Below are 41,675 nucleotides of genomic sequence, written 5' to 3'. Positions count from 1 at the left end.
TCCCATTCCGAACACAGAAGTTAAGCCCACCAGCGCCGATGGTACTGCTAACGCGGGAGAGTAGGCCGCCGCCAGTTTTTATTTTATTTTTAAAAATCCTTTATCATAACGATAAAGGATTTTTTTTGTTTTATATCCAAGAACCTCTCATCGCACTTCTTTATTTTTAATGGAATTTATTCTTTTTGATGAGAACGGGCTAAAGCCCGTCCCTATTGAATGCCCTGTGGCTTAATACTCCTATTATTATCCCTTACTCTCTTTTATCCCAATTCCAATCCTGATCCTGTTCTTGTTTTATTCCGGATTGCTCATTATTCATTACTTATTACTCATTACTTATTACTAATAACCCATCCCCATACCTTAGCCCCGATAGCAGCGGTTACCCCGCAGCACAGCTGGAAGAGCAGAGGATCTGAAGTGTGGCAGCGTACAGGCGTGAGGAGTATGAGCGGATAGCGGGATTAAGCTCCGGAAAATAAATAGAGAGGTCTGGAAAATGATAAAACTGTTATGGTAAATAATTCACGTGAGTTATCTGCTGATTGCGATTATCGCATCATTTATATTAATTATTTATAAATAGTATTCAAATACTGGTGATTTTTTATGTTTGTATTTTTATTTTACTTAACTTAGTCATACTAAAATAATTACGAATCTAAAATATACATCTTATGAAAAAACATTTATTCCCTCTATTTTTACTAATGTTAGGTGTGAATACACACGCACAGCAGGATATTTTTGCCATTACGGGAAAGGATACCCAAAGCATTAGTTTTAATGACTTCCGTACTATTGATGCAACGAGTGGAAATTCAGGTGAAAAGTTTTTCGGTGCTGATTCTTCTGCGAAAGTATTTTCTCAAGGGAAAAGAGGTATTGTAGCTGAAGACAGAAACTCCTATAACAATTCACAGGCAGTAACTATGGCAGCATTGGCTTATGATCCGTCCAATAATAACCTGGTGTATATGCCCATGTTTTCTTCCAATATCTATGTATTGCACCCTCAGACAAAAGAGATTACACTGATCGAAAATAATGTGGCAAGAGTGTCTTCATGTGATATCAATTCTCATATAACGAGAATGGCGACTGGATATAACGGAAATATTTATGCTGTAAATAATGCGGGAACCCAATTCCTTGAGATCAGCAAAAAGGATGGGCACTATACGGTGAATGACCTCGGTATCATAAAAGATGATGCTTCCAATGGAAAGAACTCTTTTACTGCTATGACAACGGGTTTCGGAGGAGATATGATTGCTGATGCTGATAATAACTTCTATGTTTTTTCAGCTTCAGGAAATATTTTCAAAGTGGTAACCAAAGAACTAAAAGCTAAATATATAGGTAAGATTGCCGGAATTCCGGATAGTTATTCTGTCAACGGTTCTGCTGTGAATGCCCAGGGGAAAGTAGTAATCGCCAGTGCAAAAGGAGCTGCATTATATGAGGTAGATCTGGAAACTTTACAGGCCAGGGAACTTCCTGGTGAGAAAGGTCTGCACATCTATGATCTTGCCAGTAAATACTTTGTAAATGATAAAGCAACTGCAGCAAATACCCTGACGAATCTCGATATTTATCCTACAAGGATAGATGAGCATCATATCAATGTTCATGTCAATAACAAAAATGTAAAAGGAAACATCAGACTGAATGTATTTGACATGTCAGGCAAAAATGTGATGAATCAGACTTTATCTGTAAGAGACGGCTCACTGGATGAAAAAGTTTATCTTAAAGGTTTGGTAAACGGAGCTTATATTGTGAGCATTACTGATGAATCAGGAAAAGTAATCCTGAACAAGAAGGTTTTAGTTACCCAATAATTAAATGCAGAATATAGCGAATATAAAGTATCAAAAAATTTGACTTATTTTAAAACCTTTCCAGTAATTGTGAAAGGTTTTTTAATGATTATTTGATATTCAATAAGTTTTATTTTTCGATATTAAAATGTACTTTTATAAAAAAATATAGATGAAGTTATACTTTAATGTAGGATATATTGTAAAGGCCGGAGAGAATCTGGAGCTGGTGATTGACGGGGAAGGTACTGCAGCTCATATCCATACTATGTTTTATGCTGATAATGGATTATGGAAATGTGAAGTGGACTATTTTTCAAAATCCATATCCTATCAGTATCGTGTGGTGGATGAAAGAAGAAATGTATTAAGGGAAGAGTTTGTTCCGCATCATCTTCATTTTCCTCACAACTATAAGGAGTTTATTATTTTTGATGAATGGAATAATAAAAACTTCCCTGAAAATTATCTGAATAATAAAATCCTTTATAATAAACTGCATACATTCGTTACGGAGAAGGCAGCGATTTTAAAAAAGCATACTCATGTATTCAGGATAGAAGCCCCTATATATAATCCTGACTGGAGAGTTGTTCTATTTGGAAACACACCCTCTTTAGGAAATTGGAATTATGAGAAAGCTATTCCTCTCTCTCAAACAGATTTTGGAATATGGGAAGTTTCTGTGGAAATTCCTGAACATGAATTGATCCAGTTCAAATACTGTCTTTATGATACCAAAGAGAAAAGGGTAATTGACGTTGAGACCGGTGAGAACCGTTTTACAACAGCCAATCCGATGCCGGATGTTCTGCAGATTGTTTCCAATCATTATTTCAGATTTAAAGGATATCAGATGTACCATGATGCAGGTGTTGCAGTTCCTGTATTTTCTTTGAGAAGTGAAGACGGATTTGGGGTAGGAGAATTTGCAGATATCAAAAAGCTGGCTGATTGGACGAAAGAAACCCATCTTGGAATTATCCAGATTCTTCCGATCAATGATACAACAGCCAATTATTCCTGGACAGATTCTTATCCTTATGCAGCAGTATCAGTATACGCTCTGCATCCGCAGTATATTTCTATTGAAAAGCTTGATTATTCTTTACCGAAAGATGTCGTTGAAGAGTATTATGCTGAAAAAGAAGCCTTAAATGCTCTTGATCTGATTGATTATGAAAAAATGATCGCAGGCAAATGGAAATATTTGCAGGCGGTTTTTACAGCGGAAAAAGACAAGATCTATAAAGACAGAAATTTCAAAAAGTTTATAAAAGACAATGAAAACTGGTTGGTTCCTTACGCTGCATTCTGTGTATTAAGGGATAAGTATAAGACGCCTAATTTCAACAACTGGAAAACCCATAAGAAATACATTGCCGGGAAAATCTCACAGTTTTTTACAGCAAAAAGTAAAGATTATGATCTTTCGATGCTGCATGCCTGGGTACAGTACCAGCTTCACCTCCAGCTGAAAGACGCCGTAGATTATACCCACAATCTTGGAGTTTCTTTAAAAGGAGACCTACCGATCGGTATTTACAGATATTCTGTAGAAGCATGGACTGAACCGGAACTCTTCGGAATGGATTTTCAGGCGGGAGCTCCACCGGATCAGTTTACTGAGCTTGGGCAAAACTGGGAATTCCCTACCTATAATTGGGAAGCCATGAAAGAAGATGATTACAGATGGTGGAAAAACAGGTTCAAGGCGTTGGAGCAATATTTTGATGCCATGAGAATTGACCATATTTTAGGTTTCTTCAGGATCTGGAGAATGCCGGTTTCTGCTGTCCAGGGGATATTAGGATATTTTTATCCTGCCGTTCCTATTGTTGCAGATGAATTTAAAGCATGGCAGCTTCCATTTAATTTTGACAGGTACTGTAAGCCGTTTATTAATAATGAGATCTTATGGGGATATTTTGGAAAAGAAAGTGAAAAAGCCCTTGAATTCATAGATCCCAATGAGGATGGCACTTACTCATTCAAAGAGGAATTTGATACGCAGAGAAAGCTGGTAGATTTCTTTAAAAAGAATCCAAGAGGTCCGATCGAGGAAAAACTGGTTTCGCTTTGTGCCAATGTTCTGTTTTTAACGGAAGAAAGAAAAGGAGAAACGGTTTACCATCCAAGATTTAATGTATATAATACAGAATCCTACAAATACCTGCCGGAATGGGAACAGAAGAGTATCTATGACCTGTACCATGATTATTTCTTCAGAAGACAGGATCATTTGTGGTATGAAAAGGCGATGGAAAAACTTCCGGTAATTCTGAATGCTACCAAAATGCTGATCTGTGGTGAAGACCTCGGAATGGTACCTGCATGCGTACCTGTGGTAATGGACGAACTGGCCATTATTGCCCTGAAGGTTCAGCGTATGCCTGCTGAAAATATTCCATTCTATGACCCCAGAAATGCAAGCTATATGAATGTGGTGACCGCTTCTTCACATGACAGCTCAACTTTGAGACAATGGTGGAAAGAAGATCCTGCCCTGACGCAAAGGTACTTTAATCAACAGCTGATTCAGTATGGGAAAGCCCCTGAAGATTTAACACCCCACCTGGCAGAAATCATTATGAAACAGCATTTATATAACGAGTCAATGTTAGCTATTTTCCCGATCCAGGAGTTTCTGGCAACGGATCCGGATCTTTCTAACCGGAACGTGGATAATGAAAGGATTAATAATCCTGCTGTTTTTCCTCATTACTGGCGTTACAGAATGCATATTCAACTTGAAGATCTGAAAGAAAAGCATTCGTTCAATAAAAAAATCGCCTCCTGGGTAATAGACAGCGGAAGGATGTAAATTTAACAATTGATTATCAATAAGTTAATAAAAATTTAAAAGAAGTTTGATCTACGGATTTAACTTCTTTTTTTTATTTGTATCAAAAAGATAGAATTAAGATATTCTGCTATATATTAACCAATTAACGACTATAGAGATGAAAAAAATATTTTTGGGATTAGCTTTGGGGTTAGGCGTTTTGACGTCAGCTCAAGGGTATCCGAATAATGGTTGGAATGATGACGGTTATTATCAGAATGGAAACGGCTATTACAGCGATGAAGATGACAGAAATTATTTTCCTGATGATTATTATTACAATTATCCTCTGGACTACTATCCAGGCGACTATTATCAAAGTTATTACAACGATTATAGAAACAGTATCATTAATATCGATTGGAACGGATTTTTCGTTCAGAACAGATTAAGCCGCTGGCAGGTAGATCAGATTATGAGACTGAATAATCTGTATGCAAGCTTTTCCGCATGGGATAATTTCTACCGATATAATCCGGACAGATGGTATTATGACAGATTCTACGCATTGGAAAGGATCTTAGGACCAAGAGTGTTTGTGGTTTTCCAGAACAATTACTACAGAGGAATGAGCCCTGTTGTATATTTTCAGAATTACAGAAGAACTTATTATGTACCGAGATATACTGTGATGCCTAGATACAGAAACGTAAATATCAATATTTACAGAGTAGACCGGTCAAGGTTCCGCAGATCAGATAATCCTACTTTTGAAGTCATCAGGACAGACAAAAGGCAGAATAACGGATTCAGGAATTCAGACAGAAACAATGGAAACTCAGGAGGATTCCGTGGGAATGGAAGAAATGACAATTCCGGTTTCAGAAATGAAAATAACGAGATAAGAAATAATAACGGAGGCTTCAGAGGAAATTCAGACAATGGAGGTTTCCGTGGAAATTCAAATGATAATAACGGCTTCAGAAATAATGGAGGGGGTTTCAGAGGAAACAGTGAAGTAAGAAGAGAAAGCGCCCCATCAAGAGATAACAGCGGATTCAGAGGGAACGGTGGTGGATTCAGAAAATCTGAAAGTTCTGCTCCGGCCCGGAATAATCGCGGTAATGGCGGATTCAGAGTAAGTCTGGTAAAGAATTAATTTTCATATATTATATTTAAGTGGTGTGAAGGGCAGGTTTTTATAATCTGTCCTTTTTTTTGTTTATACTTAATTTATTTGTGTTAAAATTTAACATTATTTATGAATATGTTAATTTAACTTGTGTTTTAATTCATAATCAAAAAGGTATAATAACAAAAATAACAATCAATTAAAATTTTTAAAGATGAAAAAATTAGTTTTAGCAATAGCATTTATCGGGATGGGAAGTCTGGCAATGGCACAGCAAACCACTCCACAGGACAGACAGGCAAAAGCCGCTGAAATGAAACAGAGAATGGAGCAGAAACAACAGGAACATCTGGACCAGATGCAGAAAGACCTTAATCTGAACCAATCCCAGGTTGCTCAGATAAAAACACTTCAGGATAAAAGAAAAGCAGAAATGAAAGCGCAGTTTGAAAAAAGTAAAGTAGACAGACAGGCCAAGATGGAAGAAATGAAAGCCAAAAGAGCACAAATGGATGCTGATATGAAGAAGATTCTTACCCCTGAGCAATATGATAAATGGCAGGCTGACAGAAAAGAAAAGATGGAGCACAGAAGAATGGCAATGAAGGATAGAAAAATGATGAAAAAGCCGATGAATACTGCTGCTCCTGAAGCGAAATAACAATTCGTAATTTTGATTTTTTAATGTGCAAAGGATGGATGTTTTTCCATCCTTTCTGTATTAATTTTCTGTAAAACTTTTGATTTCGGGCATTTATTCCCTATTTTTGACTATAAATTTAATACTTATGGTTAGCGAAAAAATTGCAAAATTAATTAACGAACAGATTGCTCACGAACAATATGCCGCTCAATATTATCTTTCAATGTCTGCCTGGTTTTCAGGAAAAGATCTTGACGGGATTGCCAACTACTTCAGAGTACAGAGCAAAGAAGAATTGATGCATGCTGATAAAATGTTTGATTATTTAAATGATGTAGGGGGAGAAATCATCATCGGAGAAATTGCAAAACCTCCACATGAGTTCGAAAATGCAACAGATATTTTCGAAAAGGCACTGGCGCATGAGAAGATTGTAACTAAAAGTATTTTCAATATCGTTAAGAATGCAAACGAAGAAGGTGACTTTGCTACCACATCATTCCTGCAGTGGTTTATCAATGAGCAGGTAGAAGAAGAAGCCAGCGCTTCCCAATATGTTACCAAAATTAAAATGGTGTGCGATAACCCATCCGCATTATATCTTTTTGATCAGGAATTGTCACAGAGAGTATTCACTCCTGATGCAACTGCTTAAACCGGAAGGTTTTTACAATATAAGACCGCTGTTCTCAGGAATGGCGGTTTTTTTATGGAAGAAGTATCATTAATGAGTAATAGATGATTCGGAATTTTATTAAAATGTTTCTATAAAGAGCATCGCTTTTTACTGTTATCTACAGAATATCGGATCATCCGACAGAAGACTTTAATCAGATCATCTTTATCTGTAGATTGTATTCAATATCTTTTCAAACTTCTCCTGATCATTTTCATTAAACTCTTCTGCCAGAGCTTCTCTAAAATAAACCTGCAGTTTTTTGTCCGGATCAAATTTTGCAATTTTTGAAAGAAATTTATGGTCAATTTCTTTTCTGTCCTTATAAAAAAGCAGCTGAAGGGATTCTGAACTGTATTTTGCAGGATCATTTTTTATTTTTTCAATGACAGATCTGAATACTTTTTCATTGCTGTCATAATGGAAACAGCAAACCAAATAAGTAAAAAGATCCTGAAGCTGCTCATCTTTCAGCCAGCCTTCAATCTCTTTTTCATCAGCGGATGCTAATATTAATTTATTAAGTACAGTATTATAATCTTTACTGTGATCCAGGTTTTTATAGTCAGGGGAATGGTAGTAAGCCAAACTGGATGCATTGAGAAGAGGAAATTCAGACTCCAGGGAAATCACTCTTTGTTTTGGAAAAATAAACAGGCGGGAAGCGTCACCGTTGATGCTGTCTTTCTGAAAGATATGATAAGGAATCACCTGATAATGCTTTTGAGCAGTTACCGATATTTTCAGTTTTTTGAGTATGGCTTCATTAAATTCGGATTCTGAGGGTAATGTATACTTTTCACGCAATAAAAACTCACTGAGGAGAGCACCGACTCTTTGGTAGTAATCTTCTTTATGATCTTTACTCCATGAATCCATAACGTAGGCTTCATCTGAATCTTCAAGTTCATAATTATAATTCTGCGCTTTTTGACCACATCCGATAAACAGGAAGATCAAGGCTGTAAAAATATTGAGTTTCATAGGGTATGTTTTTTCATTCAGGTCAGTTTATTGTTTTGATAGTATGGCTTCCGTTGATCGTTAACAGCGCAAAAACTGAAACGATACTGATAAAGTACAGAAGCAATAAGATTATCAGTTTTTTCCAGGCCCCTTTGATGGCTTTCAGATGGTATATTTGTATCAGAAGCAGGATAGGATACACCAGGATAATTATAGAAAAAAATACAAATAGAAATGTCATGAGCTGTGAAAACAGATTCTGAACATTCATTGTGTCAATACTGCGGTTAAAATAAATGTGAGCCGGACGATCCCAATAGTAAATCATGGTAAGGAAAATGAATCCGGTAAAAAGGATTGTCTGTATTATGAACAGTATTTTCCGGTTTTTAATGATGTAGTTTTTAAGCATAAGCTTTAGCAATAACCTGTTACATTATTTTCCCTGTTTTTGACGTTGTATCCTCAAAGCCAGTATAAAAACAACAGCCCCTATGAAAATACCGGAGAAAAAAGATTTTACAAGATTTTCCGTAGGCATATATCTAAACCCTTCCTCAGTAACGGGCGGATCTATACAATCAATGATATTGAATATAATGGTCCCGGAAAGTACCGTCATAAACAAACTTATTAAGTATGAGATTAAATATATTTTCATGGTCAGTAATTTCAATCAGAATAAATGACTGATTCTGTTTTATTTATACTGAATAAAAATAATAAAACCTTTTAAATTCCGGAAAAAAAATAGCAACTTTTTACAGCTGCTGTATTTTTAAGATCAGAGATAGATAATCTGCGTTTTAAGAACCTTTTTACCAAGCCTTTCAAGAATGTTTCTGTAACCTTGCACCTGAGCTTCATCTTTGCTTTTTTGTTCCCCGGTTTTAAAATCTACAATGATATAGCCTTCATCGCTTTTCAGAATACGGTCAGGACGTGAAATATGGCTTTCTCCGTTTTCAGAGATCATGATATCTTTTTCATTGATCACTTCCCATTTTTCATCAAAAAACTCAGCATAGGTTCTGACGATCTCGCGTAAGGTAGCTTCTATTTCATTTTTTTCTTCAATGGTGATCTGCCCTTCCAGAGCATAGCCTTCCAGGACTTTGGCGATATCTTTTTCCGTATTGATCTTTGATAAAAGTTCATGGACGAAAAGACCGATTCTCACTTTCTCATTTCTTACCTGATAGTTTTTGGACGGTGTGGCAATCTTGATCGAAGTACTTTTTTCATTGATATTCTTCAGATCTTCAATATTCTTTGTTTTAAAAGACGAACTTTTTGTTTTCGAATATTTCTTAAGCATTTCAGGATATACCTCGTACAGATCAAACTCATCTGCATTCTCTGTATTTTTGGTCTGAAGAAACTCCAGAAGCTCAAGATTATTAGACGTTTTATTAGCTTTTTGAATATAAAAAAACAATTGTTCTACAGGTCTCGTCGTGGCAACATACTGAAGGCAAAGCCTGTCAATCAGATTTTTATAAGAGTTCTTCTTGTTAAATTCCTGTATCTGCTCATCATATACTTCAAGATTCTTACTGAACTGATTGATGTTGACAGATTTTAAGGCATCACTTTCATTGGTCTCAAACCAGTTGGTAAATTCATTATCCCTGTTTTTATTGATCATGGGAATGAAAACAATCGGGAATTCCAGCCCTTTGGATTTATGGATGGTCATAATCTGAATGGCATCGATATTTTCAGAGGCCTGAATGGTGTACGATGACGCTTCCTCATCCCAGTATTTAAGAAACTCTTTTGTGCTGGCGCCGGCATTCTGGGTAAAATTGAAAAGCATTTCCAGGAAATTAAGCAGGAAATCTGTCTCTTTGTTTTCTACGGAAAACTCATTGATGTAATATTCAATGAAGTTGTACAGGTTAAATCTCGGGAAATTATCCTGTTTAAGCTGCAGCGAATATTTCTGCTGAAGGAACAGAAGAATTTCCTCGTGGCTTTCAATATCCAGGATCTCCTTCATCTCCAAAGTGAAATCCGCCATATGAATTTTCCCCAGCGTATTCAGATGGTACATCATCATGATCAGGCAAGGCTTATTCTTAGGATTAATTTCCCATCTCAGGAACTCAATAACGGCTTTTAACGTATTGGAAAGCTCAAGGGTAAGTCCTTTGTCCGAAATAGTCTTAATATTGGTTTCTTCACCGTGATACGTTACCTTCAGGTTCCCCAGCTTTTGTGAATAACTGAAAATATCGAAGTTTCCACGGCAGAGAATCGTAATATCTGAGAATTTAAATCCGTTATCCAGGCATTCCTGAATATCCTTCTGCATCCTTTCTGAGGTATCATCATAAAATTCTTCATTGGTAAGATTTTCAATCAGGTTAACTTTTACCCGTCCGTCAAATTTTGATTTCGGACTCTGCTCAGCATCGGTCCCGAAAATATTTTTATGCTCTTCTTCAAGTCCTTCAGAGTGATACCGGTAGAGTTCATTATTGAACTGTACAATATTTCTGGCACTTCTCCAGTTATCTTTTAAAACAAGAAGATCGGCTTCTTTGGGTGAAAATTCCTTTTTGTTGATAATATCCAGCATCAGCTTACTTTCCCCGCCCCGGAACCGGTAGATACTCTGTTTAGGATCACCAACCAATGTGAATGAAGTGTACTCTGTGGCGACACTATGATCTCTCAACGGTACAAAATTCTGCCATTGCAGTTCCGATGTATCCTGGAATTCATCGAAGAAATAATGCTGAAACTGGGAACCTACTTTTTCATAAATAAAAGCCGAAGGTTCATTCCTAAGGTTCTCATTGATCAGGATATTAAACTTTGAAAGAAGAACAAGATCGTTTTCTTCCTCAATTTTCCTGAGTTCATCCTGGATATCCTTATTTACTTTTAACGGAAGCAGCGCAGAAAGAACTTTCTCTTTTTTCTGGGTTTCAATAAACAAACGGATAAGCTGCATCCTGTTCTCAATCAACTGGTCAAGAATTTCCAGAATATCAGCTTCTTTATGTTTTGATTTTGAAGAGGCTCCTTTCCGGTAATTGTTGATAACAGATTCTTCCAGAGTCGTAGGAAAAGGAAAGCCGGCTCTCTTCTGTTGGTAAAAGTCAGTAACTTTGGTAAAGAAACCTCCGATCCCGTTTTTTCCCTGGGCAAAATCTTCAATCTCAATATTTCTGGATTTAAACAGTTCAATGGATTGAGCCGCCAATTCTGCAGATTTCTTTTTATTGAGAACGATTTCTTTTCTTAGGGTATTTTTTATGTTTTCATAATGGGCATCATCAAAGCTCTTATTGCTTTTCAAATGCTCGTAATGAATATCCTTTACAAATTCTTTGGCCGAATCATAAAGGTTTTTATTAAGATTGATCCTTTCATTGTTTTCAAGGCTGTAATCTACATAATCCATGAAAGAATTGGAGATCGTTTCATTTTCGCCGATCTGATCCAGCATTTTATCTACAGCTTCAATCAGAAACGGTTCAGCTTCAATTTCAAGATTAAAATTCTTCGCAAGTCCCAGCTCGTAAGAAAAACTTCTTACCAACCTCGAGTTAAAGCGGTCAATAGTCCCGATATTCAGGGTAGAATAGTTGTGAAGGATATAATCCAGAAGTTTTTTAGAACGGTGATGAAGCTCGTCGATGGTAATCTTTAAACCCTGTTCTTCAAACGCTTTCTGAATGTTTTTCAAATCCGTATTCTCTGCATAATTACCGGCGGAAAAATTTCCCAGCCAGGACAGAATTCTTTCCTTCATCTCGTTGGCTGCCTTATTGGTAAAAGTCAGAGCGAGAATATTCCTGATCGATTGCTGCTGATTAGGATAGCGGAGACAGATCATCAGAAGCCTCTGAACCAGGGCATATGTTTTTCCTGATCCTGCTGAAGCATTGATGACTGTATAAGAATTTTGCATTGTAAAAAGAGAATTGAGACTGCAAGTTAGCTAAAATTTAAAAGAAACTTTAACAATTAGGGATGCCTATTTAACAGTTTAAAGGACAAAAATCAAAAAGAAATATTAAAAGGCGTTAACTGTGGTTAAACTTATGGTTACATTTAAAAATAATTTTAGCTTTGTTCTATAAAAAATAGCCCGTGAAACTTAAACTATTCTTTTTTTTATCCCTTATATTTTTCGTTCACAGCCATGCCCAGACTTATATCTTTGGAAAGATTACTTCAGAAGACGGTGCTGAAATACAGGATGTAAATGTGATCAATATCAGAACTGATGAAATGATCATTTCAAACCGGGACGGACACTTTATGATTGCCGGAAAAGCAGGCGATGAACTGCGTTTTGTAAAACCGGGTTATGAACGTATTACAAGGAGGGTTTCCCAGGAAAATATACAGTCGCCTATGAATATCACCCTTGTAAGGATCACAATCCAGATTCCCGAGGTTGAGGTAAAGCAGGGACTTACCGGAAACCTGAAAATAGACTCAAAAACTTATAATAAGGCTAAAAAGGTTCAACAACTGGAAGCTGAATTAGGCCGTTATATCAAACAAAAATCTGATCCGAGAATCCTGGCCGCAAGACCCGGAGAATTTGTACAGCCAAAAGGAGAGGGCTTCTTTATTGGAAAAGTTAAAGATCGATGGGATGATATCGATCTGATGAGCTATATTAAAAAAAGTCTCGGTGAAACCTATTTTACAGATCTTAAGATAGATAAAGCACAGATTGACCATTTTATTTACTACGTTTTTGCCGGAGGTTTTGAAAGGAAAAAAATCCTGAAATATGGATTTTGCAGTGATGCGGATCTGACCAGGTTTCAACGCCTTGTTCTGACCAGAATTACAACATACCGTACTCCACAATCCCAACGGTAAACAGCGATGATAAAATATATACAGCCGGGGATCTGCTTTATACTTGTTTCTGCAGGCACACTCATGTTTGCACAGCAGAAAGTAACCGGAAAAATCACCAATAGCGGCAGCCTGAATATCAATCCCGTTTTCATTATCAATATTTCCAGGAATCAGCATACCCAAAGTGATGATCAGGGAAATTTTGAAATTGCTGTTGCTGAAAATGACGAAATCAGATTCGTTAAAGAAGGCTACTACCGGTTTGATAAAAAGATCACCAGAGAAGATCTGGGCAATTCACTTCAGGTTTCACTTCAAAGAATGGAGATACAGATTCCCGAAGTGAAGATTACTTACAAACTCACAGGGAACCTTGCCAAAGACAACCAGCACCTTAATGAATCCGGAAAGATACGGGCTTTGAAATCTGAAATGTCTGAGTATATGTACAGCCCGCTCAATGAGCCCTTGCCGGATAAAACAATTTCGAAAACATTTACAGGGCATGATTTCAAAACCGGGAATGTAGATATAATGGGTGTTTTCAAAGCTTTATCCGGTCTGATCAAAAAAGCTTCGAAACCGAAGATCACCAAGGCCGATTATAATGAAACACAGGAGTTCCTGAACAGGGTAAAAAATGAAATTAATCTGGATTTCCTGAAAAAATATGGGATGGGTGAAGAACAGATCGACGCATTTCTTCTGTATGCTAATAAAACCCGCTTACTGGCTAAGAAACACAGAAAAGATTTCAAAAACGATGTTGTTAAGATGGAACTGATGATTGCCTTTGGTGAATATCGTAAAATGAATAAATTGTCAGAACAATAAGGGAAATATTCTCTTTTGCAGAAATTATTTTTTAAGAATACAGAAAAAATTGAATTACAGAGTTAGAAATATCATAAAGAAATACCGGGAAAAAAGTTTTTTACTATTTGTTTTTCTCTACAGTGCCATTTTGTTTTCTCAACAAACGGTAACGGGAAAAATTGTAGATGATGAAGGAGGTAACCTGAGTGGCGTTATTGTCATTAACATCACTACGGATAAAAAGGTATATTCTGACGCTGAAGGAATGTTTTCTATTGATGCTGGTCCCAATGATGAGCTGAGGTTTGTAAAAGAAGATTTCAGAAGAACATCCAGACGGGTTCTTACCAATGGAATCAATTCTCAGCTGTTTATTACGCTTTATCAGATTCCCAGGGATGTGGGAGAAGTAAAGATCGTAAAAAAACTCACCGGAGATCTGGAAGTGGATTCCAGGATTGTAGCCAAAGTAGATAAGGGAGAGCAGGTGAGAGATGCCGTAGGGCTTCCGCAGCCTGTAGGTAAGATGAGAGAAAAACCGGCAGAAGTGAAAAGTGTTCTTTTGCCTATTCTCTTAGGAAACCTGAATGTACAGGGTGTTTATGATCTGATAAGCGGTAAAGCAAGAAGGCAGAAGAGGTTTTATAAATATGACGATCTTCAGGAGCATATTCTCTGGATCCGGAAGAGGATAGAAGATGATTATTTTACCAAAGCAGGAATTCCGGCGGACAGGATTTCAGAGTTCATTGAATTTTCATTTGCGGCAAAACCACAGGTACGTACTTATGTAAAGGCGAGAAATCTTTCAGGAGTGATGCTGAGACTGGAAGAAACAATGCCACTTTTCATTCAAAGACTGAAACAGAACCAAAAGTAAAACAACTATGATGTGTTAAAAATATCTTAAAACAGTGGAATGGAAATTGCTGCAGTAATGATAGCAACCAACCAAAAACCACAAATTTTATGAATAAAAACATCATTGCCATTGCAGTAGGAGCGCTGGGTTTTATAATCGGGTTAGGCCTCCTCGGAAATGCCATCAAAAACAGGAACAAATCTGAAAATACAATTTCCGTTACAGGACTGGGAACAAAACAGTTTACCTCAGATCTTATCACCTGGTCCGGAAGTTTCTCCAAAAATAATTCAGATCTTAAATCAGCCTATGATGAACTGGCACTGGACAGAAAAGTGATCAATGATTACCTGCTTTCAAAAGGAATAAAACAGAACGAGATCGTGTTTTCATCAGTAGATATCCAGAAGCAGTTCAGAAGTTATAATGATGCCAACGGAAACTATGTACAGGGTGAATTCTCCGGATATAATCTGACACAGAAAGTTTCTATTGAAAGTAAAGAAGTAGCCAAAATTGAAAATCTCTCCAGAAATATTACGGAAATTATCAACTGGGGAATTGAGTTTACTTCTTCTTCACCTGCTTATTTCTATACCAAACTGGCTACTGTAAAACAGGAAATGATTGCATCCGCTACAAAAGACGCTAAAGAACGTGCCGAGAAAATTGCCGAAAATTCAGGAAGCAGCCTCGGTAATCTTAAAAAGGCAACGATGGGAGTGATCCAGATTACTGCCCCCAATTCAAATGAAGACTATTCCTATGGCGGAACCTTTAATACCTCTTCCAAGGAAAAAGAAGCGAGTATTACCATAAAGCTGGAGTATGAGGTGAACTAAATCTGTGATAGGTATTAAAAGTTGTTAGCTGTAGAATATATATTCAATAGAATCGGGCTTTAGCCCGATTAATAAAAATAAACCATCCATTGGCTTTAGCCGAAACTTGAATAATGATATGATATTCGTTGCGGATTTTTAAAATTTATCATGAATATCAACAAAAATAAACGCCGGAATTTCCGGCGTTATATATTTAAGGGTAAACTGTTTTACAGATAATGCTTTTAATCTCTTCCACATTCTCAGGGGAATAATTGGCTAATAACCATAGATTCAAAGATTGTTTCCCTTCTCCGTAGCTAGGCTGTACATAGGTTGTATCAATCAGCTCAAAACTGTTTCTCTGATAGAAGGAATACCGTCTTTGAGCATCCTCGCTGAGTTCTGCAGGCTCAATTTCCAGGATGATTTTCGGATAGTTTTCTAATAAATGAGTCATAATATGAGATCCCAGCTTCTTACTTCTGAACGCTTCAAAGACTTCAAAATGTTCTACAAAAACAAATGAACCGAGCTCCCATAAGATGAGGTAACCTACAGCTTCGGATTCATGGACTACAGACATAAATCCCACTTTCGGATTTGAAAATAAATCTAAAAACTGTTGCTGATCTCTTTGTTCGTCTACAGGAAAAGTAGTGGTATAAGAAGCATAGATTTCCTGTATTCTATGATCTCCGGCTGAAGTAATCGGTAAAAATTCCATAATTTATAGGTCAAAGACACTTGGCCTTCTGGTGATAAAAATATCTTTAATCCACAAAGTAAATGCCAGCCCCAGATAGATCAGAAAGAAAAAACCGGCTGTGGCAAAAGTAGAATAAATGAAGAAAATCCTTAATTTGGAAACTGGAATACCCAGCTTAGCACCCGTTCTCGTCAGAACACCAAACCATTCTCTTTCCATTTTATGACGAATATTACTCAGCATTTTAAGATTCTTTTAAAAGTTTAAATCCAATACTGCAAGTTAAGCAATTTTTTTCTTCACATGAATTTTTATGGTGATAAATCAGGCTCTGAGTCTCCAGGGCATTCGTTGTATGTACCCCCAGATTTTTCCAGCCCTGTATCACTGAATTTTTTTCTGCAGGGATATTTTTATACAGTTCTATCATTTCTTCTGCAGCATCCTCACTGTGGTATTTGTGGTAAGTATATTTTAAAGGAAGTACAGTATTCAGGATAATGAGGTCTATAAAATCCCTGCTTAGCGTTTTGGGCTGCATCTTTGAGACTGTTCCGAAATTGAAATGACTGTCCCAGTATTCGGAAGCTTTTATGGGTGTGAATACTTCGTAAATGTGTGCTGCATTTTGTGCACCGATGATCTTCGAAAATAAATTCTGATGCCGGAAGTAAAGATCAGCCAGCTGAGACAGCCGTATAGTGGGAAAATTACGAGGTCTTAATCTTAAGAATTTGGGATGAAGTTTTAAATCAGTAATTTTAAATTTGACTTTGATGAATTCAAACTCCCGTTTCCAGATTTTCATCTGTTCGTCCTTCGGGTGATCAAGCCATCCTGAAATTCCGAACAACAAAGCCTCAAGCTGAAAAGGGTTTTGCCGGACTTTATTGATGATAGAGTAGTCGATACTTTCTGCAATCTGCCTGAAGATTAAAGCATTTACTTTTAAACCGAAAGAATAGGCCAAGCTGTGAAATAGAACCGCTTCAAAGTTATTTTTATACAGAGCGAGACTTTGCTCCAGTTCCAATGATTTTTCCTCCAGCTTTTTCAGGATATTGCCTTCGTGAAAGAAAAGAGGGATTTTATCTCTGTCAAAAATACTCTCACAGGCGATAAACTTATTTTCATCAGCAAGCTTTTCGTATTTCCCAAGGATATTTTCATCAATATAATCTTTAAGTTCCAGCGTCGGAATATTGTTTCCGGTAAACTCACTGATTTCTATATCGTGCTGGAATACGACATGAAAAATTATATTCCGGTAATTAGGGTCTTGAGAATGATTATGGAAGATCCAGTCGGAGGAGCGTACATGCAGTTCTATATTTCCTGCTATCACCAGCCCGTTGATTTTGATCTTTGCATCCAGAAAATCCGGACCAGCATTGGTATTCCATTTTCCGAACCGGATGATCTCGACGGGATTACCTTCAATATCCTTGAAGTCAAAATGTTTGAAAACCTTATAGTTCCAAAGATATTGAAGTAATTTTTCCGTCATAAGTGTGACGGTAAATATAATAGAAAAATTATACTTTCGTCAGCTCCTTTTTAAAATTTTCTATGGTTGTTCTATACATTTTCTCATATATAGGAAGAATGTTTTTCAAATCGAACTTAATGGCCTGATCTTTCGCATTTTTCTTCATTTGAGTTAAAAGTTCTTCATTGCTCAACAGCTTAATAGTATAGTTACTCATGGCTTCCACATTTCCGATCTCTGCCAGATAACCTGTTTCTCCCTGAATATTTACCTCAGGAATTCCCCCAGCATTTGAGCTGATCACCGGAGTATAAGCCGCCATGGCTTCCAATGCTGCCAGACCGAAGCTTTCCTGCTCCGAAGGAAGAAGAAATACATCGGAAAGCTGTAAGATTTTATAGAGATCATTTACCTTTCCTAAAAGACGGATCTTTGAGATAAGCTCAGGATTTTCTTCCAGGAACTGGTTCACTTTCTCCATATCTGGACCTTCACCAATGATGATCAGTTTGGATTTTACCTTTTTCTCCACATTCTTGAAAATCTGCAGGACTTCATCTACCCGTTTTACAGGACGAAGGTTGGATACATGGATCAGGATTTTCTCATCAGGATTGGCAAACTGCGTTCTCTGGCATTCAGAGCAGTCGTCAAACTCAGAATTATCAATGAAATTGGTAATTACCTGGATTTCTTTTTTGATATTGAAAAACTGAAGCGTGTCTTTTTTCAGACTTTCAGAAACCGAAGTAATCGCATCAGACTGGTTGATTGAAAACTCTACCGCATGTTTATAGCTCGGGTGCTGACCCACAAGGGTAATATCCGTACCATGCAGAGTCGTTACCAGCGGAATATCATTATTGTCTTCCTTAAGCATTTGTTTTGCCGTAAATGCCGCATAAGCATAAGGAATGGCATAATGAGCATGCAGCAGATCAAGTTTATAAAGATTGACAACCCGGTAGATCATCGAACTTAACGCAATATCATAAGGTTGATACTGGAAAAGGGGATAGGTCTGAACATTGACCCTGTGGAAGAAAATATTAGGATTGGTAATATCCAGTCTTGCCGGAAGTGCAGAGCTGATGAAGTGTACCTCATATCCTTTGTTGGCAAGAGACATTCCAAGTTCTGTTGCTACAATTCCGCTTCCTCCATAGGTTGGATAGCAAAGTATGCCTATTTTCATTGGATTATTGTTGTTTTGATGTTGTATTATTGGGTAATGGCAGAGGCATTAAGATCTATTCCCATCCCTGCTTTCAGCTGGTCGTTGACCAATACGGGAAGCCTGCCCCATATTTTTGTTTTTCCGTTCAGGGCATCAGCCGTTGCATTCATTGAATCATCATTATTTTCATAAGAAACAAGAACGGTTGATACCTTCGAAATATCAATGTCCTTTAATGCATAGGCACTTCCGAATACATTGAGAATTACATTTTGATTTTTAGTCAGATCAGCAAGAACCTTTTTGGATTCTGCCGAAATTTTATAAGGTTTATACGCCGTTGAATTATCCTTATGGAAGCCTACAACTACAGTAGAACCCGCCGGAATAGTATTGATCTCACCGGCTTTTTTAATCATTATATTGTTCCCCAGGCTGTTGGCAAAAGTCTGATAAGGAGCTTCCTCCAAAGGAACATAATAGATCTGTTTCCCGGTAAGCGGAAGCAGTTTCTTTTCATCCTTTAATAAAGTCAGCGCATTGGCATAAAGATTCTGAACCAATGTTTTATGAGAATCGTTATTCAAATCAGTATTGATATTTTCAGGATTTTTCGGAGTGTACTGTGTAAGTCCCAGGAAATATTTTGTCAACAGGATTTTCTTAACACTTTCTTCCACTCTGCTCTGAGGAATTTCACCTTTGTCAATCGCTTTCTGTATCAGTTTTTTTCCTTCAGAAACTCCCTGTGAGAAAAGCATGATATCATTTCCTGCTTTAAAAGCCAGGGCATCCAGTTCGCCTGGTTTGTATTTATTGGCTACAGCCCCCATATTGAGAGCATCTGTAATGATCAGACCTTTGTAACCCAGTTTATCTTTCAGTAATCCAGTGATGATATTTTTAGAAACCGAAGCAGGAATTCCTTTTCCTGATTCTAAACTCGGAACATATAAATGAGCTACCATCACCCCACCGATTCCTTTATCCATTAAAGCTTTGAAGGGAGCCAGCTCCACTGTATTAAGTCTGTCCGTATTATGAGAGACCAATGGAAGGTCAAGATGAGAATCTGTACTGGTATCACCATGGCCAGGAAAATGCTTGATTGCTGCTAGTATATTGTTATCCTGCAAACCATTGGAGTAGGATAGGGCAGAACTGATCACGTTATTCACTTCAGAACCAAAACTTCTGTTCCCGATAATAGGGTTGTTCGGATTGGTATTGACATCCACTACTGGGGCAAAATCCCAGTTGATCCCCATTCTGTGACAATCTTCTGCAATTTTGGCAGACATCTGGTACACAAGATTTTTATCCTGGATCGCCCCTAATGTCATTGCCCATGGGAATTTATGAGCCGTTGCAATTCTCTGGAACAGTCCCCATTCCGCATCCATCCCGATCATTAAAGGCACTTTGGACTTCTGCTGAAACTCATTCACGAGATTAATTTCTCTTGCAGCATCATCCTGCATTAAAATCAGGCCTCCAATCTTATCATTGATAACAATATTTCTTATCTGGCTGATATAGTCCTCTCCTTTATTGGTGTACAGTGCAACGATAAAAAGCTGACCTAATTTTTCATCCTGTGAAAGGTTCCTGTAAGTTTTATCAACCCATTGCTTTGCCTTTTTCAGATCATCTGCGGTTGTATTTTTAGGTTGATACTGGGCATTCAGCTTAGGGCTTATCAATGCGACAATAAAGAGTGAACTATATAATAATTTCTTCATGACTTTTTGAATAAGAACAAAAATACAATTAAAAAAATCAGGAAAACAATGTTTTTGAAATTTTTGGTATATGATTTGAATACGCAATATAAATAATAACTAAACTTTTATACAATGAAAAAAATTCTTCCATTTATATTACTTGCAGGTATTGGTTTTTTAGCCTATAGCTGTGATAACAATGATGATGTTGTTGTACAAAATCCTGTAGATAGTGATACTCTTCCTGTAATGAAGGATGTGAATGTTTCTTTAAATAGTTCAAATAATTATTCACATGTGGAACTGCTTAATCTTCAGAGCACTGACGTTGTATTAGTATACAGAAAGGATCCTACAGCGAGTAATGCCTGGCAGCTTGTTCCTAAAACCTATTATTTAGCAAACAACAGAGAACTGGAATATAATTTCCTGTTTAACAGTCAAAAGGTAGAGATTTTCACAGAAGGTGTTGATCCGGCTACATTGACTTCTGCTGAAGCGGGTACCTATTTAAATAATCAGACATTTAGAATTGTATTGGTTTATGCTAATGCTGGTAAAGCAGCAGCAGGTAAGAATGCAAAAGCAAATGTAGATTACAGTGATTATAATGCTGTTGTGAAATACTATAATCTGGATGAAAGTAAAGTAAAAACAGTCAATGTAAATTAATTAAGAAATATCTTTTCAGTTTTTTATAATTAAAGAAAGCCCCGGGAGAAATCTCGGGGCTTTTGATTTTTATAAATGGTAAACGATAAATCAGCATGACCAGGCAGGATTTAATAAATTTCTGACGTTTAACCTGTTCAAATCCTGTTTAGCCCACTATATATTTTGCAGATGAGACTCTGCAGCATTATCTTAAGAAAAAATGATTTCCAATAAAAAAGCTTCAGATTTATTTCTGAAGCTTTTGTTTTATCTAGTTGTCATTGTCATCCAGCAGATGTCCAAAGAAATCTTTTTTGGTTTGCAGATAGCCTTTGCTTATTTCGTTAGCCGGAATCTGTAAGGGTACTCTTGAATTAAGATGAATGTTGCTGTCTACCACATATTTTACCTTTTCAGGATTGTTGGTAAGAAGGTTGATATCTTTTACATCCAATAGGTTAAGGATCTCAATCGCTACACCGAAGTTTCTGTCATCAGCAGGAAGTCCCAGTTGCAGATTGGCCTGTACCGTATCAAGTCCTTTTTCCTGCAGAGAGTAAGCTTTCAGTTTGTTGATGATACCGATATTCCGGCCTTCCTGGCGAAGATAGATGATAATTCCGCCGTTCTCATGGATGTATTTCATCGCAGCATCAAGCTGCTGCCCGCATTCACATTTTTTTGAATGGAAAACTTCTCCGGTAATACATTCAGAATGAAAACGGACATTCACAGGTTTTGTAAAATCCGTATTCTCTGCGACAATAGCCATATGAGGCATCCAGTCGTTTTCATTTTCGGAGAAAGCAATCATTCGGAAAGTACCGTACTCGGTGGGAACATTGGCTTCCGCCTGAATTTTAATCATTGATTGTTCAATTAGTTTTTTTAACTTCCTGGTAAGGCGTCTTCTATCACAGAAATATTGGTTTTCAGACGAACCAGATATCTGTTGAGAACTTCGTCATCATCTTTGCCCAGACTCTGTCTTTGCTTTTGAATTTTTTTGTATGATTTTTCGAAGCTTTTCAGTGCTCTTTTCTTTCCTGTCGAATTATTGGCATCAATAGCGTATAAATAGTTCTGAAGGCTGTATTTCAAACTTGTAACCTCTTCATTCAACCCATTGTTTTTAAATTTGGGAAATGTGGAGATGATGTTTGAAATTTCAGAAGCATTTACATTTTCTTTGATATTGATATTAAAATTCTTTTTTGAGTTTCGGTCAGAATCAGAACCTTTAGTATCACTATAAAAGCTGTTTGACAGCGGAGAAAGGTTAAGCTTTTCCGTTGCGCAGGAAGTTGTTAGTATAATAAGTACTCCAAAAAAAACTAGTCTTTTCATTTCTGTTGCCCTTTTTGATAAAGGATTGGGTTAAGACTTTCATCATTATACATTTTCATTTGTTTGTATACTTTCATCTTAACGTTACCGTTTTCAATATCAGCAAGCAACTGATCTATAGAAGTTGATAGGTCTTCTTTCTGAATAAGCAGTACATCCAGTTTAGCCTGGCAGTTTTTTCTGTGTTCTTCAGAAGCGGATTCTCTATTGGCTTCTAATGACATATGATAAACCTTTAGCGCAAGAATTGATAATCTGTCTACTGCCCAGGCGGGAGTTTCCGTATTTATCTTTGCTTCAGGTTTCGGAGTTATATTTTCAAACTTAGTAAGGAACCAGCTGTCAATGTATTCTACCAGATCAGTTCTTTTCTGATTGGAGGCATCTATTGTTCTCTTGAGTTGAAGAGCTTCAGCCGGATCAATATTTTCATCTCTAATTATATCTTCCAGATGCCATTGAACGGTATCAATCCAGTTCTTTGCATACAAAATCCGTTCCAAACTATCTTTTTCGAACGGGTTATTAATTAGAGTGTTAACGTCATCAGACACGTGATAGTCTTCAATAGATTGATTGAAGATTTTCCATGCAGTCTCGGTAAATTTCATTAATTCTAAGTAATTTTAGTTGCTTGAAGAATTATTGTTGGAAGACGATTTGTTTTCAGAGCCTGGTTTGTCTTCTTCTTTTACCGCATCTTTAAATTCTTTGATTCCTGAGCCTACTCCTCTCATTAATTCCGGAATTTTCTTTCCTCCAAAAAGTAATACCAAAAGTATTGCTACGATAAGGATGTGTTGCCAAGATAAGGCAAGTATTGTTAGTGTATTCATCTCTTAAAATTTTTGCAAAGTTACACTTTTTTTAATATGAAATCCAACCTAATGGATCAACTGGTGTACTTCCGTTCCATACTTGGAAATCAAGGGTATAGGCTCCGTCAAAATCCTGGGCTACCGTACCTACTGCAGTTCCTGAAGAAACCTGCTGCCCTTTGGATACACTTACATTTCCTAAGTTGGAATAGATCGTAAAATAGCTTCCATGTTTAATAATAACAGTTTTCGTACCGTCATTATTGGCCAGCACCGAAGATACTGATCCCGGGAATACTGATTTTGCCCGGGTACCTGAAGGAACAGAAATTTTAATCCCGTTATTTTCTTCAGTAATATTTTTGAATACCGGGTGCGGCTGTCTTCCGAAACGGTGAGTGATCTGCCCGGCTCTGTCTGCAGGATAACCGAGTCTTCCCCTGTTGTCTGCAAAACTGTTTCCGGATGCTGTAGAAACCCCATAGCTTGTCATTGCTTTGGTTTCTGCTGCTTTCTTCTCCTCTTCTTTTCTCTTGACAAGGGCTGCTTCTGCGGCTCTTGCAGCGGTTAATTTATCTGCTGCCTCTCTGGCTCTTGCATTGGCTTCATCAGATGCTTTTTTAGCAGCAAGCTTTCTCGCTTCATCTTTGGCATTCGCTTCAGCTCTTGCAGCTTCTTCATTACGTTTTCTTTCTTCTTCCGCTCTTCTTGCAGCGAGTTCTGCTGCTTTTTTAGCTTCAGCTTCAGCGAGTCTTCTTTCTCTTTCAAGCGCTTCAGCTCTTGCTTTTGCTTCAGCCTCAATTCTTGCTTTTTCTCTTTCGGCAGCAAGTTTAGCGAGACGGATCTTTTCAGCCTCGGCTTTTCTTCTTGCTTCTTCTTCCGCTTTTGCTATTCTGATCTCTTCCGCAATAATTGCTCTGATCTGACCTTCAATAACTTTATTTTGGGCCTGCTTCTGCTTCAGCTCAACGGTAAGTTTAGATTCGTTCTTTTTAAATTCTGCAACCAACTGCTCCTTTTGTGCTCTTTCTGCATTGATCGTTGCCAGATCTTTCTGCTGATTCACCAAAAGATTTTCCTTTTCCTTTACAGAGTTTTGTCTCTGGGCAATTGTTTTCTTAATCTGATTGGCTGCATTGGTAATTTCAGCGGCCTTTTTATCCTGATAGTCAGAATACTGCTTCAGATACTGTACTCTTCGTATCGCTTCACCAAGGTTCTTTGACGAAAGTATGAAGGTTACTTTATTCTGTACCCCTTTATTTTTATAAGCATTGACAAGAACTTCTGCGTAATTCTTTCTGAGAACAGCCAATTCTTTGTTCTGACGGTTGATCTCAAGCTGGCGCAGATAAATATCGTCCTCAATAAATCTCTTTTCTTTCTGAGTATTATTGTAGACCTTTTCTCTTAAAACTAACTTTTGATTAACACTGGTAAGATAGGCTATGGAAAGTTTAGATTCGCTTCTTGTTTTAGCTAAATCCGTATTTATTTGTGCAATTTGTTTTTTAAGTTCGGCATTCTGCTTTTGCAACTGTTCTTTTTTCTGCTGTCCCTGGTGCAGTCCGAACATCAGAATACCTATTAAAAAGCTAAATTTTTTAATCATTTAATCTCAATTTTCTTATAACTGGATGGTACAGAATAAGGTGTTTCCATCCTCGAAAAGTCAAATTTCGTGTTTTCCAGTAAAATTTGACTAGATTTTGAGCCTTTTATAATTATTTTAACATTTTTCGGAAGGCGGATTCCGTTGTATTCATTCCAGTCACTGTAAGAAATTTCCAGCTCATCAGAAGACAGGATATCTTTTAAGTTGACATTAAGCAGATCGTAATTGGTGTCATATTGCAACGCAATTTTGTATTCCCTCTGTTTTTCATCCGTTACAATCTTCTGATTGACATTGGAAACCATTTTATAGCCCTGTGCATTTTGCGTTAAGGTAAACTGTGAATCATTAATCTTAACAAATGTTCTTCCCAATAATATTTTTTCCAGCGATTTATAATCAATGAAGTTGACATTAAGCAGATTGTTGAGGTAATCAAAATCAGAATCAATATATGTTTTATTGATCTTATCCTGGCCTTTTATTCCTTCGGGAGTTGCAATTCCTCTGGCTGCATTAATGAAAAGGGCCCGTAGATTCATCCACACTTTTTTATCATTTTCAATATAAATGGTGGCATCCAGGGTAGGCACGTAGCTTCCCGATTCTACACGTACTTTACTGTCGATCTTGATTTGTTCGAATTTTGGCGGGATCACTACATGTTCGTAAAAAGTAAGTTTATCTCTCACCGGTTCATTTACATCTTTTGGATTTCTGTTGTCTTCGGCCGTCACAATACTGTCCCGTTTGTGATCCGCATCGTTTTTCGCACCGGTACGGGTTTTACACGATGACAGGGCAAGAAGCAATAAAAAGAATGGTATCCAATTTTTCATGTAGCTATTTTTAGATTTTAAAAAATCGTGCAATATTAACGCCAAACCACACAAAATGTTTTGTGTGGCCTGATTATATCTTATTTTAAGTTGAAGAATTTCTACTCTTATTTATTTGGAAAGAAAATCTAGAACAGAATAGTCTCCAAGGGAAATTTCTCTGGCAACCCCGAAATATTGGGCAGAATTACCAATCATAGAATTGGAAAGGTTTCCATGGTTGATTCTTGTATTCTCCTGAATCAGGGAATTCTCAATATTGGAATTGACCACAGTTGTATTATTACCCAGTGAAACTCCAGGTCCTATTTTGGAGTTGGAAATCTTTACATTTTCTCCAATGAAGCAAGGCTGGATGATAAGGGAATTTTCGATCACGGCAGAAGCAGGGTAGTGGGTCATTTCCTCTTTTTCATATTCAAGGATCTTGCTGTTGGTTTCTACCGTAGCGTTCTTGTTACCACAATCCATCCAGTCATTTACTTTACCCAAAGTAAACTTGGCTCCTTTTGCTCTCAGGTTTTCCAATGCGGTGGTCAGCTGGTATTCGCCTCCGTTTTTAATATTATTATCCATGATATAGTTGATCTCATCCATCAGTTTTTCAGCACTGTTGAAATAGTAGATCCCGATGATGGCAAGGTCAGAAACAAAAGTCTGAGGCTTTTCAACGAAATCTGTAATGAAACCGTAGTTATCTAATTTTACCACACCGAATGCGGACGGGTCTTCCACACTTTTCACCCAGATCACACCATCCGAGTTTTTATCCAGCTGGAAATCTGCACGGAACAGGGTATCAGCAAAAGCAATAACCACATCTCCCTGCATAGACTGCTCAGCACATTTGATCGCATGGGCTGTTCCAAGAGGGTCATTCTGATAGTATATGCTTCCTTTTGCTCCCAGCTTTTCAGCAATCTGAATAAGGGATCTTTCGATCTCAGGACCAAAATCTCCAATGATAAAGGCTACTTCTTCAATTTTTTCTCCTGCAACTTTAGCAATATCTTCCACCAATCTCTGTACGATAGGTTTTCCTGCGATAGGGATAAGCGGTTTTGGAACTGTCAGTGTATGTGGACGTAGTCTGGATCCACGTCCAGCCATAGGAACAATAATTTTCATAAATGATATAAAGATGTTTTTTGTTTAAATGTAGTTTATTTTTTTCTAAATATAATAATTAAAATGCCTTTGTGGCATAATACTTATCATGCTTAGTGTATTCGTTTTTTTATTGTAAAGAGTACTATTAATCAAAAGAGAGACCAAGTTCTAAGATCTTTTAAAAAGTTTGGATACAATCGCCTTTTCTTTAAAAGCAACCAGTCCCAGGAACAGGATCAGAAATAAATTTCCTACCAGATAATTGGTCCTGAACTCATAAAAAGAGATCAGGGAACAGGCAATTGTAAAGAACAGATACATCGCAATCTTTCCGGTATTATAATGAATGGGATATTGTTTTTGGCCCCATACATAGGAAATGATCATCATCGATGTGAATGTGACCAAGGCAGCCATTGCACTTGCCCAGTATCCGTAAGCAGGAATAAACAGGAAGTTGATCAGAATGGTAATACATGCTCCTATAACTGAAATATACAATCCTACCCGTGTCTGATCCGAAAGCTTGTACCATATGGAAAGATTAAGATAAATTCCGAGAAATAATGCTCCCAGCATGACAAAAGGAATGATTTCGATCCCTTCATAATAGAGCGGGTTTCTTAAATATTTTTCAGAGATCCACTGAAGGTTAACCATCAGTCCCATATAAATGATACAGCTGCAAATAACGAAAACGTCCATCAGTACTGCATAGGTCTTATGAGAGTCTTTGTTTTTAAAGCTAGAAAAGAAATAAGGCTCAATCCCCAATTGATATGCCTGTCTGAAAACGGTGATAAAGGTTGCAATTTTATAAACCGCCCCATATACTCCGATCTGATGGCGGGCTTCTTCTTCAGGAAGTAAGTATTTAAGGAACTGTCTGTCTAACGTCTGGTTCACAATACCTGCAAGTCCTGCAATCATTACAGGCCAGGAGTAGTTCATAATCCTTTTCCATAATCCGAAATCAAATTTGGAAAGGCTGAAGCTGAAGAATTCTTTTCCTACGATTAAAAGCGTAATGATACTCTGAATGAGGTTTGCCACAAAAACATACCCCACACCGAAATCCGAATTGTATTTTAAACCGAAAATCCCTTCCGGATGATTAGGAAGCCATCGTATAAAGAACAGGACCAGTAAAAAGTAAACAGATGAACCTGCCACTTTAGACAGCATATATTTAAAGGGTTTCCCCTGAAGTCTTAATATTGCAGACGGAATCGTAGAAAAAGCATCCAATGAAAGGATAAATAGAAAAATAACCAGGTAGTTCACCTGATCCGGTGTTTCAAATGCCTCTGCCAGCTGAAACCTGAAAACATATCCTAAAATAAGATAGATAAGCCCCATGCTGATGATACTCACCGAGCAGGTAGAAATTAATGTTTTTCTGTCAATACTTTCCTCCTGCGCAAAACGGAAGAACGAAGTTTCCATACCATGGGTAAGCAATACCGTGATGACCCCTGCAATAGAATACCAGTCTACAAACGGCGATGAAGCTGCCGGCCCGAAAGCCTTTGTTACGATTGGTGCAATAATGAATGGGAAGATACGGACCAATACGGAACTGAGCCCATATACCGCTGTCTGCCCAAATAATTTCTTATACAATTCGAAAAATTTTATGCAAATGTAAATATTTAGAAATTGATTTGTATCCGGTGATATTAAAATTCATTCATAAACCTTAATTTTGCTTTTTATAGAAGCTGAATATTGAAATTCAAAAATGAAGTAACTGTTTTTTCATTACCGGTGCACCGGTTTTTCAGGATTCTATGATCTAATATCTAATTCCAAGTATAATGAAAATCCTTATCAAAAATGTAAACATCGTCAACGAAGGCCGGATCTTTGAAGGTGATGTCTTAATAGAAAATGATTTAATCTCTAAAATAGGTTCCGGTATTACAGAAGATGCAGACCGGATCATTGATGGTTCAGGACAATACCTTCTTCCGGGAGTGATTGATGACCAGGTGCATTTCCGTGAACCGGGCCTGACTCATAAAGGAGATATTGAAAGTGAATCAAGGTCTGCCATTGCAGGTGGAGTAACCAGTTTTATCGATCAGCCCAATACGGTACCTAATGCCGTTACTCAGGATTTGCTGGCGGATAAATATGAGATAGCTTCCCAAAAGGCCTATGCCAATTACGGTTTTATGATGGGAGGTACTAATGATAACCTTGAAGAAGTTTTAAAGACCAATCCAAGAAACGTTCCGGGAATTAAATTGTTCCTTGGCTCTTCCACAGGAAACATGCTGGTAGATAATCCGGAAACACTTGAAAATATTTTCAGCAATACCAAAATGCTTATTGCAGTTCATTGTGAAGATGAGGCAACCATCAGAGCCAATACGCAGAAATACATAGATGAATATGGTGAAGATATTCCGGTAAAATTCCATCACCTGATCAGGAGTGAAGAAGCGTGTTATAAATCTTCATCCAAAGCCATTGAGCTTGCTCAGAAAACCGGAGCAAGACTGCATGTTTTCCATCTTTCAACAGCAAAGGAAATGGAACTTTTCAGAAATGATATTCCTTTAAAAGATAAAAAAATCACTGCTGAGGTTTGTGTTCATCACCTGACCTTTACCAATGAGGATTACGAAACAAAAGGCGGATTGATCAAATGGAATCCTGCCGTGAAAACACAAAAAGATAAAGATGCCCTATGGGAAGCTCTTTTAGATGACAGAATTGATGTTATCGCTACAGATCACGCTCCACATACTGCTGAAGAAAAAAATAATGTCTATACAAAATGTCCGTCAGGAGCACCATTGGTACAGCATTCATTAGTTGTCATGCTTGAAAATTATAAAAACGGTAAAATTTCCCTTGAAAAAATTGTGGAGAAAATGTGCCACAATCCGGCGATCCTTTTCAGAGTGGATAAGAGAGGTTTTGTAAGAGAAGGCTATAAAGCAGATCTTGTGCTGGTAGATTTAAATGCAGACTGGACTGTTTCTAAAGACAATTTACTGTACAAATGCGGATGGAGCCCGCTGGAAGGAACAAACTTCCATTCCAAGGTTACCCATACTTTTGTAAATGGCCATCTGGTATATGATAACGGAAAAATTGCAGAAGAGAAGTTTGGAGAGCGTTTGCTTTTTGAAGTGGAGTAAATAAAACAAATGTTGTCCGGGTAATAGCTGGATATTGTAAGAAATTCAATAGAAGCGGGCTTTAGCCCGCTTTTAAATTATAAATATTCCATTGGCTTTAGCCAAAACTTATTTTAAATCATAAATAAATTAAAGATATTTTTATCTCTCGCAGATTGCACAGATTACGCAGATTTTATAGCTCAGTCATCTGCCAAATCTGTGTAATCTGCGAGAATTTTATTTATACAATTTTATTTTTTCGCTTTATTTCCCATATAAAATGTAAGCTTACCGCCTTTTACAATGTCAGAATGCTTTAATGTAAAATCTTTAATCTCTTTCCCATTCAAGAGAACTTTCTGAACATATATATTTTTCGGATTCTGATGGATGGCTTCAATTTCAAAAACTTTTCCGTTTTCCAGATTCAAAACCGCATGGTCAATAGCCGGGCTTCCGATTGAATAGTCCTCTGAACCGGGAGCGACAGGATAGAAACCCAGTGTACTCAAAATATACCAGGCGCTCATTTGTCCTGCATCGTCATTTCCTCCCAATCCGTCCGAAGTTGCTTTGTACTGCATTTCCAGAATACGGCGGATCTGTGCCTGGGTTTTCCAGGGCTGTCCTGCCCAGTTGTAAAGGTAGGCAACATGGTGTGCCGGTTCGTTTCCATGGACGTACCCACCGATGATTCCTTCCCTTGTAATATCTTCAGTATCTGCAAAAAACTCATCCGGAAGATGCATTGTAAATAATTCATCCAGCTTTGTCGCAAATTTCTTTTTCCCGCCCATCATTTTGATCAGCTCATCCGGATTCTGAGGAACAAAGAAGCTGTAGTTCCATGAATTACCTTCGATAAACCCCTGGCCATGGGTGCTGAGTATATCAAAATCTTTTTTGAAACTTCCATCAGCAAGACGGGGACGCATAAAGCCAATGGTGGGATCAAAATTATTCTTCCAGTTTTCAGAACGTTTGATAAACTGATTATACACTTCTGTTTCTCCAAGATGCTTTGCCAGCTGAGCAATAGCCCAGTCATCATAAGCATATTCCAGAGTATTGGAAACTGAAGTTCCGTTTTTCTCAGCGGGAATATATCCTAGGTCAATGTATTGCCCTATGCCTTCGTAGTCTCTTTTATTGGCCGTTTCTACACAGGCTTTCAAGGCTTCTTTGGGATCGCCGTTATAATTTCCTTTAATAATAGCGTCAGCCACTACACTTACACTGTGATAGCCGCTCATACACCAGTTGTCGTTGGCATAATGAGACCAGATGGGTAACATTTTCATGGAAAACTGATTGTAATGAGCCATCATAGATTTCACCATATCACCGTTTCTTTTAGGCTGGATGATATTGAATAGCGGATGAAGGGCACGGTAAGTATCCCACAGGGAAAATGTAGTATAATGAGTAAAACCTGTTGCTTTATGAATATTCTGATCCAGACCTTTATACTCCCCGTTGACATCCATATAAGTAGTAGGATTGATAAAAGTATGGTACATGGCCGTATAAAAATTGGTCTTTTCCGTATCGGAACCTTTGATGATAATTTTATTCAGTTCTTTGTTCCAGGTTTCCTGGGTCTGGGCCTTTACCTGATCAAAAGATAAATTCCCTGTTTCCTTTTCCAGGTTTTCCAATGCATTGGACTGGCTGACGGGAGAAATAGAGAGTCTGACTTCAATGGCTTCATTTTCCTGAGTATCAAAATCAAAATACATTTTCAGGTTTTTTCCTGCGATCTCCGGGAAGTTTTTTGTCTGATCGAATTTTCTCCAGAATCCTTTATATACCTGCTTTTCGTCATAATTTTTTTGCCCGTAAGCTTTGAAAGGCTTTGAAAACTTCATGGCAAAATAAACGGTTCTGGTTCTTGCCCAGCCATTGGTCTGTCTGTAGCCGGTGATGGTATTTCCGTTTTCCACACGTGCATAGGTCCAGATATTTTTTCCGTCATAATTGTAAATTCCGGCCATCAGGTCCAGAATAATGTGGGCCTGGTCAGATTTGGGAAAAGTGTAACGGTGAACTCCCACTCTGGTGGTTGCAGTAAGTTCTGCAAGGATATTGTGGTCATCAAGTTTTACTTTATAATAACCTGCTTCTGCAGTTTCATTCTGATGTGAGAATCGGCTTCTGTAACCGTTTTCGGGATGAGAAGCTGTACCCGGATTAAGCTGTAGTTTTCCTACGGTAGGCATGATAAGAAAATCTCCGAGGTCAGAATGGCCCGTACCGCTGAAGTGGGTAGAGCTGAAGCCTGCAATTGTTTTATCTTCATAACGGTAGCCTGCACAGTATTTATAAACCTCACCATTGTATTTGCCGTTCAGCTCATAAGAAATGGTATCTGTTTCAGGACTCAGCTGTACAGCTCCAAAAGGAGCGGTAGCGCCGGGATAAGTATGTCCCATTTTTTCAGTTCCGATCAGTGGATTTACATATTGATACAGCTTTTCAAATTTTTGAGCCTTGAAAGTTGTAGCAAAAAACAATAATGAAAGAAAAATAGTAGACCCGGTTTTTTTCATGAAATAGGATTATTAAAAGATAAAAATAATTAAAAAATAATCTTCACGTATTGTAATTTATATAAAAACGTTCCGGTTATTTTTCAGAGAACCGGAAACCTATTCCGTGAAGGTTTTCTATGGAAATATTTTCTTCATTTACAAATACCTTTCTCAGCCTCGAAATAAATACATCCAGACTTCTTCCCATAAAATAATCGTCATCTCCCCAGATCGCTTTCAGAATTTCCTGTCTTTTTACAACCGTATTTTTGTGGCGGATAAAGTATAGCAACAGCTCAGATTCCCTTTGGGTAAGAGTAATGGTATTGGCTGAATCCTGTAAAGTGTAATTTTTAGGATCGAAATTATATTTCCCTACTTTATACTGTAATGGATGAGTGTTCGTCTTTCTGGTGCGTTTCAGAAAAACTTCAATTTTCAGGATGAGTTCTTCAATACTGAAGGGCTTTACAAGATAATCATCTGCACCTATTTTCAACCCTTTGATCCGGTCTTCCTTCAATGCTTTGGCAGAAATAAAGATGATGGGAATCTCTGTATTTTTATCACGGATGTACTGGGCCAGCTCAAATCCGTTGATGCCGGGCATCATAATATCTAAAAGGCAGATGTCAAAATTCCGGGTATTGAAAGCTTCCAGGGCAGATTTTCCATCAGGATAACAGGAAATGTCATAATACGTTTCCAGGCTGTCCTGAATCAGGAAAGCGATCGTCTCATCATCTTCGGCATATAGAATTTTAGATTTTTCCATGAGTTATACAGATTAATTTACAAACGGTAAAAATAAGGTAATTGTAATTCCTTTATCCGTATTATTTTCAACCGATATTTTCCAGTTATGCTGCTGGACGACTTTTTTTACATAGAAAAGCCCCAGTCCAAAACCGTTCACTTCATCACTTTTTTGGGTATTTATCCTGTAAAATTTATCAAAGATATGAGGCATGTTTTTAGAAGGAATTCCAATTCCGTTATCTTTAAATTTTAAATGCAGCCCTTTTGAGTCTTTAAAGGAAGAGATCAGAATATCAGGGGCCGTATCACAATACTTTATGGAGTTGTCCAGAATATTGTAGATGATATTGGTAAAGTGAAATTCATCTGCAAGGATGACATCGGTATCATCAAGTTCTATCCGGATGTTGAGGTTTTCATTTTTCTGTTGTATAGAGTCTGCAATTTCCGTGATGAAGGGGAGTAATACAATTCTCTGGAGTTTCAGGGACAGTCCGGATGCATCGGTTTTTGCAATATTTAATATTTTTTCAATATGATTATTGAGCTTATAACTCTGGTCGGTAATAATGGAAGTATAGGTCTTCAGTTTAGGATTTTCCTTGATGGTATCCTGCTTGGTAAGCGCTTCCGATGCCAGAAGTATGGAAGATAGGGGAGTTTTGAACTCATGCGTCATATTATTGATAAAATCCCTTTGAAGCTCTGAGAATTTTTTCTGCTGAATAATGGTATAAATTGAATATACATATACAAGAAGGATGATAATCAGGGCGAATGTCAGGATATACCAAAACCGTAAAGAGCTGATGAGATAGGTAGCTTTATCCGGAAAGCGTATAGAAAAATAATAGACCAGATTCTTATGCTTCGGAAAGTTAACCGTTTTATTGGTACTTTTCTGATGGGTGGAAACATACTTTCCGTAGATCATCCTGTCACTATGGCAATTATATAATGCATAAACATAGTTGGTATTGATCTGAAACCTGTTAAATTCTGTCTTCAGATAATACTCAAGTACTGTGGGATGGAATTCATTGTTGATATTGACTACATAATAGTCATTGGAAATATTCTGTATAGGACTTTCTGTAAAGGATGTCTTTCCTCCTGACAGTTTTTCTACTACTTCCAGCAATGCAATATTCACGGTTTGGTTAAACTTTTTATCTTCAAGATTATATGCCTGCCGGGTCCAGAGAAGCTGAGCTATCAGAATTCCGATGATAGCAACAAACCCAAGGCTGATGATGATATTAAGTTTTTTGATTCCCATTTACAGAGGCAATATTATCCAAAAATATCTATTTATTTTTTGTCATTAACAACTTATTAACAAATGTTTGAAAGCGATTAACAAGCAGGATCGGTAATCACCGTTACATTTGCTGTATCAAAAGATAAATATCAGTTGCCTTTTAACTATTAACAAAAATTTGTACTCATGAAAAAATTAAAAATTACCGCTCTTTTAGCTGTTCTGGCATTTTCTCCGTTCTATGCGAATATACTTACGACAGATGCACCTTCCCTTGTAAAAATGGTGGCAGATGCCATTAAGTGGAAGTCAGAATCTATAGATGTGGGCAATATTCCTCAGGGAAAAGCGAAGCTGATCAGATTTGAATTTACCAATACAAGTTCAAAACCGATCATTATACAAAATGTAGCCCCTTCATGCGGATGTACAACCGCTGATTATACCAAAACTCCTATCCAGCCGGGGAAAAAAGGATTTGTAGAAGCAAGTTATAATGCTGCTGCTGCAGGGCCGTTTATGAAAACAGTAAACGTTACCACGAGTGAGAGCAAAACACCTAAGACACTTTCATTCAAAGGAACAGTTGTTTCCTAGTTATTATATTTAAAAAAAGTAAAGAAGAACAATCTGACCGTTGACGGTTGGGTTGTTTTTTATTTAATAAGCCTGTGGTTCGCTTGTTTTATTATTTGCTGCATTATTTATCAATCTATTTTAAAGGATTGCATTTCAATATTTATTATTTTTAAGAAAAAATATTTTATGAGTCTATATACACAGCCGATGCTTCGTGAAGGGGCACTGAAAGATAAAGTAGCGATTGTAACAGGAGGCGGAAGCGGCCTTGGAAAAGCAATGACCAAATACTTTCTCGAATTGGGTGCCCATGTGGTCATTACCTCCAGAAATCTTGAAAAGTTACAGGCAACGGCTAAAGAACTGGAAGACGAAACAGGGGGAAAGGTACTTTGTGTAGCTTGTGACGTGAGAAACTGGGATGAGGTGGAAGCCATGAAAGAAGCAGCGTTGAAAGAATTCGGGAAGATTGATATCCTGTTGAATAATGCTGCCGGAAACTTTATCTCGCCAACAGAAAAACTGACTCATTCTGCATTCGACTCTATCCTTGATATTGTTTTAAAAGGAACAAAAAACTGTACCCTTTCAGTAGGAAAACACTGGATAGATGCTAAAACTCCGGGAACCGTTCTGAATATTGTAACAACTTATGCCTGGACAGGTTCAGCATATGTAGTGCCATCAGCCTGCGCAAAGGCGGGGGTTTTGGCAATGACCAGATCCTTAGCGGTGGAATGGGCTAAATACGGGATCCGTTTCAATGCCATTGCTCCGGGACCATTCCCTACAAAAGGAGCGTGGGACAGACTTCTTCCCGGTGATCTCCAGGAAAAATTCGATATGAAAAAGAAAGTTCCGTTGAGAAGGGTAGGAGAACATCAGGAGCTTGCTAATCTTGCTGCCTACCTGGTGTCAGATTATTCAGCTTATATGAACGGGGAAGTGGTAACCATTGATGGCGGTGAATGGCTTCAGGGAGCAGGAGAATTCAATATGCTTGAAGCAATTCCGAAAGAAATGTGGGATGCTCTGGAAGCAATGATTAAAGCTAAAAAGTCGAATTAACATCACTTATACGTAAAAAACTCCCGGATATATAACAATTCCGGGAGTTTTTTTATAACTATGTACTAAATAATAATTTAAAAATGAATTTCAAACTTCCAGCCCTTGTTTCAGCAGTTGCAGTTTTGATGTTTTCAGGACCGGCATATGCACAGGAAACTCCGAAATATGATTATGTAGAAGCATTCAAACCTTTCTTTTATCCTCAGATGGGTTCAGAAACCCGTTCTGCAAGTGGTCAGCCCGGTCATGCCTATTGGCAGAACTCGGCAGACTATCATTTGAACGTCAGCCTGAATGAAAATAAAAAAGAAATTACGGGTACCGCAGAAATCACTTACACCAATAACAGCCCCGATCAATTAGGTTTTCTTTGGTTACAGCTGGATCAGAACCTGTTTTCCAGAGATTCCCGTGGAAACGGAGTCGTACCGCTTTCAGGAAGCAGAAACGGAGCGCACGGTGAGGAATTTGACGGAGGATATACCATTAAATCAGTAAAACTTGATGGCAAAGCGGTAAAATACACCATTACAGATACCAGAATGCAGATAGACCTGCCTAAAGAGCTGAAAGCAAAAGGAGGTGTGGCCAGAATCGCCATCGAGTATTCTTTTATTTCTCCGGAATACGGTTCAGACAGGATGGGAGTACAGGAAACAAAGAACGGGAAGATCTTTACCATGGCACAGTGGTATCCGAGAATGTGCGTATATGATGATGTAATGGGCTGGAACACTCTGCCTTATCTGGGAGCTTCAGAATTTTATCTGGAATATGGAAATATTACAGCCAATATTACAGTGCCGGCCAATCATTATGTGGTAGCATCCGGAGAGCTTCTGAATGAAAAGGAAGTCTACAGCAAAGAGGAAGTCAGCAGATGGAATCAGGCCAGAAACAGTGACAAAACAGTGATGATACGTCCTGAATCTGAAATCGGGAAAAATAATTCTTCCGGAACAAAGACCTGGAAATTTAAAATTACGCAGACCAGGGATTTTGCCTGGGCTTCTTCAGCCGGATTTATCCTGGATGCGGCAAAAATTAACCTTCCAAGCGGAAAAAAATCATTGGCCATCTCAGCTTATCCCGTTGAAAGCGCAGGGGATAAAGCCTGGGGAAGATCTACAGAATATACAAAAGCAGCGATAGAGCATTACTCGCAGAAATGGTATGAATATACGTATCCGGCAGCTACCAATGTTGCAGGAAACGAAGGCGGAATGGAGTATCCGGGAATTGTTTTCTGTCATATGGATTCAAAAGGAGAAGATCTTTGGGGAGTAACGGATCATGAATTCGGGCACAACTGGTTTCCTATGATCGTAGGCTCTAACGAAAGATTATTTGCATGGATGGATGAAGGTTTCAATACCTTTATCAACGGACTTTCTACGGAAGCTTTTAATAAAGGTGAATATCACAGAAAAAGAGATCTGGCAAAAACAGGAGGTTTTCTGATGGGAGATAATCTGGAGCCCGTTATGGTAGGGCCTGATAATATGAAGGAAAGAAACATCGGAGCTCTGGCCTATTATAAACCAGGAGCAGGGCTGGCTGTTTTGAGAGAGGCAGTTCTCGGACCTGAAAAATTTGACAAGGCGTTCAGAACCTATATCAACCGTTGGGCTTTCAAACATCCTACACCATGGGATTTCTTCCATACGATGGAAAATGTTTCGGGAGAAGAACTGAACTGGTACTGGAGAGGATGGTTTTTAAATAAATGGAAAATTGATCAGGCTGTTAAAGATGTAAAATACATTAACGGAGACTTCAAAAACGGAGTACGGATTACCGTTGAAAACCTTGGACAGCTTCCAATGCCTACAACAGTACAGGTAAAATTCAAAGACGGCACTTCAAAAACAGTGAAAATTCCTGTTGAAGTCTGGAAGAGAAATACAGAATGGACTTTCAAAGTAGATTCCGGCAAAGAGATCGATGAGGTAAAACTGGATCCCGCTTCTGTAGTTCCGGATATCAATCCTAAGAATAACAGCATGACACCGGCGTAATACTTGCGAGTTGGTATCAACAGAATACAAGCCTGAACTTCTACAGTTCGGGCTTTTGTTTTTTAGGGTGTTTTTCCGGGTAAAGTGAAGGGGTTCTCCTGTAAACTTTTGAACGGCAATGAAATAATTTTGCTGAACAATATTAATTTAAAAACAAAAAAACATGGAAACATTAAAATCAGTGCTTGAAACAAGTCACGCCAAAAAAACAAAAAATGAGTTGATCGATCTTTTATCAGGAGTGGAAAAAGTGCTTACCCCTGCAGTCTACGAAAAAGTATCCGGAATTGAAGTATCCGAATTGGGAACACTTACCAACAAGGAGCTGTTGAATATTGTAGATGACTTCAAAAAGAATTATGATGAAAAGTGGGAAAAATCTTTTTCCGGTGCCTCTTCAGAAATTATGAAACTGATAGCTGGTAAGATGGCTGCAGATGAAGAAATCTTCAAAACTTCGGATGCTGCCAGTGCAGATTTTGCCGCAGAATTGGGAAGTATAGATTTCGCAACCATTATTGGCGGACCTTTGGATGCTTGTGTAAAAGCACAGTCTAATGCCTCTATTGCTACGGTGAATTTCATTAATGAAGTCGGTTTTGAGCTTACGGACCCTGCCAACGCCAATAGCCCGAAAAAATTGAGAATGGCAGAGTTTAAATATACCAAGACGATTCCCAATCCGGACTTCGATCCTGATAAACCCGTAAGCAATGACAATCCAAAAACAAAATCTGATCCGGTAGAGATTGTCGTTCCTTTTGTAGCCTTACTGAATGTTCCGAGTTTCAGGATTGAAACCTGTGAAGTAGACTTTAACGTTAAGCTGAATTCAACATACACTAAAGATGTAAGTGATGAATTCGGGATCAACGCAGGAGCGTCCGGTGGCTTTGGTCCTGTAAAGTTCAAAGTGGATGTGTCATACAAAAGATCGTCCAGCACAGGGATCAAGGTTGAAAAAGAATATTCCCTTGGCGTAAAAGTAAGGGCGACCAATGACGAAATGCCTGCAGGTCTTGAAAAAGTTCTTGGACTTCTTTCGCAATAATAAAATTTACGAAGAATGATCAAATTATCAGATTACCTGGATTATCTCAACAATGAGATAATTCAGGCTCGTAAAAAGGCTGACGAAAATGCCGTTCTTATTGCCAAAGAATATGCCCGTCACGAATACCTTAAGTATTTTAAAGTGCCACGGTATGCGCTGCCCTGTGTGAAAATGGATATTCCCATTAAAATTACAGATATAGATTCGGAACCCAAGTATAACTTTAAACTGAATCAGGATCAGTTTGTTACAGAAATGAATGAAAGAATCCGTCTCGTAAATAAAGAGAAAAAACTGAATATTCCTGAGATCACAAAAAGACAGATCCAGACTGAAGAATTCAAATCACTCTTTAGCAGACTGGAAAAAAATGATCAGAAGTTTGGTAAAGTTCCCGCCAATGAAGTGCTTAAGCTTGATCTCAGAAATAAAATCAAAATTCTTAATTCCGGAATCTTCCGGCCACAGGAAGGAACTGGTGAAGATGAAATAGAAGAACTGAAAGAGATTTTTTCAAAAGTTTTACTCAATAGATATACGCTGGTCAATGCCAAACTGAACAATATTTACATTGATCCCAACACAAGCGCGGCGGAAGACAGAGATAAATTATTCATCAACCTTCATGTTGAAATGGAGGAAGAAGGAATAAGGATTGTGTCATACAAAGATAAAGACGGTAAGGAAATAGAACAGATAACTTTTGAGTAATGCAGGAACTTATTCATCATACAGTGCAGAAACTGAAGGAGCTTCTGGAAGATTTCAATGAAGTGCAGGCTTTATACCTGTCAAAATCCTTTGACTTTGATTCCCGCTTTGATATTTTCTTAAATGAAACCCTGGAGTATTTCAAAACAAAAGGGAACACCAGCCACGAATCTGAAGTTCTGAAAATCATGAATAGGATTGCGACGGTTAAAAGAGGCTTTAATCCTATAAAAATGGAAAAAATAAACACCGGTAGACGTGAGCTTCTCTGGGGATTTTCATTCAATGGGATAGAAGACATTTATGATATTCTGATGGAAATATATGCGAAGGAAAATAAAAAGCTGGAAGATGCTGAAGAGCTTGTTTCAGGGATCATTGTTTCCTTATACCAGAACGGTATTTTGGATGATGAAAAACTGAAGGAGCTGAATTCTGTTATAAAGATTGAAAGTTTCTGGACTTCTCTGATCGCACAGAATACAGCCATCTCGGGAGTGAATAAGAAGCTCAGGCTGACAGTGATTCCGGAAGATATTTTCCTTATTCTGGAAAAGGTATTTCTGAAGTTAATTTAAAAAAAACGATCGTTATGGAAACCGGAAGATATATTGTCCTGCTGGAAGATCAGCAGAAAACCGCAATCAAAAAAGTTGAGAAAGAGCTGGAGGTGAGTATTACTTCCTCTGAATTTCTCTCCAGTGACAACCGTTCTTATGAAATCATTAATAAGGATAATGGTGTTTTGTACAAAAATCTTGGCGTTCTGGTAGTAGAAACTGGGGATGAAGAGCAATTGAAGAGTGCGGTGGATAACGAATCAAATCCTGTCATTTATTATGAAAAAGAACGGGAGTTTTTCCCTGCAGATGAATGGCAGCTCATCAGTGAACTTAAAAAACAGTCAGCAGGGCTTACAGAAAAAATTTCAGAGCTTGAAAAATACATGGCCGGCAAACCTCTGCCTCAGAAAACACCGGTTGAAATGGAATGGGGATTAAAAGCAATTGGTCTTGAAAATGCTTTGTATACAGGAAAAGGAGTCGATGTTTGTATTCTGGATACAGGGCTTGAAGTTTCCCACCCGGATTTTTCATCCAGGGAAATTGAAGGTAAATCTTTCATAGATGGAGAAGACTGGAACAGAGATCCCAATGGCCACGGAACACACTGCGCAGGCATTGCAACAGGAAATACCAGAAATGATAAGAATATACGATACGGAATTGCAGGCGGCTGTAATCTGAAGATCGCCAAAGTACTCTCCGATAGCGGAAGAGGTACTACCAGTAGCGTGATTGATGCTATAGACTGGGCTATTACAAAAAAGTTCAGGATATTATCCCTTTCACTCGCATCCCCGGTGAGACTCAATGATCAGCCTTCCATCCTTTTTGAAACCATAGGGGAAAGAGCTTTGGAAAATAACTGCCTTATTATAGCGGCGGCAGGTAATGACAGCAGCAGACCGCAGGTTCCGCAACCGGTTTCAATGCCGGCAAATTCAAAATCGATTATGGCAGTGGCAGCGATTGATATGCAGATGAAGGTTGCTAAATTTTCAAATGCAGGGCTTAATCCTTCCACAGGAGGAAATATCAATGTATGTGCACCCGGCGTAGACATTGTGAGTGCTTATCCCAAAAATGCAAAGAATAAAAATTATTTTTACTACGCTATGAGCGGTACCAGTATGGCTGCACCGCATG

Annotated in this window: 36 protein-coding genes and 1 rRNA gene (1 of these 37 only partly in view); 19 read left to right on the top strand and 18 right to left on the bottom strand. The window is 37.9% G+C overall.

Annotated elements, in window-relative coordinates; translation table 11 throughout:
- The 6 genes from rrf to BBI00_RS22825 all read left to right on the top strand — a co-directional run.
- Nucleotides 1–77 (top strand): 5S ribosomal RNA (gene rrf, locus BBI00_RS23810); the annotation flags it as partial.
- 603 nt (nucleotides 78–680) lie between these two features.
- Nucleotides 681–1,847: a T9SS type A sorting domain-containing protein gene (locus tag BBI00_RS22845; protein ID WP_065401140.1), complete on the top strand. Its 1,167-nt coding sequence runs from the start codon at nucleotides 681–683 to the stop codon at nucleotides 1,845–1,847.
- A gap of 151 nt (nucleotides 1,848–1,998) precedes the next feature.
- Nucleotides 1,999–4,650 (top strand): 4-alpha-glucanotransferase, encoded by a 2,652-nt coding sequence (locus BBI00_RS22840; protein WP_065401139.1) that lies wholly within the window; start codon nucleotides 1,999–2,001, stop codon nucleotides 4,648–4,650.
- Nucleotides 4,651–4,789: 139 nt separating this feature from the next.
- Nucleotides 4,790–5,770, top strand: a complete 981-nt coding sequence (locus tag BBI00_RS22835; RefSeq protein ID WP_065401138.1) for a hypothetical protein — start codon at nucleotides 4,790–4,792, stop codon at nucleotides 5,768–5,770.
- 187 nt (nucleotides 5,771–5,957) lie between these two features.
- Nucleotides 5,958–6,404, top strand: coding sequence for a hypothetical protein (locus BBI00_RS22830; RefSeq protein ID WP_065401137.1), 447 nt, complete (start codon nucleotides 5,958–5,960; stop codon nucleotides 6,402–6,404).
- A gap of 127 nt (nucleotides 6,405–6,531) precedes the next feature.
- Nucleotides 6,532–7,041 carry a ferritin gene (locus tag BBI00_RS22825; RefSeq protein WP_065401136.1) on the top strand — a complete coding sequence of 170 codons (510 nt, stop codon included), beginning with the start codon at nucleotides 6,532–6,534 and terminating at the stop codon, nucleotides 7,039–7,041.
- 186 nt (nucleotides 7,042–7,227) lie between these two features.
- Here the strand turns inward: BBI00_RS22825 and BBI00_RS22820 are convergent, their stop codons facing one another.
- Together BBI00_RS22820 and BBI00_RS22805 are read right to left on the bottom strand one after the other, a co-directional pair.
- Entirely contained in the window at nucleotides 7,228–8,046 is an 819-nt protein-coding gene (locus BBI00_RS22820) for a hypothetical protein (RefSeq protein WP_065401135.1), read from the bottom strand.
- A 766-nt stretch (nucleotides 8,047–8,812) separates the two neighbouring features.
- Nucleotides 8,813–11,953 (bottom strand): UvrD-helicase domain-containing protein, encoded by a 3,141-nt coding sequence (locus BBI00_RS22805; protein WP_065401132.1) that lies wholly within the window; start codon nucleotides 11,951–11,953, stop codon nucleotides 8,813–8,815.
- 182 nt (nucleotides 11,954–12,135) lie between these two features.
- Here BBI00_RS22805 and BBI00_RS22800 point away from each other — a divergent pair, with 182 nt between their 5' ends.
- The 4 genes from BBI00_RS22800 (at nucleotide 12,136) to BBI00_RS22785 (ending at nucleotide 15,384) form a co-directional block, all read left to right on the top strand.
- Nucleotides 12,136–12,882: a carboxypeptidase-like regulatory domain-containing protein gene (locus BBI00_RS22800; RefSeq protein WP_065401131.1), complete on the top strand. Its 747-nt coding sequence runs from the start codon at nucleotides 12,136–12,138 to the stop codon at nucleotides 12,880–12,882.
- 6 nt (nucleotides 12,883–12,888) lie between these two features.
- Complete coding sequence (locus BBI00_RS22795) at nucleotides 12,889–13,698, top strand: hypothetical protein (RefSeq protein ID WP_065401130.1); 810 nt, start codon at nucleotides 12,889–12,891, stop codon at nucleotides 13,696–13,698.
- Nucleotides 13,699–13,747: 49 nt separating this feature from the next.
- A complete protein-coding gene (locus tag BBI00_RS22790; protein WP_228394823.1) occupies nucleotides 13,748–14,560 on the top strand; it encodes a carboxypeptidase-like regulatory domain-containing protein in 813 nt (270 codons plus the stop codon).
- Between the two features lie 89 nt (nucleotides 14,561–14,649).
- Nucleotides 14,650–15,384 carry an SIMPL domain-containing protein gene (locus BBI00_RS22785; RefSeq protein WP_065401129.1) on the top strand — a complete coding sequence of 245 codons (735 nt, stop codon included), beginning with the start codon at nucleotides 14,650–14,652 and terminating at the stop codon, nucleotides 15,382–15,384.
- Nucleotides 15,385–15,580: 196 nt separating this feature from the next.
- Here the strand turns inward: BBI00_RS22785 and BBI00_RS22780 are convergent, their stop codons facing one another.
- From BBI00_RS22780 to BBI00_RS22760, 5 genes are read right to left on the bottom strand one after another with little or no spacing between them, the layout of a single operon-like run.
- Entirely contained in the window at nucleotides 15,581–16,093 is a 513-nt protein-coding gene (locus tag BBI00_RS22780; RefSeq protein WP_065401128.1) for a GNAT family N-acetyltransferase, read from the bottom strand.
- A 3-nt stretch (nucleotides 16,094–16,096) separates the two neighbouring features.
- Nucleotides 16,097–16,318, bottom strand: coding sequence for a PspC family transcriptional regulator (locus BBI00_RS22775; protein ID WP_034695702.1), 222 nt, complete (start codon nucleotides 16,316–16,318; stop codon nucleotides 16,097–16,099).
- Nucleotide 16,319: 1 nt separating this feature from the next.
- Entirely contained in the window at nucleotides 16,320–17,582 is a 1,263-nt protein-coding gene (locus BBI00_RS22770) for a DUF2851 family protein (protein WP_065401127.1), read from the bottom strand.
- Between the two features lie 28 nt (nucleotides 17,583–17,610).
- A complete protein-coding gene (gene bshA, locus BBI00_RS22765) occupies nucleotides 17,611–18,759 on the bottom strand; it encodes an N-acetyl-alpha-D-glucosaminyl L-malate synthase BshA (protein WP_065401126.1) in 1,149 nt (382 codons plus the stop codon).
- 26 nt (nucleotides 18,760–18,785) lie between these two features.
- Entirely contained in the window at nucleotides 18,786–20,483 is a 1,698-nt protein-coding gene (locus BBI00_RS22760; RefSeq protein ID WP_065401125.1) for a glycoside hydrolase family 3 protein, read from the bottom strand.
- A gap of 114 nt (nucleotides 20,484–20,597) precedes the next feature.
- Between BBI00_RS22760 and BBI00_RS22755 the strand changes: the two genes are divergently transcribed.
- Nucleotides 20,598–21,137, top strand: a complete 540-nt coding sequence (locus BBI00_RS22755; protein WP_065401124.1) for a hypothetical protein — start codon at nucleotides 20,598–20,600, stop codon at nucleotides 21,135–21,137.
- A 253-nt stretch (nucleotides 21,138–21,390) separates the two neighbouring features.
- Here the strand turns inward: BBI00_RS22755 and ribA are convergent, their stop codons facing one another.
- The 8 genes from ribA to BBI00_RS22715 form a co-directional block, all read right to left on the bottom strand.
- Nucleotides 21,391–21,987 (bottom strand): GTP cyclohydrolase II, encoded by a 597-nt coding sequence (gene ribA / locus BBI00_RS22750; RefSeq protein WP_065401123.1) that lies wholly within the window; start codon nucleotides 21,985–21,987, stop codon nucleotides 21,391–21,393.
- Between the two features lie 20 nt (nucleotides 21,988–22,007).
- Complete coding sequence (locus BBI00_RS22745) at nucleotides 22,008–22,466, bottom strand: hypothetical protein (protein ID WP_065401122.1); 459 nt, start codon at nucleotides 22,464–22,466, stop codon at nucleotides 22,008–22,010.
- A complete protein-coding gene (locus tag BBI00_RS22740; protein WP_065401121.1) occupies nucleotides 22,463–23,077 on the bottom strand; it encodes a DUF4254 domain-containing protein in 615 nt (204 codons plus the stop codon). Before BBI00_RS22740 ends, BBI00_RS22745 begins: the two co-directional genes overlap by 4 nt.
- A gap of 15 nt (nucleotides 23,078–23,092) precedes the next feature.
- On the bottom strand, nucleotides 23,093–23,302 hold the full coding sequence (locus tag BBI00_RS22735; protein ID WP_065401120.1) for a twin-arginine translocase TatA/TatE family subunit: 210 nt from the start codon (nucleotides 23,300–23,302) through the stop codon (nucleotides 23,093–23,095).
- A gap of 31 nt (nucleotides 23,303–23,333) precedes the next feature.
- Nucleotides 23,334–24,896 (bottom strand): M23 family metallopeptidase, encoded by a 1,563-nt coding sequence (locus BBI00_RS22730; protein WP_065401119.1) that lies wholly within the window; start codon nucleotides 24,894–24,896, stop codon nucleotides 23,334–23,336.
- A complete protein-coding gene (locus tag BBI00_RS22725) occupies nucleotides 24,893–25,738 on the bottom strand; it encodes a DUF4292 domain-containing protein (RefSeq protein WP_083988628.1) in 846 nt (281 codons plus the stop codon). The genes BBI00_RS22730 and BBI00_RS22725 overlap by 4 nt, the downstream gene beginning before the upstream one ends.
- Before the next feature lie 111 nt (nucleotides 25,739–25,849).
- Entirely contained in the window at nucleotides 25,850–26,866 is a 1,017-nt protein-coding gene (locus BBI00_RS22720) for a sugar phosphate nucleotidyltransferase (RefSeq protein ID WP_065401118.1), read from the bottom strand.
- A 150-nt stretch (nucleotides 26,867–27,016) separates the two neighbouring features.
- Entirely contained in the window at nucleotides 27,017–28,471 is a 1,455-nt protein-coding gene (locus tag BBI00_RS22715; RefSeq protein WP_065401117.1) for a lipopolysaccharide biosynthesis protein, read from the bottom strand.
- A gap of 194 nt (nucleotides 28,472–28,665) precedes the next feature.
- Here BBI00_RS22715 and BBI00_RS22710 point away from each other — a divergent pair, with 194 nt between their 5' ends.
- The gene (locus BBI00_RS22710) at nucleotides 28,666–30,000 is read left to right on the top strand and encodes a dihydroorotase (RefSeq protein WP_065401116.1); all 1,335 of its coding nucleotides are present in this window, start codon (nucleotides 28,666–28,668) and stop codon (nucleotides 29,998–30,000) included.
- Between the two features lie 233 nt (nucleotides 30,001–30,233).
- Here the strand turns inward: BBI00_RS22710 and BBI00_RS22705 are convergent, their stop codons facing one another.
- From BBI00_RS22705 to BBI00_RS22695, 3 genes are all read right to left on the bottom strand, one after another.
- Entirely contained in the window at nucleotides 30,234–32,531 is a 2,298-nt protein-coding gene (locus tag BBI00_RS22705; RefSeq protein ID WP_083988627.1) for a GH92 family glycosyl hydrolase, read from the bottom strand.
- Between the two features lie 76 nt (nucleotides 32,532–32,607).
- Nucleotides 32,608–33,288, bottom strand: a complete 681-nt coding sequence (locus BBI00_RS22700; RefSeq protein ID WP_065401115.1) for a response regulator transcription factor — start codon at nucleotides 33,286–33,288, stop codon at nucleotides 32,608–32,610.
- Between the two features lie 12 nt (nucleotides 33,289–33,300).
- The gene (locus BBI00_RS22695; protein WP_065401114.1) at nucleotides 33,301–34,551 is read right to left on the bottom strand and encodes a sensor histidine kinase; all 1,251 of its coding nucleotides are present in this window, start codon (nucleotides 34,549–34,551) and stop codon (nucleotides 33,301–33,303) included.
- A 168-nt stretch (nucleotides 34,552–34,719) separates the two neighbouring features.
- Here BBI00_RS22695 and BBI00_RS22690 point away from each other — a divergent pair, with 168 nt between their 5' ends.
- The 7 genes from BBI00_RS22690 to BBI00_RS22660 all read left to right on the top strand — a co-directional run.
- Entirely contained in the window at nucleotides 34,720–35,130 is a 411-nt protein-coding gene (locus BBI00_RS22690; protein WP_065401113.1) for a DUF1573 domain-containing protein, read from the top strand.
- Between the two features lie 168 nt (nucleotides 35,131–35,298).
- A complete protein-coding gene (locus BBI00_RS22685) occupies nucleotides 35,299–36,180 on the top strand; it encodes an SDR family oxidoreductase (RefSeq protein ID WP_065401112.1) in 882 nt (293 codons plus the stop codon).
- A gap of 83 nt (nucleotides 36,181–36,263) precedes the next feature.
- Complete coding sequence (locus BBI00_RS22680; RefSeq protein WP_065401111.1) at nucleotides 36,264–38,201, top strand: M1 family metallopeptidase; 1,938 nt, start codon at nucleotides 36,264–36,266, stop codon at nucleotides 38,199–38,201.
- Nucleotides 38,202–38,364: 163 nt separating this feature from the next.
- On the top strand, nucleotides 38,365–39,252 hold the full coding sequence (locus BBI00_RS22675) for a DUF2589 domain-containing protein (RefSeq protein WP_083988626.1): 888 nt from the start codon (nucleotides 38,365–38,367) through the stop codon (nucleotides 39,250–39,252).
- Between the two features lie 15 nt (nucleotides 39,253–39,267).
- Nucleotides 39,268–39,966: a hypothetical protein gene (locus tag BBI00_RS22670; RefSeq protein WP_065401110.1), complete on the top strand. Its 699-nt coding sequence runs from the start codon at nucleotides 39,268–39,270 to the stop codon at nucleotides 39,964–39,966.
- Nucleotides 39,966–40,544 carry a hypothetical protein gene (locus BBI00_RS22665; protein WP_065401109.1) on the top strand — a complete coding sequence of 193 codons (579 nt, stop codon included), beginning with the start codon at nucleotides 39,966–39,968 and terminating at the stop codon, nucleotides 40,542–40,544. Before BBI00_RS22670 ends, BBI00_RS22665 begins: the two co-directional genes overlap by 1 nt.
- Before the next feature lie 14 nt (nucleotides 40,545–40,558).
- Nucleotides 40,559–41,675, top strand: the 5' portion of a protein-coding gene (locus BBI00_RS22660) for a S8 family peptidase (protein ID WP_065401108.1). It continues 140 nt past the right edge of the window; only the first 1,117 of its 1,257 coding nucleotides appear in the window; it begins with the start codon at nucleotides 40,559–40,561; its stop codon lies off the right edge, out of view.

This window comes from Chryseobacterium arthrosphaerae (assembly GCF_001684965.1).
Lineage (GTDB): Bacteria > Bacteroidota > Bacteroidia > Flavobacteriales > Weeksellaceae > Chryseobacterium > Chryseobacterium arthrosphaerae.
This window is presented reverse-complemented; position numbering and strand designations above follow the sequence as displayed.

Bases quoted from the DNA above. Each gene is read 5' to 3' on its own strand.
- BBI00_RS22845 (WP_065401140.1), top strand. From the start codon at position 681: ATGAAAAAACATTTATTCCCTCTATTTTTACTAATGTTAGGTGTGAAT.
- BBI00_RS22840 (WP_065401139.1), top strand. From the start codon at position 1,999: ATGAAGTTATACTTTAATGTAGGATATATTGTAAAGGCCGGAGAGAAT.
- BBI00_RS22835 (WP_065401138.1), top strand. From the start codon at position 4,790: ATGAAAAAAATATTTTTGGGATTAGCTTTGGGGTTAGGCGTTTTGACG.
- BBI00_RS22830 (WP_065401137.1), top strand. From the start codon at position 5,958: ATGAAAAAATTAGTTTTAGCAATAGCATTTATCGGGATGGGAAGTCTG.
- BBI00_RS22825 (WP_065401136.1), top strand. From the start codon at position 6,532: ATGGTTAGCGAAAAAATTGCAAAATTAATTAACGAACAGATTGCTCAC.
- BBI00_RS22820 (WP_065401135.1), bottom strand. From the start codon at position 8,046: ATGAAACTCAATATTTTTACAGCCTTGATCTTCCTGTTTATCGGATGT.
- BBI00_RS22805 (WP_065401132.1), bottom strand. From the start codon at position 11,953: ATGCAAAATTCTTATACAGTCATCAATGCTTCAGCAGGATCAGGAAAA.
- BBI00_RS22795 (WP_065401130.1), top strand. From the start codon at position 12,889: ATGATAAAATATATACAGCCGGGGATCTGCTTTATACTTGTTTCTGCA.
- BBI00_RS22785 (WP_065401129.1), top strand. From the start codon at position 14,650: ATGAATAAAAACATCATTGCCATTGCAGTAGGAGCGCTGGGTTTTATA.
- BBI00_RS22780 (WP_065401128.1), bottom strand. From the start codon at position 16,093: ATGGAATTTTTACCGATTACTTCAGCCGGAGATCATAGAATACAGGAA.
- BBI00_RS22775 (WP_034695702.1), bottom strand. From the start codon at position 16,318: ATGCTGAGTAATATTCGTCATAAAATGGAAAGAGAATGGTTTGGTGTT.
- BBI00_RS22770 (WP_065401127.1), bottom strand. From the start codon at position 17,582: ATGACGGAAAAATTACTTCAATATCTTTGGAACTATAAGGTTTTCAAA.
- bshA (WP_065401126.1), bottom strand. From the start codon at position 18,759: ATGAAAATAGGCATACTTTGCTATCCAACCTATGGAGGAAGCGGAATT.
- BBI00_RS22760 (WP_065401125.1), bottom strand. From the start codon at position 20,483: ATGAAGAAATTATTATATAGTTCACTCTTTATTGTCGCATTGATAAGC.
- BBI00_RS22755 (WP_065401124.1), top strand. From the start codon at position 20,598: ATGAAAAAAATTCTTCCATTTATATTACTTGCAGGTATTGGTTTTTTA.
- ribA (WP_065401123.1), bottom strand. From the start codon at position 21,987: ATGATTAAAATTCAGGCGGAAGCCAATGTTCCCACCGAGTACGGTACT.
- BBI00_RS22745 (WP_065401122.1), bottom strand. From the start codon at position 22,466: ATGAAAAGACTAGTTTTTTTTGGAGTACTTATTATACTAACAACTTCC.
- BBI00_RS22740 (WP_065401121.1), bottom strand. From the start codon at position 23,077: ATGAAATTTACCGAGACTGCATGGAAAATCTTCAATCAATCTATTGAA.
- BBI00_RS22735 (WP_065401120.1), bottom strand. From the start codon at position 23,302: ATGAATACACTAACAATACTTGCCTTATCTTGGCAACACATCCTTATC.
- BBI00_RS22730 (WP_065401119.1), bottom strand. From the start codon at position 24,896: ATGATTAAAAAATTTAGCTTTTTAATAGGTATTCTGATGTTCGGACTG.
- BBI00_RS22725 (WP_083988628.1), bottom strand. From the start codon at position 25,738: ATGAAAAATTGGATACCATTCTTTTTATTGCTTCTTGCCCTGTCATCG.
- BBI00_RS22720 (WP_065401118.1), bottom strand. From the start codon at position 26,866: ATGAAAATTATTGTTCCTATGGCTGGACGTGGATCCAGACTACGTCCA.
- BBI00_RS22710 (WP_065401116.1), top strand. From the start codon at position 28,666: ATGAAAATCCTTATCAAAAATGTAAACATCGTCAACGAAGGCCGGATC.
- BBI00_RS22705 (WP_083988627.1), bottom strand. From the start codon at position 32,531: ATGAAAAAAACCGGGTCTACTATTTTTCTTTCATTATTGTTTTTTGCT.
- BBI00_RS22700 (WP_065401115.1), bottom strand. From the start codon at position 33,288: ATGGAAAAATCTAAAATTCTATATGCCGAAGATGATGAGACGATCGCT.
- BBI00_RS22695 (WP_065401114.1), bottom strand. From the start codon at position 34,551: ATGGGAATCAAAAAACTTAATATCATCATCAGCCTTGGGTTTGTTGCT.
- BBI00_RS22690 (WP_065401113.1), top strand. From the start codon at position 34,720: ATGAAAAAATTAAAAATTACCGCTCTTTTAGCTGTTCTGGCATTTTCT.
- BBI00_RS22685 (WP_065401112.1), top strand. From the start codon at position 35,299: ATGAGTCTATATACACAGCCGATGCTTCGTGAAGGGGCACTGAAAGAT.
- BBI00_RS22680 (WP_065401111.1), top strand. From the start codon at position 36,264: ATGAATTTCAAACTTCCAGCCCTTGTTTCAGCAGTTGCAGTTTTGATG.
- BBI00_RS22675 (WP_083988626.1), top strand. From the start codon at position 38,365: ATGGAAACATTAAAATCAGTGCTTGAAACAAGTCACGCCAAAAAAACA.
- BBI00_RS22670 (WP_065401110.1), top strand. From the start codon at position 39,268: ATGATCAAATTATCAGATTACCTGGATTATCTCAACAATGAGATAATT.
- BBI00_RS22665 (WP_065401109.1), top strand. From the start codon at position 39,966: ATGCAGGAACTTATTCATCATACAGTGCAGAAACTGAAGGAGCTTCTG.